Annotated in this window: 51 protein-coding genes and 5 tRNA genes (2 of these 56 running past the window's edge); 18 read left to right on the forward strand and 38 right to left on the reverse strand. The window is 63.3% G+C overall.

Going from position 1 to position 56797, the window contains the following annotated elements; genetic code table 11:
• The 3 genes from CAG34_RS07855 to phnN all read right to left on the reverse strand — a co-directional run.
• On the reverse strand, nt 1-963 hold the 5' portion of the coding sequence (locus CAG34_RS07855; protein WP_085589083.1) for an MFS transporter. It extends 366 nt beyond the left edge of the window; the window shows 963 of its 1329 coding nt (coding positions 1-963); the start codon lies at nt 961-963; its stop codon lies beyond the left edge, outside the window.
• Between the two features lie 298 nt (nt 964-1261).
• Nucleotides 1262-1338: transfer RNA gene (locus CAG34_RS07860), tRNA-Arg, on the reverse strand.
• A gap of 111 nt (nt 1339-1449) precedes the next feature.
• Nucleotides 1450-2043, reverse strand: a complete 594-nt coding sequence (gene phnN, locus CAG34_RS07865; RefSeq protein ID WP_085589085.1) for a phosphonate metabolism protein/1,5-bisphosphokinase (PRPP-forming) PhnN — start codon at nt 2041-2043, stop codon at nt 1450-1452.
• 345 nt (nt 2044-2388) lie between these two features.
• Between phnN and CAG34_RS07875 the strand changes: the two genes are divergently transcribed.
• On the forward strand, nt 2389-2715 hold the full coding sequence (locus CAG34_RS07875) for an Arc family DNA-binding protein (protein ID WP_012273554.1): 327 nt from the start codon (nt 2389-2391) through the stop codon (nt 2713-2715).
• Between the two features lie 226 nt (nt 2716-2941).
• Here the strand turns inward: CAG34_RS07875 and mgtE are convergent, their stop codons facing one another.
• The 8 genes from mgtE to alaS all read right to left on the reverse strand — a co-directional run bounded on the left by mgtE (nt 2942) and on the right by alaS (nt 10018).
• On the reverse strand, nt 2942-4384 hold the full coding sequence (gene mgtE / locus CAG34_RS07880; protein ID WP_025340118.1) for a magnesium transporter: 1443 nt from the start codon (nt 4382-4384) through the stop codon (nt 2942-2944).
• Between the two features lie 530 nt (nt 4385-4914).
• A tRNA-Arg gene (locus tag CAG34_RS07885) sits at nt 4915-4991 on the reverse strand.
• Nucleotides 4992-5064: 73 nt separating this feature from the next.
• Nucleotides 5065-5141, reverse strand: a tRNA-Arg gene (locus CAG34_RS07890).
• Nucleotides 5142-5212: 71 nt separating this feature from the next.
• A tRNA-Arg gene (locus CAG34_RS07895) sits at nt 5213-5289 on the reverse strand.
• A 106-nt stretch (nt 5290-5395) separates the two neighbouring features.
• Nucleotides 5396-5486: transfer RNA gene (locus CAG34_RS07900), tRNA-Ser, on the reverse strand.
• A 72-nt stretch (nt 5487-5558) separates the two neighbouring features.
• Entirely contained in the window at nt 5559-5747 is a 189-nt protein-coding gene (gene csrA, locus CAG34_RS07905; protein WP_003254503.1) for a carbon storage regulator CsrA, read from the reverse strand.
• A gap of 165 nt (nt 5748-5912) precedes the next feature.
• The gene (locus CAG34_RS07910; protein ID WP_013973645.1) at nt 5913-7148 is read right to left on the reverse strand and encodes an aspartate kinase; all 1236 of its coding nucleotides are present in this window, start codon (nt 7146-7148) and stop codon (nt 5913-5915) included.
• 245 nt (nt 7149-7393) lie between these two features.
• Complete coding sequence (alaS, locus tag CAG34_RS07915; protein ID WP_025340119.1) at nt 7394-10018, reverse strand: alanine--tRNA ligase; 2625 nt, start codon at nt 10016-10018, stop codon at nt 7394-7396.
• A 145-nt stretch (nt 10019-10163) separates the two neighbouring features.
• On the opposite strand from alaS, the gene CAG34_RS07920 reads away from it, so the two are divergent.
• Nucleotides 10164-11561 (forward strand): M91 family zinc metallopeptidase, encoded by a 1398-nt coding sequence (locus tag CAG34_RS07920; protein ID WP_256573537.1) that lies wholly within the window; start codon nt 10164-10166, stop codon nt 11559-11561.
• Nucleotides 11562-11582: 21 nt separating this feature from the next.
• Here CAG34_RS07920 and astE read toward each other — a convergent pair whose 3' ends face one another.
• The 13 genes from astE to acs form a co-directional block, all read right to left on the reverse strand.
• Nucleotides 11583-12590, reverse strand: a complete 1008-nt coding sequence (gene astE, locus CAG34_RS07925) for a succinylglutamate desuccinylase (protein WP_085589087.1) — start codon at nt 12588-12590, stop codon at nt 11583-11585.
• 10 nt (nt 12591-12600) lie between these two features.
• On the reverse strand, nt 12601-12891 hold the full coding sequence (locus tag CAG34_RS07930; protein WP_003256592.1) for a topoisomerase II: 291 nt from the start codon (nt 12889-12891) through the stop codon (nt 12601-12603).
• 14 nt (nt 12892-12905) lie between these two features.
• Nucleotides 12906-14255, reverse strand: coding sequence for an N-succinylarginine dihydrolase (gene astB, locus CAG34_RS07935; RefSeq protein WP_085589089.1), 1350 nt, complete (start codon nt 14253-14255; stop codon nt 12906-12908).
• A gap of 23 nt (nt 14256-14278) precedes the next feature.
• Nucleotides 14279-15742 (reverse strand): succinylglutamate-semialdehyde dehydrogenase, encoded by a 1464-nt coding sequence (gene astD, locus CAG34_RS07940; protein WP_085589091.1) that lies wholly within the window; start codon nt 15740-15742, stop codon nt 14279-14281.
• A complete protein-coding gene (gene astA / locus CAG34_RS07945; protein ID WP_085589092.1) occupies nt 15743-16771 on the reverse strand; it encodes an arginine N-succinyltransferase in 1029 nt (342 codons plus the stop codon).
• 78 nt (nt 16772-16849) lie between these two features.
• Nucleotides 16850-17869, reverse strand: a complete 1020-nt coding sequence (aruF, locus tag CAG34_RS07950; protein WP_075045963.1) for an arginine/ornithine succinyltransferase subunit alpha — start codon at nt 17867-17869, stop codon at nt 16850-16852.
• 148 nt (nt 17870-18017) lie between these two features.
• A complete protein-coding gene (locus CAG34_RS07955) occupies nt 18018-19238 on the reverse strand; it encodes an aspartate aminotransferase family protein (protein ID WP_013973653.1) in 1221 nt (406 codons plus the stop codon).
• A gap of 342 nt (nt 19239-19580) precedes the next feature.
• Nucleotides 19581-20561, reverse strand: coding sequence for a transcriptional regulator ArgR (gene argR / locus CAG34_RS07960; RefSeq protein WP_085589094.1), 981 nt, complete (start codon nt 20559-20561; stop codon nt 19581-19583).
• A 98-nt stretch (nt 20562-20659) separates the two neighbouring features.
• Nucleotides 20660-21424: an ABC transporter ATP-binding protein gene (locus tag CAG34_RS07965; protein ID WP_025340127.1), complete on the reverse strand. Its 765-nt coding sequence runs from the start codon at nt 21422-21424 to the stop codon at nt 20660-20662.
• Between the two features lie 22 nt (nt 21425-21446).
• On the reverse strand, nt 21447-22145 hold the full coding sequence (locus CAG34_RS07970) for an ABC transporter permease (protein ID WP_085589096.1): 699 nt from the start codon (nt 22143-22145) through the stop codon (nt 21447-21449).
• Nucleotides 22142-22831 carry an ABC transporter permease gene (locus tag CAG34_RS07975; protein WP_003260113.1) on the reverse strand — a complete coding sequence of 230 codons (690 nt, stop codon included), beginning with the start codon at nt 22829-22831 and terminating at the stop codon, nt 22142-22144. The genes CAG34_RS07970 and CAG34_RS07975 overlap by 4 nt, the downstream gene beginning before the upstream one ends.
• 88 nt (nt 22832-22919) lie before the next feature.
• Nucleotides 22920-23705 (reverse strand): ABC transporter substrate-binding protein, encoded by a 786-nt coding sequence (locus CAG34_RS07980; RefSeq protein ID WP_085589099.1) that lies wholly within the window; start codon nt 23703-23705, stop codon nt 22920-22922.
• A gap of 622 nt (nt 23706-24327) precedes the next feature.
• A complete protein-coding gene (gene acs, locus CAG34_RS07985) occupies nt 24328-26289 on the reverse strand; it encodes an acetate--CoA ligase (protein WP_015271271.1) in 1962 nt (653 codons plus the stop codon).
• Between the two features lie 398 nt (nt 26290-26687).
• On the opposite strand from acs, the gene CAG34_RS07990 reads away from it, so the two are divergent.
• Nucleotides 26688-26942: a DUF2790 domain-containing protein gene (locus CAG34_RS07990; RefSeq protein WP_003260110.1), complete on the forward strand. Its 255-nt coding sequence runs from the start codon at nt 26688-26690 to the stop codon at nt 26940-26942.
• Nucleotides 26943-27097: 155 nt separating this feature from the next.
• Here the strand turns inward: CAG34_RS07990 and CAG34_RS07995 are convergent, their stop codons facing one another.
• The gene (locus tag CAG34_RS07995; RefSeq protein ID WP_024087504.1) at nt 27098-28657 is read right to left on the reverse strand and encodes a sigma-54-dependent phenylalanine hydroxylase transcriptional regulator PhhR; all 1560 of its coding nucleotides are present in this window, start codon (nt 28655-28657) and stop codon (nt 27098-27100) included.
• A 256-nt stretch (nt 28658-28913) separates the two neighbouring features.
• Here CAG34_RS07995 and phhA point away from each other — a divergent pair, with 256 nt between their 5' ends.
• The 4 genes from phhA to CAG34_RS08015 all read left to right on the forward strand — a co-directional run bounded on the left by phhA (nt 28914) and on the right by CAG34_RS08015 (nt 31808).
• The gene (gene phhA / locus CAG34_RS08005; protein ID WP_025340130.1) at nt 28914-29702 is read left to right on the forward strand and encodes a phenylalanine 4-monooxygenase; all 789 of its coding nucleotides are present in this window, start codon (nt 28914-28916) and stop codon (nt 29700-29702) included.
• Between the two features lie 39 nt (nt 29703-29741).
• Nucleotides 29742-30098: a 4a-hydroxytetrahydrobiopterin dehydratase gene (locus CAG34_RS08010; RefSeq protein ID WP_003254532.1), complete on the forward strand. Its 357-nt coding sequence runs from the start codon at nt 29742-29744 to the stop codon at nt 30096-30098.
• 291 nt (nt 30099-30389) lie between these two features.
• Nucleotides 30390-30518 (forward strand): hypothetical protein, encoded by a 129-nt coding sequence (locus CAG34_RS29160; protein ID WP_015271274.1) that lies wholly within the window; start codon nt 30390-30392, stop codon nt 30516-30518.
• A gap of 90 nt (nt 30519-30608) precedes the next feature.
• The gene (locus CAG34_RS08015; RefSeq protein ID WP_075045966.1) at nt 30609-31808 is read left to right on the forward strand and encodes an MFS transporter; all 1200 of its coding nucleotides are present in this window, start codon (nt 30609-30611) and stop codon (nt 31806-31808) included.
• 137 nt (nt 31809-31945) lie between these two features.
• On the opposite strand, the gene CAG34_RS08020 is transcribed toward CAG34_RS08015, so the two are convergent.
• Nucleotides 31946-34966 carry an FAD-binding and (Fe-S)-binding domain-containing protein gene (locus tag CAG34_RS08020; protein WP_075045967.1) on the reverse strand — a complete coding sequence of 1007 codons (3021 nt, stop codon included), beginning with the start codon at nt 34964-34966 and terminating at the stop codon, nt 31946-31948.
• Between the two features lie 152 nt (nt 34967-35118).
• Between CAG34_RS08020 and CAG34_RS08025 the strand changes: the two genes are divergently transcribed.
• A complete protein-coding gene (locus tag CAG34_RS08025; RefSeq protein ID WP_085589101.1) occupies nt 35119-36003 on the forward strand; it encodes a LysR substrate-binding domain-containing protein in 885 nt (294 codons plus the stop codon).
• Nucleotides 36004-36181: 178 nt separating this feature from the next.
• On the opposite strand, the gene CAG34_RS08030 is transcribed toward CAG34_RS08025, so the two are convergent.
• The 6 genes from CAG34_RS08030 to CAG34_RS08055 form a co-directional block, all read right to left on the reverse strand.
• Nucleotides 36182-37600, reverse strand: a complete 1419-nt coding sequence (locus tag CAG34_RS08030) for an amino acid permease (protein ID WP_075047028.1) — start codon at nt 37598-37600, stop codon at nt 36182-36184.
• A 742-nt stretch (nt 37601-38342) separates the two neighbouring features.
• Nucleotides 38343-39410: a 23S rRNA pseudouridine(2605) synthase RluB gene (rluB, locus tag CAG34_RS08035; RefSeq protein ID WP_085589103.1), complete on the reverse strand. Its 1068-nt coding sequence runs from the start codon at nt 39408-39410 to the stop codon at nt 38343-38345.
• Nucleotides 39411-39684: 274 nt separating this feature from the next.
• Nucleotides 39685-40455, reverse strand: a complete 771-nt coding sequence (gene scpB / locus CAG34_RS08040; protein WP_025340134.1) for an SMC-Scp complex subunit ScpB — start codon at nt 40453-40455, stop codon at nt 39685-39687.
• Nucleotides 40442-41167 carry a ScpA family protein gene (locus CAG34_RS08045; protein ID WP_162276787.1) on the reverse strand — a complete coding sequence of 242 codons (726 nt, stop codon included), beginning with the start codon at nt 41165-41167 and terminating at the stop codon, nt 40442-40444. The genes scpB and CAG34_RS08045 overlap by 14 nt, the downstream gene beginning before the upstream one ends.
• A gap of 125 nt (nt 41168-41292) precedes the next feature.
• Nucleotides 41293-41922 (reverse strand): L-threonylcarbamoyladenylate synthase, encoded by a 630-nt coding sequence (locus tag CAG34_RS08050; protein WP_038408376.1) that lies wholly within the window; start codon nt 41920-41922, stop codon nt 41293-41295.
• Nucleotides 41923-41935: 13 nt separating this feature from the next.
• The gene (locus CAG34_RS08055; protein WP_023661025.1) at nt 41936-42796 is read right to left on the reverse strand and encodes a PHP domain-containing protein; all 861 of its coding nucleotides are present in this window, start codon (nt 42794-42796) and stop codon (nt 41936-41938) included.
• Between the two features lie 67 nt (nt 42797-42863).
• Between CAG34_RS08055 and CAG34_RS08060 the strand changes: the two genes are divergently transcribed.
• The 5 genes from CAG34_RS08060 to CAG34_RS08080 all read left to right on the forward strand — a co-directional run bounded on the left by CAG34_RS08060 (nt 42864) and on the right by CAG34_RS08080 (nt 46560).
• Complete coding sequence (locus CAG34_RS08060) at nt 42864-43457, forward strand: septation protein A (protein ID WP_003259096.1); 594 nt, start codon at nt 42864-42866, stop codon at nt 43455-43457.
• 1 nt (nt 43458) lies between these two features.
• Nucleotides 43459-43758: a YciI family protein gene (locus CAG34_RS08065; RefSeq protein ID WP_015271283.1), complete on the forward strand. Its 300-nt coding sequence runs from the start codon at nt 43459-43461 to the stop codon at nt 43756-43758.
• 205 nt (nt 43759-43963) lie between these two features.
• Nucleotides 43964-44641, forward strand: coding sequence for a response regulator transcription factor (locus CAG34_RS08070; protein ID WP_085589106.1), 678 nt, complete (start codon nt 43964-43966; stop codon nt 44639-44641).
• Between the two features lie 101 nt (nt 44642-44742).
• A complete protein-coding gene (locus CAG34_RS08075; RefSeq protein ID WP_025340137.1) occupies nt 44743-45159 on the forward strand; it encodes a Spy/CpxP family protein refolding chaperone in 417 nt (138 codons plus the stop codon).
• A gap of 60 nt (nt 45160-45219) precedes the next feature.
• Nucleotides 45220-46560, forward strand: coding sequence for a HAMP domain-containing sensor histidine kinase (locus CAG34_RS08080; protein ID WP_085589108.1), 1341 nt, complete (start codon nt 45220-45222; stop codon nt 46558-46560).
• A gap of 235 nt (nt 46561-46795) precedes the next feature.
• Here the strand turns inward: CAG34_RS08080 and CAG34_RS08085 are convergent, their stop codons facing one another.
• Nucleotides 46796-47353 (reverse strand): nitroreductase family protein, encoded by a 558-nt coding sequence (locus CAG34_RS08085; protein WP_085589110.1) that lies wholly within the window; start codon nt 47351-47353, stop codon nt 46796-46798.
• 102 nt (nt 47354-47455) lie between these two features.
• On the opposite strand from CAG34_RS08085, the gene CAG34_RS08090 reads away from it, so the two are divergent.
• A complete protein-coding gene (locus CAG34_RS08090; RefSeq protein WP_085589111.1) occupies nt 47456-48910 on the forward strand; it encodes a TrkH family potassium uptake protein in 1455 nt (484 codons plus the stop codon).
• On the opposite strand, the gene CAG34_RS08095 is transcribed toward CAG34_RS08090, so the two are convergent.
• Nucleotides 48867-49928, reverse strand: coding sequence for an AraC family transcriptional regulator (locus CAG34_RS08095; RefSeq protein WP_085589113.1), 1062 nt, complete (start codon nt 49926-49928; stop codon nt 48867-48869). The genes CAG34_RS08090 and CAG34_RS08095 overlap by 44 nt on opposite strands.
• Before the next feature lie 152 nt (nt 49929-50080).
• Here CAG34_RS08095 and CAG34_RS08100 point away from each other — a divergent pair, with 152 nt between their 5' ends.
• Complete coding sequence (locus tag CAG34_RS08100) at nt 50081-50392, forward strand: DUF962 domain-containing protein (protein WP_025340141.1); 312 nt, start codon at nt 50081-50083, stop codon at nt 50390-50392.
• A gap of 82 nt (nt 50393-50474) precedes the next feature.
• On the opposite strand, the gene CAG34_RS08105 is transcribed toward CAG34_RS08100, so the two are convergent.
• Complete coding sequence (locus CAG34_RS08105; protein WP_085589115.1) at nt 50475-51287, reverse strand: UDP-2,3-diacylglucosamine diphosphatase; 813 nt, start codon at nt 51285-51287, stop codon at nt 50475-50477.
• Nucleotides 51288-51418: 131 nt separating this feature from the next.
• On the opposite strand from CAG34_RS08105, the gene CAG34_RS08110 reads away from it, so the two are divergent.
• Nucleotides 51419-52192, forward strand: a complete 774-nt coding sequence (locus CAG34_RS08110; protein ID WP_085589117.1) for an AraC family transcriptional regulator — start codon at nt 51419-51421, stop codon at nt 52190-52192.
• A 178-nt stretch (nt 52193-52370) separates the two neighbouring features.
• Nucleotides 52371-53261 carry a DMT family transporter gene (locus CAG34_RS08115; RefSeq protein ID WP_025340144.1) on the forward strand — a complete coding sequence of 297 codons (891 nt, stop codon included), beginning with the start codon at nt 52371-52373 and terminating at the stop codon, nt 53259-53261.
• A 1-nt stretch (nt 53262) separates the two neighbouring features.
• Here CAG34_RS08115 and CAG34_RS08120 read toward each other — a convergent pair whose 3' ends face one another.
• Nucleotides 53263-53544 (reverse strand): SelT/SelW/SelH family protein, encoded by a 282-nt coding sequence (locus CAG34_RS08120; RefSeq protein ID WP_025340145.1) that lies wholly within the window; start codon nt 53542-53544, stop codon nt 53263-53265.
• Nucleotides 53545-53611: 67 nt separating this feature from the next.
• On the opposite strand from CAG34_RS08120, the gene CAG34_RS08125 reads away from it, so the two are divergent.
• Nucleotides 53612-55798 carry a patatin-like phospholipase family protein gene (locus tag CAG34_RS08125; RefSeq protein WP_085589119.1) on the forward strand — a complete coding sequence of 729 codons (2187 nt, stop codon included), beginning with the start codon at nt 53612-53614 and terminating at the stop codon, nt 55796-55798.
• A 160-nt stretch (nt 55799-55958) separates the two neighbouring features.
• Here CAG34_RS08125 and CAG34_RS08130 read toward each other — a convergent pair whose 3' ends face one another.
• On the reverse strand, nt 55959-56396 hold the full coding sequence (locus CAG34_RS08130) for a MarR family transcriptional regulator (protein ID WP_013973685.1): 438 nt from the start codon (nt 56394-56396) through the stop codon (nt 55959-55961).
• A 150-nt stretch (nt 56397-56546) separates the two neighbouring features.
• Nucleotides 56547-56797, reverse strand: partial view of a DNA helicase RecQ gene (gene recQ, locus CAG34_RS08135; protein ID WP_085589121.1) — the 3' end only. The gene runs 1897 nt beyond the window's last position; the window shows 251 of its 2148 coding nt (coding positions 1898-2148); its start codon lies beyond the right edge, outside the window; the stop codon is at nt 56547-56549.

Below are 56797 nucleotides of genomic sequence, written 5' to 3' on the forward strand. Positions count from 1 at the left end.
GTGGATCAGCATGTTGCGCCGACCCATGGGGTTGATCAGCTTCACGCCCAGCAAGCAACCGAACACGAAGATGACGGTGATCGCCACAGCGCCCCACGCCGCCAGGTCACCGGTAAGGCCCATGGCCGAAAGGATCTTCGGGGCGAAGGCGTAGATGGCGAACTGCGGGATGATCGAGCAGGTCCAGAACATGCTGACGAAGAAGATGCGCTTGCCATAGCTGGAGTGGAACAGCGACCAGACCGACACCTTGCGAATCGACGGCGCTTCGGCCAGGTCGGTGATGGAAAAGCTGTTGCCATAAACCCTTTTCACTACCTGGTCGGCCTCTTCGATGCGCCCCTTGCTCAGCAACCAACGGGCCGATTCCGGGGTGCCGGCGCGCATGATCAGGAACAGCACGCCAGGCACTGCCGCACTCGCCAAGGCCCAGCGCCAGGCTTCCGGCCCCATGCTGCGCAGGATGAACTCACCGGCCACATAGGCCATGGCAGCACCGACGAACCACATCATCACCAGGCTGGCGAGAATCGAACCCCGCTGCTTGCGCGGCAGGAACTCGGCCAGCAGCGAAGTCGCCAGCGGGTGGTCGGCGCCGATGGCGACACCCAGAGCAAAGCGCAGGGCAATCAGTGCGGCGGCTGATGTGACCCAGAACTGGCCGAGAGAAAACAGCGTGAGTGCAACCAGTACCAGCACATACAGCGTCTTGCGGCCCAACCTGTCGGTAAACAGCCCACCGACGAAACCGCCGAAGAACATGCCAACCAGCGATGCGGCGGCTACCAGGCCCTCTTCGAGCACGGACAGTTGTAGCGACTGGCTGAGTTGCACCAGGACCACGCCAATGATGCTCAGGATATAGCCATCCAGAAACGGCGCACCCGAGGAGTAGATGGCGAGCTTCTTGTGGAAGCTGTTGAGCGGGGCGTCTTCCAGGGAAATATTATGTTTATTGGTCATGGGTTTGGCCTTTGTTGCTGCTCGGCGCAGACCGCCCGCAAGCGTTGGCCTGCGGGGAGATCCGATTATTATTGGAGTGCAATCGATCGCTGCTGAGCCATCCATGAAGCTCATGGCGAAGACAGTAAACTCACATGACCTGGGGTGATGTAAGGATTACTCCAAAGAATGCGACATCTCGGTCAAGCACATCGGGACGGCTGCGATGGCAGGCGAACGCAGGCACAAGCGAGCGGCATATGGAGCACGCCATCGTTGCTGGCCAACGCTGGGTGAGAGGGGTGTGGGAGATAGGAAATGGCGTCCCAGGCAGGAATTGAACCTGCAACCTTCCCCTTAGGAGGGGGATGCTCTATCCAATTGAGCTACTGAGACGCAAGTACCGGCAGCGGACGCTGCACAGCAGGACGGCCAGCATGTTAACCAGCATGCTGGCGTTTGTCATGCCTCACGCGGGCTTTTTCGCGTAATCCTTTTCTGCCAATGCTACACCTGCGGCAGCACGCCTTCATCACGCAGCAGCGCGAACAATGCCGCGACCGCGGTTTCCAGGGTGGTGGAGTTGTCCAGCACATGCAGCGACGGATCGGCCAGCGCCTGCAAGCGTGCATTACGTGCCAGGCGCTGCTCGACTTCCTCTGCGCTTTCCCGGCCGCGGGCCACCAGGCGCTCGCGCAGCACCTCGTGCCGGACCTCGACCAGCACTGCCAACAGGTTCGGGTAGCGCCGACGCGCCTCGGCCAGATAGGCCCGCGAACCATTCACCAGCACCGCCCTGCCCTCCGCCAGCCACTGGTCCACCTGTAGTGGAATGCCGTAATCCAGGCCATTGGCTCGCCAATGCATGGCGAACGCGCCTTGCGCGCGCAGTGCTTCGAACTGTTCGGCCGAGACTCCATGGGCGGCTTCGCCCTTGGCTTCGGCCGACCGGGTAATGACGCGACGGGCGATTTCCACCCCGGCGGCTGCCAATCGCTCACGAGAAGCATCGATCAGGGAATCTTTCCCGGAACCCGACGGTCCTACCAGATATATCAACCGGCCTGTCCCTGATTGGCGGTCGCTTGCGTCATGTTGCATAGCCACTATGCTCTATGGAGGGAAACCGGCACATTCTAGGGGCTTTCCCGGCCTTTTGCTGCGTTTTACCAGTTTTTGACGGCAAAAGTCTGACGATTGGGCAAGCTGGAGCATGTAAAACTTTTCAAACCAGTACTCATTTCTGATAATTGGTACTGGCACAAAGCCTTTATCCGGCTCACTATTTGTCACAGAATTGACGCCAAGGAAACGGCGACCATGAGGCAAGATGAGCATCCATTTTTCACAGACGGTTGAACATTTCGTCGTCGCCACGGTCGTACTACCACCCCGTGCGGCCAATTTGAGAACCGCTTCCCCTGAACCAAAATCCGGTCAATTTATATGCGCCCAATGAAACAGGCTATTTATTCGAGCCGCACCGCTGACAAGTTCGTCGTCCGCCTGCCAGACGGGATGCGTGAGCGCATTGCCGAGGTAGCGCGCAACCATCACCGCAGCATGAACTCCGAAATCATCGCGCGCCTGGAACAGAGCCTTATCCAGGAAGGTGCGCTGGGTGACGAGTTGAGCATGCGCCTGGACAGCCCTGAACTGTCCCTGCATGAACGCGAGTTGCTGCAACGCTTCCGCCAACTGTCGCACCGCCAGCAGAACGCGCTGGTCGCCCTCATCGCTCACGATGTGGAAATGGCTACCGACGCCTCCTGAGGTTTGCAGCCGAACATGAAAAAGCCAGCGTAAGCTGGCTTTTTTGTGGGCTTACCGCCGCTGTAGGATCACTGCCTTTGTGGGAGCGGCCTTGTGTCGCGAAAGGGCCGCAGAGCGGCCCCGCGATGTCAGCGGCACTGCGCATACTTCCGGGGCTGCTTTGCAGCCCTTTCGCGACGCAAGGCCGCTCCCACAAGGACCTCATCAGCTTGTGGAAGTTAAACGGCTACAGCAGGAACAGCGTGGCCAGCCCGAGGAAGATGAAGAACCCGCCGCTGTCGGTCACCGCGGTAATCATCACGCTGGAGCCCATCGCCGGGTCGCGCCCCAGGCGCGTCAGGGTCATCGGGATCAACACTCCCATCAAGGCCGCCAACAGCAGGTTCAAGGTCATCGCCGCAGTCATCACCAGACCCAACGACCAGCTGCCATACAGCCAGAACGCCACCGCACCGATCACCCCGCCCCAGATCAGGCCGTTGAGCAGCGATACCGCCAGCTCCTTGCGCATCAGGCGGCTGGTGTTGCCCGGCGACACCTGGTCCAGCGCCATGGCGCGCACGATCATGGTGATGGTCTGGTTACCGGAGTTGCCACCAATACCCGCCACGATCGGCATCAGCGCAGCCAGGGCCACCAGCTTCTCGATCGAACCTTCGAACAGGCCGATCACTCGCGATGCAACGAAAGCAGTAATCAGGTTGATGGCCAACCAGGCCCAGCGGTTGCGCAGCGAACGCCAGACCGAGGCGAAGATGTCTTCTTCCTCGCGCAAACCGGCCATGTTCAGCACTTCGCTTTCGCTTTCTTCACGAATCAGGTCGACCATTTCGTCGATGGTCAAGCGGCCGATCAGGCGTTCGTTCTTGTCCACGACCGGCGCGGATACCAGGTCATAACGCTCGAAGGCCTGCGCCGCATCATACGCATCTTCCTCGGGGTGGAAGGAGACCGGGTCGGTCGCCATGACCTCCGCCACCTTCTTTTCCGGGTCATTGACCAGCAGGCGCTTGATCGGCAATACGCCCTTGAGAATGCCGTCATAGTCGACCACGAACAGTTTGTCGGTGTGGTTCGGCAGCTCTTTCAGGCGGCGCAGGTAGCGCAACACCACTTCCAGGCTGACGTCTTCGCGGATGGTGACCATCTCGAAGTCCATCAGCGCACCAACCTGCTCCTCGTCGTAGCTCAGCGCCGAACGCACGCGCTCGCGTTGCTGGGCATCGAGGGTTTCCATCAGCTCGTGAACAACGTCACGCGGCAGCTCAGGAGCCAGGTCGGCCAGCTCGTCGGCGTCCATTTCCTTGGCGGCGGCGAGCAGTTCGTGATCGTCCATGTCGGCGATCAGCGATTGCCGCACGGCGTCGGACACTTCCAGCAGGATGTCGCCATCGCGATCCGAGCGCACCAGCTGCCAGACCGTCAGGCGGTCTTCCAGGGGCAAGGCTTCGAGGATGTAGGCGATGTCGGCGGGGTGCAGGTCATCGAGCTTGCGCTGCAGCTCGACGAGGTTCTGGCGGTGGACCAGGTTTTCCACCAGGTCGTTGTGGGCACCTTCCTGACGGTGGGTCAGGTCTTCGACCACGCGCTGGCGTTGCAGCAGTTCGACCACCTGGGCCAGGCGGTCCTGCAGGCTTTCCTGCGCTTTTTTTACTTCTACTTCAGTCATAGGCGAACTCCACTCCCAGCAGCGGAGCACGCCGGGAGAATCAATCGGTCAGATCTTTCTGTATGAATCTTGTTAGCGAGTAACTACTGGGTAAGTCCATGGTGGTTTTCCACAAGCCCCGGCGGGGCTGACGGGCGCAATCATACACTGCTAAAGCTGTCAGATCGCTTAAAATTTTGGCCAGAACAATCGTTTGCGTGATAAAGCTGGGACAACGCTCGAAGCTATCAGTGCGACGGTGGGTCTGGCGGTTAAAGCACATTTGTTGTGTGCCTGGATGTGTATGCGATACCTGATCGAATTCGGGGCTGCTTTGCAGCCCTTTCACCGGCAAGCCAGCTCCAACAGGGACAACACAGTCCAGAGAGCAGCGCGATACCTGTGGGAGCTGGCTTGCCGGCGATGGGCCGCATGGCGGCCCCAAGCTACACTACAATCGTTACAGAAGAGCTTAGATCGACATCACCAACAATTCATTGGCGCAGAAAAACAAAAAGCCCGCTCAAATGAGCGGGCTTCTTGATTTGGTGTGGCGGACTCAGGAGGATTCGAACCTCCGACCGCTCGGTTCGTAGCCGAGTACTCTATCCAGCTGAGCTATGAGTCCGTGGTGGTATTTTTTAGACCAGGTTACCACTGGTTGGTTGAAGTGCCTTTGCAAGCAGAGCCACTTCAAAAAGTGGCGGACTCAGCAGGATTCGAACCTGCGACCGCTCGGTTCGTAGCCGAGTACTCTATCCAGCTGAGCTATGAGTCCGCGATGGTAGTTTTAGACCAGATTACCACTGGTTGTTTGAAGCAGCCTTGCAAACAAAGCCACTTCAAAAGTGGCGGACTCAGGAGGATTCGAACCTCCGACCGCTCGGTTCGTAGCCGAGTACTCTATCCAGCTGAGCTATGAGTCCGTGTCTTGCCGCGCATTATAGGTCGCTGAAACATTTTTGCAAGAACTTTTTCGTTTAAAATCAACTACTTAGCGTTCTTACTGTTTACAGCGCCCTAAGCGAATAATGGCGGTGAAGGGGGGATTCGAACCCCCGATACCCTTATGAGGTATACTCCCTTAGCAGGGGAGCGCCTTCGGCCACTCGGCCACCTCACCGCAACACGAGGCGAATATTAAACAGGCTCTTCCTCGTTTGCAACCCTTTTTTTGAAAAAAACTTCAAAAAAATTAAAGGCTTGGCTCCTCGTCCTTCTCTTTCTTGATCCGCAGGTAGATTTCCTCGCGGTGCACAGCCACTTCTTTCGGGGCGCTGACGCCAATACGCACCTGGTTGCCTTTGACGCCGAGCACCGTCACGGTGATCTCGCCGTCTCCAATGATCAGGCTCTCGGCGCACCGACGAGTCAGAATCAACATAGCTTTCTCCTTACGCAAAACATTCAGGGGTAACAGTCTTGGGTGTCGCGGCCTGGTCGTGGACGACGACCAGGGCCCGGTTACTCGCCACACAGGGCAGGACAGGCCTGTGTGGCGAGCAGAAACGCGAAGGGCGCGGCAAGCCGCGCCCTTCCAGGCAGCGTATTACTCGCTCTGTCGTGCCGGAGCGTCGAGCTCGAACGCGGTGTGCAGCGCGCGTACGGCCAGCTCCAGGTACTTCTCTTCGATCACGACCGAAACCTTGATCTCGGAGGTGGAGATCATCTGGATATTGATGCTCTCCTTGGCCAGGGCTTCGAACATGCGGCTGGCAACACCGGCGTGCGAACGCATGCCGACGCCGACGATCGAGACCTTGGCGATCTTGGTGTCGCCGATCACTTCACGGGCACCGATTTCGCGGGCAGTGTTTTCCAGCACGCTCTGCGCCTTCTCGTACTCGTTGCGGTGTACGGTGAAGGTGAAGTCGGTGGTGTTATCGTGGGCAACGTTCTGCACGATCATGTCGACCTCGATGTTCGAGGCGCTGATCGGGCCGAGGATCTTGAAGGCCACGCCCGGGGTGTCCGGCACGCCGCGAATGGTCAGCTTGGCTTCATCACGGTTGAAGGCGATACCGGAAATGATCGGCTGTTCCATGGATTCCTCTTCATCAATGGTAATGAGGGTACCCGGACCCTCCTTGAAGCTGTGCAGCACGCGCAGCGGAACGTTGTACTTGCCGGCGAACTCCACCGAACGGATCTGCAGCACCTTGGAACCGAGGCTGGCCATTTCCAGCATCTCTTCGAAGGTGATCTTCTCCAGGCGCTGGGCCTGCGGCACAACGCGCGGGTCGGTGGTGTAGACGCCATCGACGTCGGTGTAGATCTGGCACTCGTCAGCCTTCAGCGCAGCCGCCAGGGCCACGCCCGTGGTGTCGGAGCCGCCACGGCCCAGGGTGGTAATGCTGCCGTGCTCGTCGACGCCCTGGAAGCCCGCTACCACGACCACGCGGCCTTCCTTGAGGTCGGCACGAATCTTCTGGTCGTCGATCTGCAGGATGCGCGCCTTGTTGTGCGCGCTGTCGGTGAGAATGCGCACCTGGTTGCCGGTGTAGGACACCGCTGGCACACCACGCTTGATCAAGGCCATGGTCAGCAAGGCAATGGTGACCTGCTCACCGGTCGACACGATTACATCCAGTTCACGCGGAACCGGCTGATCGGTGATCTGCTTGGCCAGGTCGATCAGGCGATTGGTTTCACCGCTCATGGCCGACAACACAACCACCAGGTCGTCGCCCGCCTCACGGTGTTTCTTGACCTTATCGGCTACCTGCTCGATCCGCTCGATGGAACCGACAGAGGTGCCGCCAAATTTCTGTACGATCAACGCCATTTCAATGGTGCCTCAGCCCATACAGGGCCCCAAAAAACAATCCAACATGAAGAGGCCGGATGGGAGTGGCCTGTGTGGCTAATTCTTGCACCCAAATTCGGCACCAGGATTCGCCTCGCTGCGTTGCCACTCCTCGCCGTAGCCCGGCTACGACTCGTCGCGGCGCCTTGCGCGGCAAACCCTGGCACTCGAATTTGAGCGCAAGAATTAGCCGTACAGGCCACTAGACCGCCGGCCCCCTCATCTCAAAGTCCCTGCTCTGCGAATGGCACGGCCAGCGCCAGGGCCTGGTCCAGTGCAGCGACGTCGACGCCACCACCCTGGGCCATGTCCGGACGGCCACCGCCCTTGCCACCCACCGCCGCAGCGGCTTGTTTCATCAGATCGCCAGCCTTGAGTTGGCTGGAGAGGTCCTTGGTCACGCCGGCCACCAGCACGACCTTGCCCTCATGCTCGCTGCCCAGCAGGATCACTGCGTGGCCGAGCTTGTTCTTCAGCTGATCGACCAGCGCCAGCAGGGCCTTGCCGTCCTGCCCATCCAGGCGGGCGGCGAGCACCTTGGCGCCCTTGACCTCAACGGCCGCATTGGAGAGATCATCCCCGGCGGCGCTGGCGGCCTTGGCCTGCAGCTGTTCCAGCTGCTTCTCCAGCTGACGGTTGCGCTCGAGCACAGCCGACAGCTTGTCGATCAGGTTGTCGCGATTACCCTTCACCAGCTGCGCGGCTTCCTTGACCTGCTCTTCGGCAGCGTTCAGGTAGGCCAGCGCAGCAGCGCCGGTGACCGCTTCGATACGGCGCACGCCAGAGGCTACGCCGCCTTCGCTGATGATCTTGAACAGGCTGATGTCACCGGTGCGCTTGGCGTGGATACCGCCGCACAGCTCCACCGAGAAATCGCCGCCCATGCTCAGCACACGCACGGTGTCGCCGTACTTCTCGCCGAACAGCGCCATGGCACCCTTGGCCTTGGCGGTTTCGATGTCGGTCAGTTCGGTTTCCACCGCAGTGTTCTTGCGCACTTCGCGGTTGACGATGTCTTCCAGGGCCTTGATCTGCTCCGGTTTCACCGCCTCGAAGTGGCTGAAGTCGAAACGCAGGCGCTGGCTGTCGACCAGCGAGCCTTTCTGCTGTACGTGCTCGCCCAGCACCTGGCGCAGCGCTTCGTGCAGCAGGTGGGTGGCGGAGTGGTTCAGCGAGGTGGCGTGCTGCACGTCGGCATCGACCTTGGCCTGGACCGGCGAACCGATCACCAGCGCACCGCTGGCAACCACGCCGTGGTGCAGGAAGGCACCACCGGTCTTGGTGGTATCGCGCACGTCGAAGCGCGCAGCGCCAGCCTGCAGGTAGCCGGTGTCACCCACCTGGCCACCGGATTCGGCGTAGAACGGCGTGCGGTCGAGCACGACCACACCCTGCTCGCCTTCACCCAGCTGGTCGACGGCCTGGCCGTCCTTGTACAGGGCGATGATCTTGCCCTGGCCTTCGGTGGCCTCGTAGCCGAGGAACTCGGTGGCGCTGTCGACCTTGACCAGGCTGTTGTAGTCCATGCCGAAGGCGCTGGCGGAACGGGCGCGCTCACGCTGGGCGTCCATCTCGCGCTCGAAGCCGGCTTCGTCGATGGTCAGCTCGCGCTCGCGGGCGATGTCGGCGGTCAGGTCCATCGGGAAGCCGTAGGTGTCGTACAGCTTGAACACCACGTCGCCCGGCACCACCTCGCCCTTCAGCTGGGCCAGGTCCTGCTCGAGGATGCGCAGGCCCTGCTCCAGGGTCTTGGCGAACTGTTCTTCTTCAGCCTTGAGCACGCGTTCGATGTGCGCCTGCTGGCTGTTCAGTTCCGGGAAGGCCTCGCCCATTTCGGCGACCAGTGCAGCAACGATCTGGTAGAAGAAGCTGCCTTTGGCGCCCAGCTTGTTACCGTGGCGGCAGGCACGACGAATGATGCGGCGCAGCACGTAGCCACGGCCTTCGTTGGACGGCAGCACGCCGTCGGCGATCAGGAAGCCGCACGAACGGATGTGGTCGGCGACCACTTTCAGCGAGGCCTGGCCCTCATTGCCGCAACCGATGGCCTTGGCCGCGGCCGACAGCAGGTTCTGGAACAGGTCGATCTCGTAGTTCGAGTGCACGTGCTGCAGCACGGCGCTGACGCGCTCCAGGCCCATGCCGGTGTCCACCGACGGCGCTGGCAGCGGGTGCAGCACGCCGTCGGCGGTGCGGTTGAACTGCATGAAGACGTTGTTCCAGATCTCGATGTAGCGATCGCCGTCTTCTTCCGGCGAGCCGGGTGGGCCGCCCCAGATGTCCGGGCCGTGGTCGTAGAAGATCTCGGTGCACGGGCCGCATGGGCCGGTGTCGCCCATGGTCCAGAAGTTATCGGAGGCGTACGGGGCGCCCTTGTTGTCGCCGATGCGCACCATGCGCTCGGCCGGCACGCCGACTTCCTTGGTCCAGATATCGTAGGCTTCGTCGTCAGTGGCGTAGACGGTGACCCAGAGCTTTTCCTTGGGCAGGTTCAGCCATTTTTCCGAAGTCAGGAAGGTCCAGGCGAAGGTGATCGCATCGCGCTTGAAATAGTCACCGAAGCTGAAGTTGCCCAGCATTTCGAAAAAAGTGTGGTGACGCGCGGTGTAACCGACGTTTTCCAGGTCGTTGTGCTTGCCACCGGCGCGCACGCACTTCTGGCTGCTGACGGCACGCGTGTAGGCACGCTTCTCCGCACCGAGGAAGCAGTCCTTGAACTGGTTCATGCCGGCATTGGTGAACAGCAGGGTCGGGTCGTTGTTCGGGATCAGCGAACTGGAGGCGACTCGGGTATGTCCCTGCTCTTCGAAGAAGCGAAGGAAGGCTTCACGGATTTCTGCGCTTTTCATAGGTTCTTCCACGGAAACGGCGGCCGTTTGGGCTAATACGTCGAATCGACGAAACGACGGCAAAGGGCGCCATTATATCCAGCCTGAACGGGAGATACAGTGTGTTTGTACACCAGAACAGCAATCGGCGGATGAAAAGCCGTTCATGAGCACGGCCAAGGCGGAAAAGCAGACCTGCAGGCCCACCCATGCGGTACATAAGCAACACCTGACCCGCGCAGTGGAGCGGGATCCTGCCGGCCCACCCTCGCTGCCGGAGCACTCCATGCCTGAGCTGAACCTGTCCAAACTCCACTCGGATCCACACCCACTGCCTCACGAGGCTACCCTGGCCAATCCGAACCCGATCTACTACATAGATGCTCGCGAACCTGGTTACGCCCAGACCGCCTTTCCCAATGAAGACAACCCCCAGCGGCAGACCGAGGTCAAGTACATCCAGGCTGACCCCAACGTGCGAATCACCCTGGAACACACTTACCCGTTGGGGCGGCGCTATCGCCGCAGCACCCAGAACAGCGAGCTGCTGGTCTTCAACGTGGCCCCGCGTGCGCTGCGCGCGGATGAGCAGCAAAAGCGCGTACGTATCGCCCCTCGTGAATGCCTGCTGGAAGTGACCATCAACGATGCGGTATTCATGGTCGCCGCGCATACCGCCCAAGCCATCGCCATTCGCCTCACCGATGGCAATCAGCACGTCGTCATCGCTCCGGAGGTGAAGAAGACGGTGCTGATCGACATGATAGGGAGCGGCAACAGGATCGAGACCGGCGCAGGTATCGTCCATATCGACGCCCATACCGGCACGCAACAGATTGTGGTCGGTAGCGGACCGGTGCTGATCGACAAGGGCGACGCGGTCGTCAACGTCACGGGGCACCGCCTGCTTGGCAGCGAATCCTCCAGGATCAAGCTCTACCGCGATACCGAAAACGATGCACAACTGGCCCGGCCCGTGACAGCCGAACATCAGGCCCTGGGCAATATCGGCGTGCGAGTGACGGGTAGCGACCCGTTCAGGCAAGCGGCACAGGATGCGCTGGAGCTGCTGCGCAAACTACCCTGCGGCCAGGCGCTACTGGCGGCCCTGGATAAAAAGGCCGGGCAGTCCGGGACACCGATCAGCCTGATCGAAGCATCCAGACACCAATTCACGACCTACGCACCCAGCGACCACGAAGAAGATGAAGACGAAGGCCACTTCATCATCGACGAAAACCAGAGTAGCTGGGGCTACAGTGGCGGCACCCTGGCATACAACCCAGGCTGGTCGACCGCTGCGCAACTGCCACTACTCGACCTTTACCGCTGCCTTTGCCAAGGCTGGAACTCGATGTCAGGCACCGTCTTTCCGGGCCAGACCGAGGTTAAAGGCAAAAACGGCGCTTATCCGGTGGACAACCTGCTCCTGCAAAGCATCGGCTTACCCACCGATTGCAAGTTCACATTCGGCGGCAGCACCGCCCTGAACACCAACCCACCCGCCTTCACTGAAAACGGGCTGCGCCAGGCGCTGCAACTGGAGCTGCGCACACAGCCGTGAGCCCAGGGTATCGGGGCCAGCTCAGCCTAGTCGCTGGCCGGAGTCAGGAACGATCAGAATCCCCGCCCTGAGACCATTTTTGACCTTGGGGTTGGGGAAGATGATGCGCGCGCCCTCCTCCTCGACTACCCAGCGCGTCTCGGCCAAGTCTTCGGCCAGCAGGTAACCCTTGCTCAGCTCGGAGAAATTCTCGATGTCCGCCGGCAGGTGCAGGTGGAAGCTGTCGCTGTGCTTGATGATCTCGCGGGACACGCTGAACAGCTGCAGGCCATCCAGAGAGCCTTCGCCCTGTGGCTCGGTGTCTTCGATGATGTGAATCAGCCTCGCTTCCAGCTTGTCCAGGTTGACCAGCTCGTTCTGACCGAACGGACGGGCCTTGCCCAGCTCCAGGGTGAAGGCTTCGGCTTCCAGCTGCTCGTAGGTGAAGGCGCTGAAGGTGATAGAGGATTTGCTTTGCAGCAACACCGCCTCCATGCCCGCCGCCGCCAGGCGCGCCAGCTCGCGACGGGAATGCTTGCGCCCCTCTTTATAAGGGTACAAGGCGAACTGCTCGATCTTCGAGCCGCGGATGGCGGTATGCAGGTCGTAGTGCAGGCGGTTGCGCCCCGGCTTGCTGAAGAACACCCGGGCGAACTGTTCCAGCTCGGCGGCACGCAATGCCTCGAAGCCACTGGACAGCTCGTGGCGGCCATTGAACAGGCGGTTGATGTCCTGCTCGATGAAGCGCTCGCCCTTGCGGATTGCTGCCGGGTTGCCGAACAGGAACAGCACCCGGGCCTTGGGTTTGATCTTGCCGTTGGCCACGCCATGCAGCAGCCGCTCGAGCAACTCGATCGGTGCCGTTTCGTTGCCGTGGATGCCGGCGGACAACAGCAAGTCCAGCCCGCAATCCTCGCTTTCGGCCGGGCGCACTTCGAGCGCGCCCTCCCCCAGCCAACGCAAACGCGCGCCCTTGGGTGTCACTTGGGTCTTCTCGGCCGGTTCGTGATCGGTGAGGGTCAGCTCAAGCAATTTGCCAAGGGCGAGCATAGGTACTTCCTTAGTGGTGGTGGCCGCAGTCGGGGCCATGGACGTGATCGTCGTCTTCGCCGACCTCCGCCGGTTCCATTTCCAGCTGCAGGCTGACCAGGTTGGTGGCCATCGGGCGCAGCAGCAAGTTGGCGTACTCGGTGTCGTCTTCCTCGACATCCACGCCGATCAGCAGCTGGCCACGACCATCCTGTTGAATCCACACTTCCTTGCCTTGCCAGACCACGGCAAAGCGGGTGCAGGAAGTTTCCAGCTGGGTGCCGTCTTCATCTTCCAGGATAAGGCGCAGGGCGTCGGTCATTGCAAAGTCTCTCTTCAAGGTTGGCGTTGGAACGGATACACCGAGCCCAACTTCAGGATCTGGGTCAATTCGTCCAGTGCCGTACGGCATTCCACCAGCAACTGCGGGTCGGCCAGGTCCGCCTCGCCAAGGCGATCGCGGTAATGCTTGTCGACCCACTGCAACAGGGTGTCGTACAGCGAGGCGGTCATGATAACGCCTTGGTTGACCGCTGCCAGTTCCGTTTCCTTCAACGCCACGCGCAAACGCAGGCAAGCTGGCCCACCGCCGTTCTGCATGCTCTGCTTGAGGTCGAATACCTTGACCTCCTTCACCGCGCCGCCCTGGCTGGTCAACTGGCCCAGGTAGGCCCAGACCCGCTCGTTGTTGCGGCACTCTTCCGGCACCACCAACAGCATGGAGCCGTCGTCGCGGCTGAGCAGCTGGCTGTTGAACAGATAGGAACGCACCGCGTCCTCTACCGTCACCGCTGCCCGCGGCACGCAGATGGCCTGGAAGTTGCCACCCTTGCTGGCCAGTTTAGCTCGCAGCTGGCCAAGTACCGCCTCGGTGTCGAGGAAAGCGTCCTCGTGATAGAACAGCACCTCGCCGTTGCCCACCGCAATTACATCGTTATGGAACACGCCCTGGTCGATCACGGCCGGGTTCTGTTGAGCGTAGACCACGCCGTCATCGCTCAGGCCATGCAGCCGAGCCACAGCCTGGGAGGCTTCCAGGGTTTGCCGGGCCGGGTACTTCTGCGGCGCCGGGTAGCGGCTGTCGAAGGCGCTGCGGCCGTAGACGAAGAACTCCACGCCGGCCTCGCCATACGCACGGCAGAAGCGCGTGTGGTTGGCCGCCCCCTCGTCACCGAACTGCGCCACGGCAGGCAGTGCCTCGTGGTGGGCAAAGTGCTTGTCGTTGCTGAACATGGCACCCAGCACGCGGCTGGTGGTCGGGTGCTCGATACTGCGGTGGTACTTGCAGTTGAGGTTGGCAGCAGTGAAGTGCACGCGGCCATCGGCAGTGTCGGCACTGGGGCTGACCGTGGCGGCATTGGCCACCCACATGCTCGAGGCCGAGCAGCTGGCCACCAGCAATGGCATGGCCTCCTTGGCGGCGCGCTGGATCACTTCGGCATCGCTGCCGCTGAAGCCCAGGCGGCGCAGTGCGGCCACGTCGGGGCGCTCCTGCGGCGCCAGCACGCCCTGCTTGAAGCCCATGTCGGCCAGCGCTTTCATCTTCGCCAGGCCCTGGCGCGCGGCTTCGCGCGGGTTGGAACCCTGCTGGCTGTTGCTCTGCGAAGCCACGTTGCCGTAGGACAGGCCGCCATAGTTGTGGGTAGGCCCCACCAGGCCATCAAAATTCACTTCATAGGATTTCATCGGCTAGGCTCCGTGACCTGTTGTTATAGGGTGACGCCCGGCGTCAGGGTTGCCGGCAAGGCAAGGCTGGCGGTCTCCAGCGAAGCCACGGGGTAAGCGCAGTAGTCCGCCGCGTAATAGGCGCTGGCGCGATGGTTGCCACTGGCGCCCACGCCGCCGAACGGTGCACTGCTGGCGGCACCGGTCAGTTGCTTGTTCCAGTTGACGATGCCAGCGCGGCTGCGCAGCCAGAAGTACTGGTAACGGGCGCGGGAGTCGGACAGCAAACCGGCAGCCAGGCCGTACTGGGTGTTGTTGGCCTCATCGATGGCGGCATCGAAGTCGGCATAGCGGATCACCTGCAGCAGCGGGCCGAAGAACTCTTCGTCCGGGCGCTCGGCCACCGCGGTGACATCGACAATGCCCGGGGTCAGCAGTGCGGCATCGGCCTGTGGCTGGGTCATTTCCAGCAGCTTCACGGCGCCCTTGGCGACCAGTTCGGCCTGGGCTGCAATCAGCGCCCGCGCTGCCTGCAGCGAAATCACCGAGCCCATGAACGGCGCCGGCTGCTGGTCGAACGCACCGACCGTGATGGATTTGCTCACCTCGACCAGGCGCGTGATCAGCGCATCGCCCCAGGCGCCTTGCGGCACCAGCAGACGGCGGGCGCAGGTGCAGCGCTGGCCGGCGGAAATGAACGCCGACTGGATAATGGTGTACACCGCCGCATCGAGGTCCTTGACCTCGTCCACCACCAGCGGGTTGTTGCCGCCCATCTCCAGGGCCAAAATCTTGTCCGGGCGGCCGGCGAACTGCTGGTGCAACAGGTTGCCGGTGCGGCTGGAGCCGGTGAAGAACAGGCCATCGATACCCGGGTTGGCGGCCAGCGCCACACCGGTTTCGCGCGCGCCCTGCACCAGGTTGAGCACACCCGCCGGCAGCCCGGCGGCAATCCAGCAATTGACGGTCAGCTCGGCGACCTTGGGCGTCAGCTCACTGGGCTTGAACACCACGCAGTTGCCCGCCAGCAGCGCCGGCACGATATGGCCGTTGGGCAGGTGGCCGGGGAAGTTGTAAGGGCCGAACACCGCCACCACACCATGGGGCTTGTGCCGCAGCACGGCCGTGGCATCGGCCAGCGGGCCGCTCTTTTCGCCGGTGCGCTCGCGGTAGCTCTGCACCGAGATCGCTACCTTGTTGATCATGCTGGTGACTTCGGTCGCCGACTCCCACAGGGGCTTGCCGGTTTCCTCACCGATGCACTGGGCCATGGCTTCGGCATGCGCTTTCAGTTGCGTGGCGAACTTCTCCAGCAAATCGATACGCGCTTCCAGGCTCAATTGCGCCCAGGCCGGGAAGGCCTGACGGGCTGCCTGCACGGCGGCATCCACCTGGCTGGCGTCAGCGCCCTGCCCCTCCCAGACGACGGCTTGCGTGACCGGGTTGAGCGACTGCAGGGTTTCGCCCTGGCCAATCTGCCAATTGCCTGCGATGTAATGCGTGGTCATTTACTGGGCCTCCCGGCTTGCCGACAGCGGCACGGCGCGCACGTTGTCGCCGGCGCCCATGCGCAGGCGCTTGGCGGTCAGGGGGTCGACCACCAGGGTACCGGCAGCCAGCCGCGCAGGTGCGGCCGTGATGCGGCAGTCGTCGCGCTTGCGGTTGTGGATGATGTAAGGCGTCGCGTCATCGCCCGGCGTGCCCACCGCCAGCACCAGGGTCTGGCTCTCGCGCACGGCGCGGATCTTGGAGGTGTCGCACTCGATGGCGGGGCCGGCGTCGAAGATGTCGACGTAGCCCTGGTAGTTGAAGCCTTCCTGCTTGAGCATCGCCAGTGCCGGCTCGGTGTCCTTGTGCACGCGGCCGATCACGTTGCGCGCTGCCTCGGACAGGAAGCAGGTGTACAGCGGGAACTTCGGCATCAGTTCGGCAATGAACGACTTGTTGCCCACGCCGGTGAGGTAGTCGGCCTGGCTGAACTCCATCTTGAAGAAGTGCCGGCCCAGGCTTTCCCAGAACGGCGAGCGGCCCTGCTCGTCGGACATGCCGCGCATTTCGGCGATGATCTTCTTGCCGAACAGCTCGGGGAACTCGGCGATGAACAGCATGCGCGCCCGCGACAGCAGGCGGCCGTTGAGGCCGGAGCGGTAGTCACTGCGCAGGAACAGCGAGCACAGCTCGGAGTTGCCGGTCAGGTCGTTGGCCAGGAACAGGGTGGGGATTTCGCGGTAGATCTTCAGCTCCTGCGAGGCGCTGACGGTCAGGCCGACCCGGTAGTTGTACCAGGGTTCGCGCAGGCCGACGGCACCGGCGATGGCACTGATGCCCACCACCATGCCTTCGTCGTTTTCCAGCACGAACAGGTAGTCGGTGTCGCCACGCTCGGCTTCGCCGCGGAAGCTCTTCTCCGCCCAGCCAACGCGATGCCCCAGGCGCTCTTCGTTGGCCGGCAGCGTGGTCAGCCCGGTGGTACCGGTGCTGCGTGCCAATTCGATCAACGCAGGCAAATCGCTGCTGCGTACAGGACGAACGATCATGCTATCTCCTTTTGCGGCGGCGGCGGCCGGCGCGAAACTCTTCTAACGCATCAATCCAGAAACGCCTGTTGCCAGACCTCAGACCGCAACCAGACGCACGCTGGCACCCTCGCCCACCCCCAGCGCCTCGGCGGCGGCCGGGCTCAGGCTGACCGGTTTGCCCGGCACCCAGTCCAGGTCCAGCAGTACCGCGCGGTAATCCTGCAACTGGCCGTTGCACACCAGGTACGGGCGCCCGCCCTTGACCGGGGTGTCCTCGAGCTTCACCGGCACCACCCGGCTCTGGGCGATGGAGCGGATACCCGAGGTACGCGCATGCAGGGTCGGGCCGCCATCGAAGATGTCGATGTAGTGCTCGGTCTCGAAGCCTTCGCGCATGAGGATGTCGAAGGTAATCTGCGCCCGCGGGTGCACCTGGCCCATGGCTTCCTGCGCCAGGTCAGGCAGCAGCGGCACGTAGATCGGGTAGTGCGGCATCAGTTCGGCGAGGAAGGTGCGGCTCTTCAGGCCGCACAGGCGCTCGGCGTGGGCATAGTTGAGGTCGAAGAAGTTGCGGCCGATGGCATCCCAGAACGGCGATTCACCCTGCTCGTCGCTGTAGCCGACGATCTCGGTCACCACCGAGTCGGCGAAACGCTCCGGGTGAGCGGCCATGAACAGCAGGCGGCCACGCGAATTGAGCTCGGCCCAGCCGCTGTTCACCAGTTCCGGCAGCACATAGAAGCTGGTCAGCAGGCTGTTGCCGGTCAGGTCATGGCACAGCGACAACACGTGGATCTTGTTATGGATCTTCAGCTCGCGCGAGGCGTGCACGAAGGTCTCGTTACGAAAGCTGTAGAACGGCTCGGAGTAGCCGGCCGAAGCGACGATGGCCGAACAACCGGCCAGCTTGCCGGTTTCGCTGTCCTCGAGCACGAAGAAATAGCTTTCTTCACCGTTGAAGCTGACCTCGGCGGCGAAGGAAGTCTCGGATGCGGCGATCTTGTCGCCCAGGCGAGCGGTGTCGTCCGGCAGCGAGGTGACACCAATGGGGCTGTCTGCAGCCATGCGCTGCACTTCGTTCAGATCAGCCATTTGCGCGGGGCGCATCACCAGCATGGTGTCACTCCTTTGGAATACGGGCCGCTCACGGCGGCACGGAAAAACGGCAGGTGCACTGGCACCTGCACTGGAATCGGGTATCACCGGCCCCGGTACAGGCTCGGGTTGAGCCTGCACCGGGGCCGGCGAAGGAACCGCAGGCGGATCAGCCCTTGGTCAGGGTGGCCACGGCGCGCTCGAAGCGGTCCAGGCCTTCGTCGATGTCGGCGTCTTCAACCACCAGGCTTGGCGCGAAGCGGACCACATCCGGGCCGGCCTGCAGCACCATCACGCCTTCTTTCTCGGCGGCGTTGAGCACGTCCTTGGCCTTGCCTTTCCAGGCTTCGGTCAGCACGCAGCCCAGCAGCAGGCCAACGCCACGCACTTGGCTGAACAGGTTGTACTTCTGGCCGATCTGCTCCAGGCGGACCTTGAAGCGCTCATGCTTGGCCTTGATGCCGGCCAGGGTTTCCGGGGTGTTGACCACATCCAGCACCGCGCAGGCGACGGCGCAGCCCAGCGGGTTGCCGCCGTAGGTGGTGCCGTGGGTGCCGACGGCCAGGTGCTTGGCCAGCTCGGTGGTGGTGAGCATGGCACCGATCGGGAAACCGCCGCCCAGGCTCTTGGCGCTGGTCAGGATGTCCGGGGTAACGCCGTAGTGCTGGTAGGCATACAGCGAACCGGTACGGCCAACGCCGGTCTGCACTTCGTCGAAGATCAGCAGGGCGTTGTGTTCGTCACACAGTTTGCGCGCGCCTTCCAGGTAGGCCTTGTCGGCCGGCACCACGCCGCTCTCGCCCTGGATCGGCTCGATCACCACGGCGCAGGTCTTGTCGGAAATCTGTGCCTTCAGCGCTTCCAGGTCGTTGTACGGCACATGGCTGATGCCGGTGATCTTCGGGCCGAAGCCATCGGAGTACTTCGGCTGGCCACCGACGCTGACGGTGAACAGGGTACGGCCGTGGAAGCTGTTCACGGTGGCGATGATTTCGTGCTTTTCCGGGCCGAAGCGGTCGTGGGCAACGCGACGGGCCAGCTTGAAGGCGGCCTCGTTGGACTCGGCGCCGGAGTTGCAGAAGAACGCACGGTCGGCAAAGGTGGCGTCCACCAGCTTGTGGGCCAGGCGCAGGGCCGGCTCGTTGGTGAACACGTTGGATACGTGCCAGAGGGTGTTGGCTTGCTCGGTCAGGGCCTTGACCAGTGCCGGGTGGCAGTGGCCCAGGGCGTTGACCGCGATGCCACCGGCAAAGTCGATCAATTCGCGACCCGACTGGTCCCAGACGCGGGAACCCTCGCCTCGCACAGGAATGAAGGCCGCCGGAGAATAGTTGGGGACCATGACCTGGTCGAAATCGGCACGTTGCACCGGGGCTTGCTCAACGGACATCTGAGTCTCCTGAAGAGGAACGCTGGCCTGGAAGTGGCGAGCGATGGGGGGATTGTAAGGACTGATCCGCGCCTGTCCTTGCGGCCAAGCGACAACTTGTTACAGCGCAAAACCCAGTTTTGACAAGGCTTTCGGCAATGCGACAAACACTGTCGCAATCGCGCAGTGTACGGGAGAGAGGGGGCTGGGTGAACGGGTGTACACATATAGAAGCGTGGCTGCCTGTACCGGCCGATTCGCGGGCACGCCCGCTCCCACAAGTGCCCCGTAACCATCAAGGCCTGTGGTGATCCTGTGGGAGCTGGCTTGCCGGCGATAGGGCCAGTACAGACTACAGGGCAATCAGCCTTTTTCGGCAGGCGCCGAGCTCAGTTCGAACGGGCTGCTGCTACGCCTCTGATTGCGGTCTTCCCGCGGCGTTGCGCCAAAGAAGTTGCGGTAGGCACTGGAAAAATGCGGCCCCGAGGAGAAGCCGCAGGACAGCCCGATCTGGATGATCGACTTGCTGGTCTGCATCAGCATCTGCCGCGCCTTGTTCAGCCGCAGCTCCAGGTAGTACTGGCTCGGCACGCGGTTCAGGTACTGCTTGAAGATACGCTCCAGCTGCCGGCGCGAAACGCACACGTGCTGGGCAATTTCGTCGGTGGTCAGCGGCTCTTCGATGTTGGCCTCCATCAGCAGCACCGCCTGGGTCAGCTTGGGGTGGCTGGAGCCCAGGCGGTTCTGCAGCGGAATGCGCTGGCGCTCGCCACCCTCGCGGATGCGCTCGACCACCAGTTCCTCCGACACTGCCCCGGCCAGCTCCGCCCCGTGGTCACGGGCCAGCACCGCCAGCAGCAGGTCGGTAACGGCCATGCCGCCACAAGCGGTCAGGCGATCGCGGTCCCAGTCGAACAGGTGGCTGGTGGCGATGACCTTGGGGAAGCGCTCGGCAAAATCATCCTGCCAGCGCCAGTGCACCGCAGCCCGGTAACCGTCGAGCAGGCCCAGCATCGCCAAGGGGTAGACCCCAGCCGACAGGCCGCCGATCATGCAGCCACTGCGCGCCAGTTGCTTGAGCGCCGCCGACAACGCAGCCCCCACCGCCGGCGGCTGCTCGTCAGCCAACAGGAACAGCTTTTGGCACCCCTCAAGGCGGCCGTTCCACGGCTCGCCCGGCAGGCGCCAGTTGCCCTCTTGCGCCGGCTCCGCCTGCAGGAAGACCAGCTCGTAGACCACCTCCGGGTGCACCCGCTGCGCCACCTGCAACACTTCCTCGGCCAGCGCCAGGGTCAAGGGCCGGGTGCTGGGCCAAATGAGAAAACCGATTCGCTGGGTGGTCATAGGGTGCGGTCCGAAACCTGAGGTCGTTCGAGTCTGTGCGCCGGGTCAGGCTGCGCTCGCCGCGCAGCATGCCCTATTCTGGTGCAAAATTGCAGTTTTTACTTCAGGCTGCCGGAGAGGAACTGCTTCAGGCGCTCCGACTGCGGGTTGGCCAGCACTTCGCGCGGGCAGCCGGTTTCTTCCACCAGGCCCTTGTGCAGGAACACCAGCTGGTTGGACACCTCACGGGCAAAGCCCATTTCGTGGGTCACCACCACCATGGTGCGGCCTTCCTGGGCCAGCGCCTGCATCACCTTGAGCACATCGCCCACCAGTTCCGGGTCCAGCGCCGAGGTCGGCTCGTCGAACAGCATGACCTCCGGCTCCATGGCCAGCGCCCGGGCAATTGCCACACGCTGCTGCTCGCCGCCGGACATGTGCCCCGGGAAAGCGTCCTTGCGATGAGCGACACCCACCTTGGCCAGGTAGTGCTCGGCCTTTTCCAGGGCTTCCTTGCGGTTCACGCCCAGCACATGCACTGGCGCTTCGATGATGTTTTCCAGCGCGGTCATGTGCGACCACAGGTTGAAGTGCTGGAAAACCATCGACAGGCGCGAGCGCATGCGCTGCAGCTGACGCGGGTCGGCGGCCTTGAGCGCGCCGTCCTTGCCCGGTACCAGCTTCAACTCTTCGTTGTTGAGCAGGATCTTGCCGGCGTGCGGCTGCTCCAGCAGGTTGATGCAGCGCAGGAAGGTCGACTTGCCCGAACCGCTGGAGCCGATGATGCTGATGACATCGCCTGCCTTGGCCGACAGGGACACGCCCTTGAGCACTTCATGGCTGCCGTAGCGCTTGTGCAGGTCTTGGACTTCGAGTTTGTACATGCTGTCGATTCTCACAAAGCGGTCAGTGCTTGCGCGGCGCCAGGTAGCCGAGCCAGCGGCGTTCGGCCATCTTAAACAGGCGCACCAGGATGAAGGTCAGGCACAGGTAGAACACGCCCGCCGTGATATAGGCCTCGAAAGGCAGGTAGTACTGGGCATTGACCGTGCGCGCAGCGCCAGTGATGTCGATCAGGGTGACGATCGACGCCAGGCTGGTGGTCTGCAGCATCATGATCACTTCGTTGCTGTACTGCGGCAGCGCCCGGCGCAGGGCCGACGGCAGCAGGATGCGCCGGTACATCTTCATGCGCGACATGCCCATGGCCTTGGCCGCCTCGATTTCGCCATGGGGCGTGGCCTTGAGGCTGCCGGCGATGATTTCGGCGGTGTAGGCACTGGTGTTGATGCCGAACGCCAGGCAGGCGCAGAAGGTAGCGCTGGACAGCAGCGGCCACAGGAAGCTTTCGCGCACCGCCTCGAACTGCGCCAGGCCGTAGTAGATCAGGAACAGCTGCACCAGCATCGGCGTGCCGCGGATCACGTAGGTGTACAGCCACGCCACGAGATTGACCGCTGGCTGCCTGGACACCCGCATCAGGCCCAGCGGAATGGCTGCCAGCAGCCCGAAGAACAGCGAAATCGCCAGCAGCTTGAGGGTGGTCAGCAGGCCGCCGAAGTACATCGGCAGTGCCTCCCAGACGACGTTGTAGTCGAAGATCATAGTTCAGCCACCTTGACGCCAACCGAGTAGCGGCGCTCGAGATACTTCAGGGCCAGCAGCGAGATGCTGGTCAGCACCAGGTACAGGGCCGCCACCGCCAGGAAGAAGGTGAAAGGCTCGCGGGTGGCGTCGGCCGCCTGCTTGGCCTTGAACATCATGTCCTGCAGGCCCACTACCGAAATCAGCGCGGTGGCCTTGGTCAGCACCAGCCAGTTGTTGGTGAAGCCCGGGATCGCCAGGCGAATCATTTGCGGCACCTGGATGCGGAAGAACACCTGGCGGTTGCTCATGCCATACGCCACACCCGCTTCGGCCTGGCCTTTCGGAATACCGAGGAACGCACCGCGGAAGGTTTCCGACAGGTAGGCACCAAAGATGAAGCCCAGGGTACCGATACCCGCGATCAGCGGATTCAGGTCGATGTAGTCTTCATAACCGAGCAGCGGCGCAACCCGGTTGATGATGTCCTGCCCGCCGTAGAAGATCAGCAGGATCAGGACCAGGTCCGGAATACCACGAATCACCGTGGAATACAGATCGCCCAGCCAGGCCAGCCAGCGCACCGGCGACAAGCGCAGCGCCACACCGATCAGGCCGAGCACGATGGCCAGGGCCATCGACGACAGGGCGAGCTGAAGCGTCAGCCACGCCCCGTCGAGGATGACTGCCCCGTAGCCTTTCAACATGATGAGGTCCTCGACCTAGAGAATGAAAAATGGTGCAAACCTCAGAGCCTCTGCTGTTTGCACCATTGCACAGGTGAAACCCGACGTCTTAGTTCGAGTCTGGACCGTAGATGTCGAAGTTGAAGTACTTCTTCTCGATTTCTTTGTACTTGCCGTTGGCACGGATGGCGTCGATGGCCGCGTTGATGCGGTCGACGTTGACCTTGTCACCCTTGCGCACGGCAATACCGATGCCGTCACCGAAGTACTTGGCGTCGGTGAAGGCCGGGCCTACGAAGGCGAAGCCCTTGCCGGCGTCGGTCTTGAGGAAGCCGTCTTCCAGCAGGGTGGCGTCAGCCACGGTGCCATCGAGGCGGCCAGCTGCCACGTCCAGGTAGATTTCGTTCTGGGTGCCGTAAGGAACCACGGTGGCACCTTTGGCGCCCAGTACTTCCTTGGCGAAGCGGTCGTGGATCGAACCGCGCTGCACACCAATCTTCTTGCCCTTGAGCTCATCCAGGCTGTCGCTGACGGCGGTACCTTCCTTCATCACCAGGCGCGCCGGGGTCAGGTAGTAGCGCTTGGTGAAGTCGACCGATTTCTTGCGGTCTTCGGTGATCGACATGGACGACAGGATGGCGTCGATCTTGCGCACTTTCAGCGCCGGGATCAGGCCGTCGAACTCCTGCTCGACCCAGGTGCACTTGGCTTTCATCTCTTCGCACAGGGCGTTGCCGATGTCGTAGTCAAAACCGGCAATGCTGCCGTCTGGCTGCTTGAAGGCGAAGGGTGGGTAGGCGGCTTCGATGCCGATTTTCAGCGGTTTTTCATCGGCCTGCGACACCAGGGAAAACACGGACAGCGCCAGGGCGCCAAGCAGTGCGAGCTTCTTCATCAGGTAACTCCATCGGTACGGAGCAATACAAGGCAGGTAACGGCTGCCCGATATGCGAATGGGTACAACGCGAGCCGCGCAGGGTTCGACCAAGGTCGCAGACCACGAGCGAGTGATTGGCATTTTAACGACAGCCCGGTAGTCGATATTTCTTCAAAGCGACAACTACTTACAGAAGCGCTTGAAACGGCAGCGGGCGATGTTGACAGCCATTGCAAAATATGCAAGAGCGCAAGAAATAGAACCTATAGTACTAGCAATTCCCGGGCCTATTATTGGCAAAGCCTTGTATTACGGCAAGTGCAGCGTGCCGTGTCGCAAAAAAGGCTGCGAAAACGCACTGAAACAGGCCGGATTTGTTTCCTGGCGCCCCGATATTGTGCGGCGCCGGTGACAGAACAGTTACCGATGAATGTCGGGTAACAGTAAAGCAAAAAACCCCGCCGGTTGCCCGGACGGGGTTTTGTTGGCGGCACACGCCCCTGCAGGAGCGGCCTTGTGTGGGAGCGGGCGTGCCCGCGAAGCAGACGGCGCGGTGGATGGCACCGGCTGCGCCGGTGTTCGCGGGCATGCCCGCTCCCACCCAAAGCGGCGCCTACAGGGGCCGCGCCCTGCTTCGCTATCAGGCCGAAGCCAGGCTCATGGCCTTGTGGGTATCGATCAGGTGCTGCACCACGCCCGGGTCGGCCAGGGTCGAGATATCGCCCAGGGCATCGTACTCACCCGTGGCAATCTTGCGCAGGATGCGGCGCATGATCTTGCCCGACCGGGTCTTCGGCAGCCCCGGCGCCCACTGGATCACATCCGGCGAGGCGATCGGGCCGATTTCCTTGCGCACCCAGTTCTTCAGCTCCAGGCGCAGCTGCTCGCTGGCCTCGATACCGGCGTTGAGGGTGACATACACATAGATGCCCTGCCCCTTGATGTCGTGCGGCACACCCACCACCGCGGCCTCGGCCACTTTCGCATGCGCCACCATGGCACTTTCGATCTCGGCAGTACCCATGCGGTGACCGGACACGTTCAGCACGTCATCCACGCGGCCGGTGATCCAGTAGTAGCCATCCTCGTCGCGGCGCGCACCGTCGCCGGTGAAGTACATGCCACGGAAGGTCTTGAAGTAGGTATCGACGAAACGGTCGTGGTCGCCGTACAGCGAACGCGACTGGCCCGGCCAGGAATCGAGGATCACCAGGTTGCCTTCGGCGGCACCCTCGATCAGGTTGCCCAGGTTGTCCACCAGCGCCGGCACCACGCCGAAGAACGGGCGGGTTGCCGAGCCCGGCTTGAGGCCGGTAGCGCCCGGCAGCGGGCTGATCAGGATGCCGCCGGTCTCGGTCTGCCACCAGGTGTCGACGATCGGGCAACGCTCCTTGCCCACGGTCTTGTAGTACCAGTTCCAGGCTTCGGGGTTGATCGGCTCACCCACCGAGCCCAGCAGGCGCAGGCTGGAGCCATCGGCCCCTTCAACAGCAGCCTGCCCTTCGGCCATCATCGCGCGGATGGCGGTTGGCGCGGTGTACAGGATGTTGACCTTGTGCTTGTCGACGATCTTCGACACGCGGGTGATGTCGGGGTAGTTCGGCACGCCTTCGAACAGCAGGGTGGTGGCGCCGTTGGCCAGCGGGCCGTAGACGATGTAGCTGTGGCCGGTGACCCAACCCACGTCGGCGGTGCACCAGTACACCTCGCCCGGGCGATAGTCGAACACGCGCTCATGGGTCAGCGCGGCGTATACCAGGTAGCCGCCAGTGGTGTGCAGCACGCCCTTCGGCTTGCCGGTGGAGCCAGAGGTATAAAGGATGAACAGCGCTTCCTCGGCACCCATCTCTTTTGGCGCGCAGTGGCTGGAGGCGACTTTCATCAGGTCTTCGTACCAGATGTCGCGGTGCTGGTGCCAGGCAATGTCGCCACCGGTGCGCTTGCACACGATGATCTTCTGCACGCTGTTGGTTTCAGGGTTGGTCAGCGCCAGGTCGACGTTGGCCTTGAGCGGGGTACGCCGGCCACCGCGCACGCCTTCGTCGGCGGTAATCACGACCTTGGACTTGCAGTCGATGATACGGCCGGCCAGCGCCTCGGGCGAGAAGCCGCCGAACACCACCGAATGGATCGCACCGATACGGGCACAGGCCAGCATGGCGACCACGGCCTCGGGGATCATCGGCATATAAATGGTGACCACGTCACCCCGGTGCACATCCTGGCCACGCAGGGCGTTGGCGAACTTGCAGACCTGCTCGTGCAGCTCGCGGTAGGTGATGTTGCGGTGTTCGGAAGGGTCGTCGCCTTCCCAGATGATGGCCAGCTGGTCGCCGCGCTCTTCGAGGTGGCGGTCCAGGCAGTTGGAGGAAACGTTCAGAGTGCCGTCAGCGAACCATTTGATATCGACGTGGTGGTCGTCGAAGGAGGTCTGCTTGACCTTGGTGAACGGCTTGATCCAGTCGATGCGCTGGGCCTGCTCGCGCCAGAAGCCGTCCGGGTTGATCACCGACTGCTGGTACATGGCCTTGTAGGTGGCCTCGTCGGTCAGGGTGGTGGCCGCAACCTCGGGACGAACGGGATACAGTGGAGCCGCACTCATCTGTGTTACCTCGGTGTAATAGTTGTTTTTGTATGGAACCGTTTGTAACTGTACCAGAGCGACAAAAGCCATTCGACGTTGGTAGTAATTTGGTACGCCCGTCCTTACAAAGCGCTCTGGCACGCACCTTACAGCCATGGCGAGGAAAAAATGGGGCCCTTTACCAGAGGATTGTTACAGATTCTGTCAAAACACTTTATCAAAAGACCCACTGTTTCGGCCTTGGCCCCAGCCATAAAATTCACCTCGCCAGCAACGGCAAGGCGATTAACAACTGGTAACAGCCCCCACGAAGGCAAACGTTAATCCCCATCCAAACCCGATAGTTAAAACTAGCAATACTCGCGGCGCCATAAGCGCCGCGTGCCCCCTCACGACCTTAGACAGGTAAATTGAAAATGAAAGCTTTACTGGTATTGGTACTTGGCAGTCTTTGCGGCGCGGCGATGGCCGGCGAAGCCAAAGATGCCGAGCAGATTCCGGTTGAACAGTACAGTTACTCGCAGCACCTGGACATTGCCCGCGTCATTTCCATGAGCGAAGTGCCCAATGTGTGCGAAGTCGTGCCAGCCCGCATGACCTACGAGGACTCCAAGGGCCAGAAGCACATTCTCGAATACCGCGTGATGGGGAACGGCTGCTCGAACGGCTGACACCTTGTGAATTGGGGGCCCTGCGGGCCCCATTCGCGGGCTTGCCCGCTCCCACAGGTACAGCGCCTGCCTTGAATTTGGCGCGGTACTTGTGGGAGCGGGCAAGCCCGCGAAGAATATTGCACCTGATTAACAGGTTATTGACCAACCGCTTATTAATCTACCGACTTGCCCAACGAATAATCCCTCAACTTGTTGGCAATAGTCGTATGCGAAACACCCAGTCTTTTACCTAAAGCCCGACTACTCGGGAATTCCCCCATCAAACTTTCCAGCACCGCTTTTTCAAAGCGCCCGACAATCTGCGAAAGATCCCCATCCAGCGAAAACTCACCCAGCGGTTGGCGCACGCCGTAATCCGGCAAACGTATATGTTCACTTTTGACCACGCCGCCCTCGCATAACGAAACCGCCTGGAACAACACGTTTTCCAACTGCCTTACATTACCCGGCCAATGATACTGGCCAAGTTTGTCCATCGCCGCCGGCGCCAGGCGCGGCATGGCGCAGCCGATCTGTCGGCTGGCCTGGTCGAGAAAGTGCTGCACCAATCCTTCCAGGCCATCCATGCATTCGCGCAATGGCGGAATGTGCAGCGACAACACATTGAGCCGGTGATACAGGTCCTGGCGAAACTCGCCACGGGCACACAATTCGGACAAATCCACCTGGGTCGCGCAGATCACCCGCACATCCAGGTACACCTCTTCATCGCTGCCGACACGACGGAAACAGCCATCCTGCAGAAAACGCAGCAGCTTCACCTGCAGGCGCGGGCTCATCTCCCCTACCCCGTCAAGGAACAGCGTGCCACCGGCGGTCAGCTCCAGCAGCCCCAGCTTGCCCTCGGCCCGCGCCCCTTCGAATGCCCCGGGGCCGTAACCGAACAGCTCGGTCTCGGCCATCGACTCGGGCAACCCGGCGCAGTTGAGCGCCATCAACGGCGACTGGCCGCGCGGGCTGGCCAAGTGGCAGGCACGCGCCAGCAACTCCTTGCCGGTGCCGGTCTCGCCCTCGATCAGCAATGGTGCGTCCAGCGGCGCCATGCGCCGCGCCTCGCGTACCACCGCAGCCATCACCCGCGAGCTCTGGAAGATACTGTCGAAACCGCGCAGCTCCTGCTTGCGCACGTTGTAGATGCGCTCACCGATACGGTCGGCGCGGTGCAGGGTCAGCACCGCGCCGGCCAGCGCCTCGCTGTCGTCGTGCTCGGACTGCAGCGGCGCGATATCGGCCAGGAACACATCACCCTTGACCTTGATGCGCAGGCCGTTGATGCGCGACTTGTTGGCGCGCACCAGCTCTGGCAGGTCGAAGTCCTCCACATAGCGCGCCAGCGGCATGCCCGGCACCTCGTCCACCCGCACCCCCAGCAGCTGCGCAGCGGCCCGGTTGGCGGCGACGATGCTGCCACCCATGTCGATCGACAGCACCGGGAAGTCCAGCGCCCCCAGCAGCGCATTCAGCTCCATGTGCCGGCGCTCGCTGGGCATAAGCCCCACGCGCTTGACACCGAATACCCCGGCAATCGCCTCGAACTTCGGCCGCAGCGCCTGGAACTGCAGATTGATCAGGTTCGGGCAATGCAGGTAGATGGCGTTGCCATGGTCACCGCCCACCTCGCCGCGCAGCACGTTGATGCCGTACTCCACCAGCAGGTTGAGGATGTCGCGCAGGATGCCAATACGGTTCTGGCAATGCACTTTGATACGCATGAGGGCTCTCGAAGCGCCAATGTTTTTCAACACCGCGCGGAAAAGTCGTAAAGATAAGCTGACAAAAACAGCCGAAGCTTCAGCCAGATGCCTCGGATTTTCCGACACCTGCGCCTTTTTGTAAAATTATCGTTACGAAAACGTCGCTCAAAGCCAGCCCCGCCCACTGGCCCACCCCGTGCAAAGCGGCCAGCGAAGGGATATTCCTAAGGCATGTCCTGCACATAACAAGAAAAGCCCTCACCAGGAGAGCCACATGAAACAGACGCAATACGTGGCACGCGAGCCCGATGCGCATGGTTTTATCGATTACCCGCAGCAAGAGCATGCGGTATGGAACACCCTGATCACCCGTCAGCTGAAAGTGATCGAAGGCCGCGCGTGCCAGGAATACCTGGACGGCATCGACCAGCTCAAGCTGCCTCATGACCGTATTCCGCAACTGGGCGAGATCAACAAGGTGCTGGGCGCCACCACCGGTTGGCAGGTTGCCCGGGTCCCTGCGCTGATCCCCTTCCAGACCTTCTTCGAACTGCTGGCCAGCAAGCGCTTCCCGGTGGCCACCTTCATCCGTACCCCGGAAGAGCTGGACTACCTGCAGGAGCCCGATATCTTCCACGAGATCTTCGGCCACTGCCCGCTGCTGACCAACCCCTGGTTCGCCGAATTCACCCATACCTACGGCAAGCTCGGCCTGGCCGCGACCAAGGAACAACGCGTGTACCTGGCGCGCCTGTACTGGATGACCATCGAGTTCGGCCTGATGGAAACCGCGCAGGGCCGCAAGATCTATGGCGGCGGCATCCTCTCGTCGCCAAAGGAGACCGTCTACAGTCTGTCTGGCGAGCCCGAGCACCAGGCCTTCGACCCGATCGAAGCCATGCGCACACCGTATCGCATCGACATCCTGCAGCCGCTGTATTTCGTGCTGCCGAACATGAAGTGTCTGTTCGACCTGGCCCACGAAGACATCATGGGCATGGTTCACAAAGCCATGCAGCTGGGCCTGCACGCACCGAAGTTTCCACCCAAGGTCGCTGCCTGAGCGACCTTGCCGATAACAACTCGAACCGGAAAACACCACATGAATGCCTTGAACCAAGCCCATTGCGAAGCCTGCCGCGCCGACGCACCAAAGGTCACCGACGAAGAGCTGGCCGAGCTGATTCGCGAAATCCCGGACTGGAACATCGAAGTACGTGACGGCCACATGGAGCTGGAGCGCGTGTTCCTGTTCAAGAACTTCAAGCACGCCCTGGCGTTCACCAATGCCGTGGGCGAGATCGCCGAGGCCGAAGGCCACCACCCGGGCCTGCTGACCGAGTGGGGCAAGGTCACCGTGACTTGGTGGAGCCACTCGATCAAAGGCCTGCACCGCAATGACTTCATCATGTGCGCACGCACCGACAAGGTGGCGGAGACGGCTGAAGGCCGCAAGTAAGCACAGAGAAACTGGGGCCGCTTCGCGCCCCTTCGCGGGCACGCCCGCTCCCACAGGGACCGCGTAATCCTTGATTTTCGCGGTCCCTGTGGGAGCGGGCGTGCCCGCGAAGGGGCGCGAAGCGGCCCCAGTTTTTTGCAGGAAAAATGTCCGCTGTTCGCCCGCAAAACCGACAAGCGACCGCTAAAAAATCCAAACTGTCATCCAGACTTGTGTATCCTGCCCCAGCTTTGCGAAGCTTCAAACGCGCCTGGCGCAGACTTTTCACTCACACTTGCGAGGAACGACGAGATGCATGAAATCCCGAATCTTCCCTTCCCAAGCCTGAACCCAGAAGAGCCAACCGTTACCGTTCACGCCGAACCGGCAGCTGCCGTCGAGCAGGATGGTGACGATCAATCCAGCGCTGACCAGGAATAACCGCGCATCCCCGACTGTGTGAAAACGGCTGACCTGCGGGCTACCCCCGTCATCACGTTTTCACACCGTCCAGAACCCACGTAGGCCCTCATGCCCCACTCACCGCGCCCCCTTGCGGTCACCCTGCAAGTCGTCTCCATCGTCCTCTTCACCTTCATCGGCTACCTGAACATCGGCATCCCGCTGGCCGTATTGCCCGGCTATGTGCACAACGATCTGGGCTTCAGTGCCGTGGTCGCGGGCCTGGTGATCAGCGTGCAGTACCTGGCCACCCTGCTCAGCCGGCCCACCGCCAGCCGCATCATCGACAACCACGGCAGCAAGAAGGCAGTCATGTATGGCCTGGTCGGCTGCGGGCTCAGCGGGGTGTTCATGCTGGCCTGCGCCTTCCTCACCCACCTGCCCTGGCTGAGCCTGGCCTGCCTGCTGGTCGGCCGCCTGGTACTTGGCAGTGCGGAAAGCCTGGTGGGCTCCGGTGCGATTGGCTGGGGCATTGGCCGCGTAGGTGCCGAAAACACGGCCAAGGTCATTTCCTGGAACGGCATCGCCAGCTATGGCGCGCTGGCCATCGGCGCTCCGTTGGGCGTACTGATGGTCAAGAGCCTGGGCCTGTGGAGCATGGGCGTGAGCATCATCCTGCTGTGTGCGCTCGGGTTGCTGCTGGCTTGGCCCAAACAGGCCGCACCGATCGTCAGTGGCGTGCGCCTGCCGTTCCTGCGGGTGCTGGGCAAAGTGTTCCCGCACGGCTCGGGGCTTGCCCTGGGCTCGATCGGCTTTGGCACCATCGCCACATTCATCACCTTGTATTACGCCAGCCGCGGCTGGGCCAATGCGGCACTGACCCTGAGCCTGTTCGGCGCCAGCTTCATCAGTGCGCGACTGCTGTTCGGCAACCTGATCAACCGGCTTGGCGGGTTCCGGGTGGCGATCGCCTGCCTGTCGGTGGAAACGCTCGGGCTGCTGATGCTGTGGCTGGCGCCCAGCGCCGAACTGGCGTTGGCGGGGGCCGCGCTGAGCGGGTTCGGCTTCTCGCTGGTGTTCCCGGCACTGGGGGTGGAGGCGGTGAACCAGGTGTCGGCGGCCAACCGCGGGGCGGCGGTAGGGGCTTATTCGCTGTTCATCGATTTGTCGCTTGGGGTGACCGGGCCGCTGGTGGGCGCGGTGGCGGCGGGGTTCGGGTTTGCTTCGATGTTTCTGTTTGCGGCAGCGGCGGCGGCTTGCGGGCTGGTGTTGAGCCTGTATCTGTATCGGCAGGCGCAACGAAGGCGGGATCGCGCACAGGAAACCTGATTTATGTACTGCCTGCACTGGCCCTATCGCCGGCAAGCCAGCTCCCACAGGGGCCGCATGAACCAAGGCTGACGCTACACCTGTGGGAGCTGGCTTGCCGGCGATGGGCTGCAAGGCAGCCCCCGGGGCCCTGAAGGTCAGCGCTGAGCGTACTGCAGCACCACTTCCAGCGGGTGGCGCATCTGCCGCTCGGTCATGCGCTTGACCTGGCTGCGGCACGAGTAACCGGTCGCCAGCGGCTCGCCTTCCTTGTCCAGCTTGGTCGCCCACGACTGCTCGAAGATGGTCCGCGAAGTGTCCTGGTTACGCGCCTCGTGCCCATAGGTACCCGACATACCGCAGCAGCCAGTCGCCTCGGTCACCAGTTTCAGGCCAAGGCGGGCGAACACCTGCTCCCACTGCCTGGTGCTGGCCGGCACGTTGGTCTTCTCGGTGCAGTGCGCCATCAGGCGGAAATTGCCCGGCGCGGTCGGTGCCTGCTCCGGCAGCACATCCATCAACCACTCCTGCGGCAACAGCACCTGCGGGCAGCCATCCAGGCCCGGCACTTTCTGGTACTCCTGGCGATACACCAGGGTCATCGCCGGGTCCAGGCCCACCAGCGGCACGCCGCACTCGGCCAGGGCCTTGAGCTGGGTGGCATTGCGGATCGCCGCCTTGGCGAACGCACCGAGGAAGCCCTGAACGTGCAGTGGCTTGCCGTTGGCACTGTACGGCGCCAGGAACACCCGGTGGCCCAGGCGGTGCGCCAGGTCGATGAAGGCCGACAGCAGCGGCGTCTCGAAGTAACGGGTAAAGGCATCCTGCACCAGCACGATGCTGCGCTCGCGCTGGGCCGGGGTCAGTTCACGCAGGGCCGGCACGCTGGCCACGCCGACGCGGCAGCGGGTCAGGGTGGCCTGGAAGTTGAAGCGACTGATCAGCGGGCTGTCGACCATGCCGACCTTGTCGGCCAGCAGCTTGCTCACCCACTTCGAGCCCATCACCGCGTTGTACAGCCCTGGCGCGTGGGCCAGGTACGGGATGGTGAACTCCAGCGAACCGATCAGGTAGTCACGCAGCGGGCGCTGGTAGCGGCCGTGGTACAGCTCGAGGAAGCGCGAGCGGAAGTCCGGCACGTTGACCTTGATCGGGCACTGCCCGGCGCACGACTTGCACGCCAGGCAGCCAGCCATGGCGTCGTACACCTCATGGGAGAAGTCTTCCTGGCCCTGGCTGCGCGCACGGTTGTTGCGCAGGCGTGCCGGCAGGCCCTTGAGCCACGACACCTTGTTGCGCGCCGCCGCCAGCACGTCGATGTTGGCCTCGCCCTGCAGGCGCAGCCATTCGCGCATCAGCGAAGCACGGCCCTTGGGCGAATGCTGGCGTTCACGGGTGGCCTTCCACGACGGGCACATGGCGTCGTTGGGGTCGTAGTTGTAGCAGGCGCCGTTGCCGTTGCAATGCACGGCGCTAGGGAAGTCCTGCCACACGCGTTCGTCAATGGTGCGGTCGAGGTCGCCGCGCAGGGTTACGCCATCGACCTTGGTCAGGCCTTCGGCGCTGCCTGGCGGGGTGCAGATCTTGCCCGGGTTTAGCTGGTTGTGCGGGTCGAAAGCGCCCTTCAGGCGCTGCAGCGCCGGGTACAGCTCGCCGAAATACTCCGGCACGTATTCCGAACGCAGGCCCTTGCCGTGCTCGCCCCACAGCAAGCCGCCATAGCTTTTGGTCAGCGCCGCCACGGCGTCGGAAATCGGCTTGACCAGTGCGGCCTGGGCCGGGTCCTTCATGTCCAGTGCCGGGCGCACGTGCAGCACACCGGCATCGACGTGGCCGAACATGCCGTAGGCCAGGCCGTAGCCATCGAGCAGTGCACGGAAGTCGGCGATGTAGTCGGCCAGTTGCTCCGGCGGTACCGCGGTGTCTTCCACGAACGGTTGCGGGCGCACTTCGCCCTCGACGTTGCCCAGCAGGCCCACCGAACGTTTACGCATGGTGTAGACGCGGGTCACCGCCTCGGCGCCCTCGGCCAGGGTGTGGCCCAGGCGCTCGACGCTGGTGTCGCTTTGCAGGTGCTGGATGAACGCTTGCACCTTGGCATTGACCTCGGCCGGCTCGTCGCCGCAGAACTCCACCAGGTTGATGCCCAGGGTCGGGCGCTCGGGGTCGGCCGGGAAGTATTCGGCAACGCTGTGCCAGACGATGTCCTTCATCGCCAGCATCAGCACCTTGGAGTCGACGGTCTCGATCGACAGCGGCTTGTGCGCCATCAGCGCGTTGGCGTCACGCAGGGCATCCATGAAGCTGGTGTAACGCACGTTGACCAGCACGGCGTACTTGGGGATCGGCAGCACATTGAGCTTGGCTTCGACCACATAGCCCAGCGAGCCCTCGGCACCGCACAGCACGCTGTTGAGGTTGAAGCGGCCCTGCTCGTCGCGCAAGTGCGCCAGGTCGTAGCCGGTCAGGCAACGGTTGAGCTTGGGGAAGGTGGTTTCGATGAGGTCGGCCTGGGTTTCCTGGATCTCCCGCGCCATGCGGTACACCTCGCCGACCCGGCCGGGCGCGGCACAGGCCTGTTCCAGCGCGGCATCGTCGATCGGCAGGCTGTGCAGGCGCTCGCCACCGAGCAGCACGCTGTGCAGCTCCAGTACGTGGTCGCGGGTCTTGCCATAGGTGCAGCTGCCCTGGCCGCTGGCATCGGTGTTGATCATGCCGCCGACAGTGGCGCGGTTGGAGGTGGACAGCTCGGGGGCGAAGAACAGCCCGTGCGGCTTGAGCGCGGCGTTGAGCTGGTCCTTGACGGTACCGGCCTGCACCCGCACCCAGCGTTCCTCGACGTTGATTTCGAGGATCTTGTTCATGTGCCGCGACAGGTCGACGACGATACCGTCGGTCAGCGACTGCCCGTTGGTGCCGGTACCACCGCCGCGCGGGGTCAGCTTGACCTGCTGGAAGCGCTCCTCGGCCATCAGCGTGGCGACCCGCGCCACATCGTCGGCGTCCAGCGGGAACACCGCCGCCTGTGGCAAGCGCTGGTAGATCGAGTTGTCGGTGGCCAGCACCGTGCGGGTACCGTAGTCGGCACTGATCTGGCCACGGAAGCCGCTGTTGCGCAGGGCTTCGAGGAATTCGGGGTAGTTGGCGCTCGGGGCAACGGTCGGCAGCTGGGCGATCATCGAAGGATGGCCTCTTGATATTGGCTAATTCACGGGATTCCTGTCGTTCCGGCATGGGTGATGGCATGCGGAGGTGACGTGCAGGCCAATGTTCCTGTAGTTTCGCTTCAGGGGCAAAGGGATAATCCTGCCGCTATTAATGACTTTCATGAATGAATTACCGCCATCTGACCCCATCCATGTCGCTGCTACTGGCTTTCGAGGCTGCCGCCCGGCATGAAAGCTACACCCGCGCCGCCGCCGAGCTGTCGCTGACCCAGAGCGCGGTCAGCCGCCAGGTGCAGGCGCTGGAGCAGCAACTGGGCCTGACCCTGTTCCGCCGCGAGGGGCGCCAGGTGCAGCTGACCGATGTCGGCCGCCTGTACCAGCGCGAGCTCAGCGAGGCACTGGGGCGCATCCGCAGCGCCACCTTGCAGGCACTGGCCTACCAGTCGGGGGTGGGCACCTTGCGCCTGGCTACCTTGCCCACCTTCGGCTCGAAATGGCTGCTGCCAAGGCTGCACGCCTTCTACAGCGCCCACCTGGGCATGCTGGTGCACATACATTCACGCATCGAAGCCATCAACTTCGACACCAGCGAGATCGATGCCGCCATCGGCGTGGCCAGCCACGACCTGCCGGGGTTGATCTGCCATCGCCTGCATGCCGAGGAACTGGTGGTGATATTGCCGCCGGAGGCCGGCGCGGACAGCCAGGGCTGGAGCCCGGCCCGCATCAGTGAAGAGGTGCTGCTGAATGTGGCCAACAACCCGCATGCCTGGGGCGAGTGGTTCTCGCACCATGGCCTGGCGCACCGGGCGATGCGCCTGGGGCCGAGCTTCGAGCTGACCTCGCACCTGATCCAGGCGGTACGGGCCGGGATCGGCATCGGCCTGGTGCCGCGCATACTGGTGGAGGAAGAACTGGCCAAGGGTGAGCTGTACAGCCCTGGGGTGGCATTTGCCAGTCAGCGCAGTTATTACCTGATCTACCCGCCGCGCAATGAGGCGCTGCCGTCGCTGCGGGCGTTTCGCAGTTGGTTGCTGGAGCAGATCTGAATGTCTGGGCTGCCTGTACCGGCCCTTTCGCGGGCACGCCCGCTCCCACAGGGACCGCGCTGAGCTGGAACCTGTGGTGATCCTGTGGGAGCGGGCGTGCCCGCGAAAGGGGCGGCACAGGCAACAAAAAACCCGAAGCCAGTCACCCGGCTTCGGGTTTTTCTATCGCCGCAGCGCCTTACTTGGCCACGCTACCAGCAGCCCCAAGCGCCTGCGCCCTGCGACGCGGCTTGACCATGTAGACCACGAACATGGCGAACAGCCACACCGGGATCGCATACACGGAAACCTGGATACCCGGGATCATCGCCATGATGCCCAGGATCAGCACCACGAACGCCAGGCAGATGTAGTTGCCATAGGGGTACCACAGCGCCTTGAACAGCGGCTTCTGGCCAGTGCGGTCCAGGTGCTGGCGGAACTTCAGGTGCGAGTAGCTGATCATCGCCCAGTTGATCACCAGGGTGGCCACCACCAGCGACATCAGCAGCTCCAGCGCGTTTTGCGGCATCAGGTAGTTGAGCAGCACCGCGATCAGCGTCACGCCTGCCGACACCAGGATCGAGCGCACCGGTACACCACGGCTGTCGACCTTGGCCAGCGACGCCGGGGCATCGCCCTGCTCGGCCATGCCCAGCAGCATGCGGGCGTTGCAGTAGGTGCCGCTGTTGTACACCGACAGCGCTGCAGTCAGGACCACGAAGTTCAGCAGGTGCGCAGCCACGTCACTGCCCAGCAGCGAGAACACCTGCACGAACGGGCTGCTGCCATAGCTGCCGCCGGACGCATCGATGCTGGCGACCAGGTTGTCCCATGGGGTCAGCGACAGCAGCACCACCAGGGCACCGACATAGAAGATCAGGATACGGTAGATGACCTGGTTGATCGCCTTGGGAATCACGGTCTTCGGCTTGTCGGCCTCGGCGGCGGTGAAGCCGAGCATTTCCAGGCCACCGAAGGAGAACATGATGAAGGCCAGGGCCATCACCAGCCCGCTGACACCGTTCGGGAAGAAGCCGCCGTGCGACCACAGGTTGGCCACGGTGGCTTCAGGGCCGCCGCTGCCGCTGGTCAGCAGGTAGGCACCCAGGCCGATCATGCTGACGATGGCCACCACCTTGATGATGGCAAACCAGAATTCGGCCTCACCGAAGAACTTCACGTTCATCAGGTTGATGGCGTTGATCAGCACGAAGAACGCTGCCGCCGTGACCCAGGTAGGGATCTCCGGCCACCAGTAGTGGACATACTTGCCGACCGCCGAAAGCTCCGACATGCCCACCAGGATGTACAGCACCCAGCAGTTCCAGCCCGACAGGAAGCCGGCGAAACCACCCCAGTAGGTGTGGGCGAAATGGCTGAACGAGCCGGCCACCGGCTCTTCGACGATCATTTCGCCGAGCTGGCGCATGATCATGAAGGCGATGAAGCCGCAGATGGCGTAGCCAAGGATCATCGACGGGCCAGCGGATTTCATCACGCCTGCCGAGCCGAGGAACAGGCCGGTACCAATCGCACCGCCGAGGGCGATCAACTGGATATGGCGGTTCTTCAGGCCCCGCTTGAGCTCGCCTGAATGCATGTTTTGTCCACTCATGAACGAAGTCACCTGCATTGTTTTTATCTGTGACGGAATCGGACCCACCGCGCTCGTGGCGCAGCGGAATGGGCAAGGTGGTTACCTTGGGTTTCCTGACCTCAGGTGCCGCCGGGGCGGGTCAACCAGGCGTGATCAAGAGTGCGCGGTACGCAAGGGAGTCACAGGTAAAACGCGGCGCACTGTATACCCCTGCAAACGCGCAGGCGTCAACGCGTTGCATCGTTTCCTCGGGAAAAAACGCAGCGATCCTGTGGTGTGGGCCTTGAAAGGCGAAGTGATCGGCGTACATGGCGCCTCCATTTGTTGTTTTGTCAGCCTGGCTCTGTGGACAGGCTTTTGCACACGGCAATGGCGGCTATAACACCGTGGGGCGGGCCTTTGGGCAAGGGTGGGCGGGGCTTGGCCGGCTGTTTTGACGGGGAGTCGGCGGCAAGGTTTGTTTACACGATTCGACCTAATCTGAAATCCGGGCTGAAACCGACCACATTCGTACAGTTTTCTTTACAGGGTGGTTCGAGAACTTGCCAGTCGTCCGAAAATTCTTTTTGTTCAATGTCTTGGGGCCGCTTTGCGGCCCATCGCCGGCAAGCCAGCTCCCACAGGATGATCACAGGTGCGGCCATTGTGGTGACCCTGTGGGAGCTGGCTTGCCGGCGATGGGCTGCAAAGCAGCCCCAAAATCTGACAGGCATAAAAAAACCAGCCCGAAGGCTGGTTTCTCGATTACCACACAGGCCAATCAGCCACGCGGTTTGCCGCGGCCACGCCCTGCCGGCTTGTCACCTTCAGGCTTGGCCGGACGCTTGCGCATCTCGCTCGGGCGTTCGGCCACGGTGCTGCCACGGCCGGTCTTGCGCGGGGCCTCTTCACGCGGCTGGCGCGCCGGGCGTTCGCCAGCAGCAGCACCTTCGTGAGCCGGGCGCAGGTTGCGCACGCGCTCGCCACGGCCCAGCGGGCGGGTCGACTTGCGCTGCAGGCGCTCCATCTTGTCCTTGGCCTTGAGCTTCATGGCTGGCAGCGCCACCGGCTGCAGGCCCACTTCAGCAGCGAGGATGTCGATTTCGCCCTGGCTCATTTCACGCCAGCGGCCCATCGGCAGGTCGGAGTTGAGGAACACCGGGCCGAAACGCACGCGCTTCAGGCGGCTGACCACCATGCCCTGAGACTCCCACAGGCGACGCACTTCACGGTTGCGGCCTTCCATCACCACGCAGTGGTACCAGTGGTTGAAGCCTTCGCCACCGGGTGCCTTCTGGATGTCGGTGAACTTGGCCGGGCCATCTTCCAGCATCACGCCGGCCTTCAGGCGCTCGACCATCTCGTCGTCGACCTCACCACGCACACGTACCGCGTACTCACGGTCCATCTCGTAGGACGGGTGCATCAGGCGGTTGGCCAGTTCACCGTCGGTGGTGAACAGCAGCAGGCCGGTGGTGTTGATGTCGAGGCGGCCGATGTTGATCCAGCGGCCTTCTTTCGGCCGTGGCAGGCGGTCGAACACGGTCGGGCGGCCTTCCGGGTCGTCACGGGTGCAGATTTCGCCATCGGGCTTGTTGTACATGATCACCCGGCGGGTGGCCTCGGCGGCCTCTTCGCGCTTGATCAGCTTGCCATCCACGGCAATGGCGTCGTGCAGGTCGACGCGCTGGCCGAGGGTGGCCTCGACGCCGTTGACCTTGATGCGGCCCTGGCTGATCCAGGCCTCGACGTCACGGCGCGAGCCAACGCCAATGCGCGCCAGCACTTTCTGCAGCTTTTCGCCGGATGGAGGGGTGATTTCGGTGTCTTGCAGGTCTTGCTCACTCATCTGGGCACCTCCCGGTGTAGGAATGAAATAAGGGTTCTGGCGACGAACGCGCCAAAAGGCCGCGCATCATACGCGGTTCGGCGGGGGAACGCACTGGAGGGTAGAGGGTTTTGTGGGCTTTGCGAGGGGTTTCTGCCTAATGGTGGTGTGTGGGCATGGCCGGCCCTTTCGCGGGCACGCCCGCTCCCACAGGGATATCACAGGTCCTGAGGGCTGCGCAGTACCTGTGGGAGCGGGCGAGCCTGCGAAAGGGCCGGCACAGTCAACAAAGGAATCAGGGCAGTGACTTGCCCTCTTCTTCCACCGAGGCCTCAGCCTCTTCCTCGCGCAAATCATCGAAATCGGTCTTCAGCCCCTCTTCCATGGCATCCAGCTCCACCAGCAGGCTACGGAAGCTGGTCTCCTCCTTCGGCTCGGCAACCTCTTCCTCTTCCCCAAGGCTGGCATCCGCCAATGCCTGCAGGTGCGCCGGCACTGGCGCATCATCCGGGTCGAGCAGCGGCTCGGGTTCCATCTCCCGCAGCTCGGCCAAGGCTGGCAGCTCGTCCAGGCTCTTGAGGTTGAAATGGTCGAGAAACGCCTTGGTGGTGGCGAACATCGCCGGCCGCCCGGGCACTTCGCGGTAGCCGACCACGCGGATCCATTCGCGCTCCATCAGGGTCTTGATGATGTTGCTGTTCACCGCCACGCCGCGCACATCCTCGATTTCGCCACGGGTGATGGGCTGGCGGTAGGCGATCAGGGCCAGGGTTTCCAGCAGCGCGCGCGAGTAGCGCTGCGGGCGCTCTTCCCACAGGCGCCCGACCCACGGCGCAAAGTCCTCGCGAATCTGCAGGCGGTAACCGCTGGCCACCTCCTTGAGCTCGAAGGCACGGCCATTGCACGACTTGCCCAGCAGCTCCAGAGCCTGCCTGAAGACCTTGGGCTCCGGTCGCTCGGCTTCCTCGAACAGTTCGTACAGGCGCTCCAGGGATTGCGGCTTGCCCGAAGCCAGCAGGAAGGCTTCGATCAGCGACGCCAGGTCGCGGGGTTCATTCAGGTTCATCAGGTTCTTCAACAAGCGCGGGGCGAAGCCGCACGTGGATGGCGGCGAAGGGTTCATTCTGCACCAGTTCGATCAGCGATTCCTTCACCAGCTCGAGAATCGCCATGAACGTCACCACCACACCCAGCTTGCCCTCCTCGGCGGCGAACAGCTCGACGAACGGCACGAAACCGCCGCCCTTCAGGCGTTCCAGCACCTGGCTCATGCGTTCGCGGGTGGACAAGGTCTCGCGGGTGATCTGATGGCTTTCGAACAGGTCGTTGCGGCGCATCACCTCGGCCATCGACACCAGCAGCTCCTCCAGGCTGACCTGGGGCAACAGCTTGCGCACCTTGGCCTGCGGCGCCTCCAGCCGCGGCACCACCACCTCGCGGCCAACCCGTGGCAATTCATCGATACCTTCGGCGGCGGCCTTGAACCGCTCGTACTCCTGCAGCCGGCGGATCAGTTCGGCGCGCGGGTCGCCCTCCTCCTCCTCGACGTCGGCCGAGCGCGGCAGCAACATGCGCGACTTGATCTCGGCGAGCATGGCAGCCATCACCAGGTATTCGGCGGCCAGCTCCAGGCGCACGCTCTTCATCAGCTCCACGTAGCCCATGTACTGGCGGGTGATTTCCGCCACCGGGATGTCGAGGATGTCGATGTTCTGCTTGCGGATCAGGTACAGCAACAGGTCCAGCGGGCCTTCGAAGGCTTCGAGGATGACTTCCAGGGCGTCCGGCGGGATGTACAGGTCCAGCGGCAGCTCGGTCAGGGCTTCGCCATAGACCAGGGCCAATTGCAGTTGGCGAGGCACCTCGGCCTGTTCGGCCGGCGCCTCGGGCGCTTCCACCTGGCTCACGCGTTGACCAGGAACGGCGTGGGGTCGCCGCAGCCTTCACGGACCAGTTCCGGCTCATCACCGGACAGGTCGATGATGGTCGATGCCTTGAGGTCACCGAAACCGCCGTCGATCACCAGGTCGACATGGTGCTCCAGGCGCTCACGGATCTCGTAAGGGTCGGTCATTGGCTCGGTATCGCCCGGCAGGATCAGGCTCACACTCATCAACGGCTCGCCCAGTTCAGCCAGCAAGGCCAGGGTGATGGCATGGGCCGGCACCCGTAGCCCGATGGTGCGGCGTTTATCGTGCAACAGCAGGCGCGGCACTTCGCGCGTGCCGTTGAGGATGAACGTGTAAGGCCCCGGCACATGTGCCTTGAGCAGGCGGAAGGTGCCGGTATCGACCTTGGCGTACAACCCCAGCTGCGACATGTCGCAGCACATCAGGGTGAAGTTATGGGTCTTGTCCAGCCCGCGCAGGCGCCGCACCCGTTCGATGGCCGCCTTGTCACCCATCTGGCAACCCAGCGCGTAGGCCGAATCCGTCGGGTACACCACCACACCGCCCTTGCGGATAATCTCGACGGCCTGCTTGATCAGGCGCTGCTGCGGGTTCTCCGGATGAATCTGGAAAAATTGGCTCACGTAGTCGTCCTGTTCATACCGCCAAAGGCTGTTCATGGCTGAATCGGCGCCACAGAGGTGGCAGGTCCTCGGGCAAAGGCCGGTAGGCACCGATCTCGCCCCAGGTGCCGGGGCCGTGGAAGTCACTGCCAGCGCTTGCCAGCAGGCCGAACTCACGGGTGAGGATGGACATGGTGCCCACCTGCTCGGCAGGCATCATCCCGTTGACCACTTCAAGCGCCTGCCCGCCTGCCTGAATATAGTCGGCAATCAGCCTTCTGCGCTTGCTGCGGGTCAGATCGTAGTGCATGGGATGCGCCAGGCTCACCCAAGCGTTGGACTGGCGCAGGGTGGCGACGGTTTCATCGAGGGTAGGCCAGTGCTGCTTGACGTCCCCCAGCTTGCCGGCGCCCAGCCATTTGCGAAACGCCTCGCCGCGGTCCTTGACGTGCCCGGCACGCACCAGGTACTCGGCAAAATGCGGGCGCGCCGGGGCGTTGCCGCTATCGCCCAGTTCGTGCTGCACGGCGCGGGCGCCGTCGAGGGTACCGGGCATGCCCTTGGCCGCCAGCCGTTTGTCGATTTCTTCGGCGCGCAGCCAGCGGCCGCGGTGCAGCGCTTCGATCGCCGCCAGCAGGGGCGGCGCGTCGAGCGGGAAGTCATAGCCCAGCACATGGATGGTCGCGCCACCCCAGGTGCACGACAGCTCCACCCCGCTGACCCAGTGCATGCCCTTGTCGCGGCACGCCTGGCGCGCCTCGGGCAGGCCTTCGATGGTGTCATGGTCGGTCAGTGCCAGCGTTTGCACCCCATGCTCATGGGCCCGGGCGACCAGTATCGAAGGCGACAGGGCGCCGTCGGAGGCCGTGCTGTGACAGTGCAGATCAACATTCATGGAGGAGCGCTTTCGCTGGAATCGATGTTTGTTATTATGCCGTCACATCCTGATTCTGGCTGCCATTGTGAAACAATTCATCGATTTCATCCCGCTGCTGCTGTTCTTCATCGTCTACAAGCTCGACCCGCGCCCCATGGAAGTCGCCGGCCACAGCTTCGAATTCGGCGGCATCTACAGCGCCACGGCCATGCTGATCATCAGCTCGCTGGTGGTCTACGGCGCGCTGTTCCTGCGCCAGCGCAAGCTGGAAAAGGGCCAGTGGCTGACCCTGGTGGCCTGCCTGGTGTTCGGCGGCCTGACCCTGACCTTCCACAGCGAAACCTTCCTCAAATGGAAGGCGCCAGTGGTGAACTGGCTGTTCGCCCTGGGCTTCGCCGGCAGCCATTTCATCGGCGACCGGGTGCTGATCAAGCGCATCATGGGCCACGCCCTGAGCCTGCCCGATGCCATCTGGACCCGCCTGAACCTGGCCTGGATCGGCTTCTTCCTGTTCTGCGGCGCGGCCAACCTGTTCGTCGCCTTCACCTTCCAGGACTTCTGGGTCGACTTCAAGGTGTTCGGCAGCCTGGGCATGACCGTGATGTTCCTGGTAGCGCAGGGCGTGTACCTGTCGCGCCACCTGCACGACGACCCTTCTACCTCCAAACCCAAGGATTGACATGCTCTACGCCATCATCGCCAGCGACGTCGCAAACTCCCTGGAAAAGCGTCTGGCCGCCCGCCCGGCGCACATCGAACGCCTGCAGCAGCTGAAGGCCGAGGGCCGCGTGGTACTGGCCGGCCCGCACCCGGCCATCGACAGCAACGACCCGGGCGAAGCGGGTTTCAGCGGTAGCCTGATCGTTGCCGAGTTCGACTCCCTGGCCGCGGCGCAGGCCTGGGCCGATGCCGACCCTTACATTGCCGCGGGCGTGTACGACAAGGTGGTGGTCAAGCCGTTCAAGCAAGTGCTGCCTTGATCTGAGACCGCGTGGGCTTCTTCGCGGGCTTGCCCGCTCCCACAGGGACACCACAGGTCCTGAGGTTTGTGGGTTACCTGTGGGAGCGGGCAAGCCCGCGAAGAAGCCCACGCGGTACCGGCAGTTATACTGTTGCCATCAGTCTGCGGTATCTTTGCCACTGGCGGGCCGAATAGCCGCCGTCAATGGTTGAATTGAGTGAGTCATGAGCGAGCTGTTACTGATAGATGATGACCAGGAGCTGTGCGAGCTGCTCGGCAGCTGGCTGACCCAGGAAGGGTTTACCGTGCGCGCCTGCCACGATGGCCAGAGCGCACGCCAGGCCCTGGCCACGCATGCCCCGGCGGCCGTGGTGCTGGACGTGATGCTGCCCGACGGCAGTGGCCTGGAACTGCTCAAGCAGTTGCGCAGCGAGCATGCCGAAATGCCGGTGCTGATGCTCTCGGCCCGCGGCGAGCCGCTGGACCGCATCCTCGGCCTGGAACTGGGCGCCGACGACTATCTGGCCAAACCCTGCGACCCGCGTGAACTCACCGCTCGCCTGCGTGCCGTGCTGCGCCGCAGCCACCCCACCGCCACCACCAGCCAGGTGGAACTGGGCGACCTGGTCTACAGCCCTGCCCGTGGCGTGGCCAGCATCGATGGCCGCGAAATGACTCTGACCCTGTCCGAAAGCCGCATTCTCGAAGCCCTGCTGCGCCAACCCGGCGAGCCGCTGGACAAGCAGGAACTGGCGCAGATCGGCCTGGGCCGCAAGCTGACCCTGTACGACCGCAGCCTGGACATGCACGTCAGCAACCTGCGCAAGAAGATCGGCCCCCACGCCGATGGCCGGCCGCGCATTGTCGCCCTGCGCAGCCGTGGCTATTACTACTGCCTCTGAACATCTTTACCGAGCCTTTACCATCCACTGACCGCGCTTGACGGTGATCTCCCTAGACTGTGCTCATCCGGTAACCACCGGCCCATGAAAGGAGAGACACCATGCGCAAGACCCTTATCGCCCTGATGTTCGCCGCCGCCCTGCCGACCGTGGCCATGGCCATGCCTGAAGGCGGCCCGCGCCACGACGGCCCACATCATCGCGGTGATGCGCCTTTCCACCAGCTGGACCTGAGCCGTGACCAGCGCCAGCAGATCGGCAAACTGATGGGCGAGCAGATGAAACAGCGCCGCGACATCACCGAGCGCTACCTGTCCAAACTGCCGGCCGCCGACCAGAAGGCGATGAAGGACGAACTGCAGGCCAACCGCGACAAGACCGACAGCGCGGTCCGTGCCCTGCTCAAGCCTGAGCAGCAGAAGAAGTTCGACGAACTGCAGAAGGAACGCGCCGCACAGAAAGCCGAGTGGCAGGAGTTCCAGGCCTGGAAAGCTGAAAAAGGCAACAAGGCCCAGTAAGCTGTCCTCCCGATGCCCGGCCCGCCTCAGTGCGAGCCGGGCTTTTCTTGTTTGCAGGAGGTGCACTTGCGTTCACTGTTCTGGCGCATCCTGGCCAGTTTCTGGCTGGCCATCACCCTGGTTGCGGGCCTGTCGATCCTGCTGGGCCATATGCTCAACCAGGACGCCTGGATCCTCAGCCGCCACCCGGGCCTGAATACCCTGGCCAGCAAGTGGGCCAAGCATTACGAACAGGAAGGCCTGGCTTCGGCACAGCACTTCCTGGAACGGCGCAAGGACCGCTACAAGATCGACGTGCAGGTGCTCGACGACAGTGGCGAAGCCGTGGTGCCCGGCACCTTCCCGCGCCGTGCGGCGGCCTTCGAGGCACGCCAGCACAATGACCAGCGGCGCCTGCCGTGGCGCCGGTTGACCGAGGAATACACCAGCCCCGATACCGGCGAGACGTACCTGTTGATCTACCGCATCCCTCACCCGGCGCTGGATGCCTGGCACCGCGAAAGCCTGTTATGGCCGCTCAGTGCGCTGGGCATTGCCCTGGTGGTGCTGACCCTGTTCAGCCTGCTGGTGACCCTGTCCATCACCCGCCCGCTCAGCCGCCTGCGCAGCGCCGTGCATGACCTGGGCCAGACCACCTACCAGCAGAACAGCCTGGCGCAGCTGGCGGCGCGGCGTGACGAGTTCGGCGTGCTGGCCAAGGACTTCAACAAGATGGGCGCGCGCCTGCAAAGCACCATCGGCAGCCAGCGCCAGTTGCTGCGCGATGTGTCCCATGAACTGCGCTCACCGCTGGCCAGGCTGCGTATCGCCCTGGCCTTGGCCGAGCGCGCCGAGCCGGAGCAGCGTGAGGCGCTGTGGCCACGCCTGACCCGCGAATGCGACCGCCTGGAAGACCTGATCAGCGAAATTCTCGCCCTGGCGCGTGTCGATGCCGAACAGGCCCATGCCGAGCCGGTCGACCTCAACGCCCTGCTCGGCAGCGTGCGCAAGGACGCCCAGCTCAGCGCACCAGAGCAGGACGTGCGCCTGGAGGCACAACCGGGGTTGACCTTGCAGGGTTGGCCAACGCTGATCGAGCGTGCCGTGGACAACCTGCTGCGCAACGCCCTGCGCTTCAACCCGCAGGGCCAGCCGATCGAAGTCAGCGCCGTGCGCGAGCAGGACCGTATCGTGATCAGCGTGCGAGACCATGGGCCGGGGGCGGCGGCGGAACACCTGGCGCAGCTGGGGGAACCGTTCTTCCGTGCGCCGGGGCAGGATGCGCCGGGGCATGGGCTGGGGCTGGCGATTGCACGCAAGGCGGCAGAGCGGCATGGTGGCAGCCTGGCGCTGGAGAACCATCCACAGGGGGGCTTTGTGGCGCGGCTGGAGTTGCCTGTGACTGAAGCGACAGGCAGTTGATTTGATGTAAATGCTCCCGGCCTCTTCGCGGGTAAACCCGCTCCCACAGGTACCTGTGCAAGGCGTGAAATTTTCGCACCTCCTGTGGGAGCGGCGGGCGGTTGATGTGCTGTAAAGGCACCCGCCCTCTACCACAGGTACTGTGCAAGGCCTGAAATTTGCGCAACACCTGTGGGAGCGGGTTTACCCGCGAAAGGGCCGGATGCCTTGATACGGCAATCAGCCCAAGGCTGCGTTACTCGCCCCAGGCACTGACGAAATCAGCAGTTTTCAGAATCGGCGCGGTGCGCGGCTCGGTCAGCGGCGTACCCACATACAGATACCCGATCAGCTCCTCGTTCGCGGCCAGCCCCAGGCCCTTGTGCACATGGGCATCGAAAGCCATGTCCCCGGTGCGCCACACCGCACCGATACCTTGCGCATGCGCCGCAATCAGGATGCCGTGCGCCGCACAGCCTGCCGCCAGCCGCTGCTCGGACTTGGGCACCTTGAAGTGGTCCTGCAGCCTGGCAACCACCACGATCAGCAACGGCGCCCGCAGGGGCATGGCACGGGCCTTGTCCAGGGCAGCCTGGCTGGCATCCCCCTTGTGCTGCAGCGCTTCGGCGAACAGCTCACCCAGCTTCTCGCGGCCCTGGCCTTCGATGGTGAGAAAGCGCCACGGCCGCAGCTGGCCGTGGTCCGGGGCGCGCAGGGCGGCCTGGAACAGCGCCTCGCGCTGGGCGGCATTGGGCGCCGGGTCGGTCAGGCGTGGCACGGAAACACGGTTGAGCAATGCGTCGAGAGCCTCCATCGGCTACCCTCCTGGCAGGTAAATGTGCCGCCATTCTAGCGTTTACATCACCAGACCCATAGGTAGAATGGCGCCCTTCCGTTTCGAGTCAGAGCAGATCACATGGCGTTGCCGACCTTAAGGATCATTGGTTTCATCATCGGCATCTTCCTGATTACCCTCGCCGTCAGCATGGCCGTGCCCATGGCGACCCTGGTGATCTTCGAACGCACCCGTGACATGCCGTCGTTCCTCTGGTCGAGCCTGATCACCTTCATCGCCGGCCTGGCCCTGGTGCTCCAGGGCCGCCCCGAACATGTGCACCTGCGCCCGCGCGACATGTACCTGCTGACCGTCAGCAGCTGGCTGGTGGTGTGCGTGTTCGCCGCCCTGCCGTTCCTGCTGACCCAGCACATCAGCTACACCGACGCCTTCTTCGAAAGCATGTCGGGCATCACCGCCACCGGCGCCACGGTGCTCAGCGGGCTGGACAACATGTCACCGGGCATCCTGATGTGGCGCTCGATGCTGCACTGGCTCGGCGGCATCGGCTTCATCGGCATGGCGGTAGCGATCCTGCCGCTGCTGCGCATCGGTGGCATGCGCCTGTTCCAGACCGAATCGTCCGACCGCTCGGAGAAGGTCATGCCGCGCTCGCACATGGTCGCCAAGTCGATCGTGGGGGTATACGTCGGCTTCTCGATCCTGGGCGCGCTGGGCTTCTGGTGGGCCGGCATGAGCCCGTTCGATGCGATCAACCACGCCATGTCGGCGATTTCCACTGGCGGGTTTTCCACCTCCGACCAGTCGCTGGCCAAGTGGGATATCCCGGCCGTGCACTGGGTCGCGGTGGTGGTGATGATCCTCGGCAGCCTGCCCTTCACCCTTTACGTGGCGACCCTGCGCGGCAACCGCAAGGCACTGATCCGCGACCAGCAGGTGCAGGGTTTGCTGGGCATGCTGGTGGCCACCTGGCTGGTGCTTGGCACCTGGTACTGGGCCACCACCAACCTGCACTGGCTCGACGCCCTGCGCCACGTGGCGTTGAACGTGACTTCGGTGGTCACCACCACCGGCTTTGCCCTGGGTGACTACAGCCTGTGGGGCAACTTCTCGCTGATGCTGTTCTTCTACCTGGGCTTCGTCGGCGGCTGCTCCGGCTCGACGGCAGGTGGCATCAAGATCTTCCGCTTCCAGGTCGCCTACATCCTGCTCAAGGCCAGCCTCAACCAGCTGATCCACCCACGCGCGGTGATCAAGCAGAAGTACAACGGCCACCGCCTCGACGAAGAAATCGTGCGTTCGATCCTGACTTTCTCGTTCTTCTTCGCCATCACCATCTGCGTCATGGCGCTGCTGCTTTCGTTGCTTGGCGTGGACTGGATGACCGCCCTGACCGGCGCTGCCGGCACGGTCTCGGGTGTGGGCCCGGGCCTGGGTGAAGTGATCGGCCCGTCGGGCAACTACGCCACGCTGCCGGACGCTGCCAAGTGGATTCTCGCCAGCGGCATGCTGCTCGGCCGATTGGAAATCATCACCGTGCTAGTGTTGTGCATGCCGGCGTTCTGGCGTCACTGACCACCTCAGGCTCGGCACCCAGGCGGGCGCGGTACTCACTGGGCGTGGCATGGAACCAGCGGCGGAACGCCCGGTAGAAGTTGCTGGGGTCGGCAAAACCCAGCAGGTAGGCGGTTTCCAGCAGGGTCATGCCTGGCTGCGCCAGGTACTGTTCGGCCAGTTCGCGGCGGGTATCGTCGAGCAAGGTCTGGAAGCTGGTGCCTTCTTCCTGCAGCCGCCGCTGCAAGGTGCGCTGCGACAGGTGCAGGGCCTGGGCCAGGGTTTCGCGCTTGGGCTCGCCCTGCGGCAGGATGCGGCACAGTACCTGGCGCACGCGGTGGGTGACCCGGCTTTCCGAGAAACGCGCCAGGTATTCGCCGGCAAAGCGGTCATGCAGGATGGCCATGGCCTCGTTGGCGGTGGGCAGCGGCGCCTCCATGTCGGCGCGTTCGAACACCAGCGCATCGTGCGGCGCCCCGAACACCAGCGGCGAATGGAACGCCACCTTGTACGGTTCGATATTCTTTGGCTGCGGCCCCTGCACCAGCACCCGGCGCGGTTGCACCGGCCGACCGCTGAGCCAGCTGCACAGCGCAAGCGCGCAGGCCAGCGATGCCTCGGCACTGTGCCGGGTCGGTGGCAGATGGTCGCCGTGTACGGTCAGGATCAGCGAATAACCCTCGGGGCCGAGGACGAAGCTGAGGTCGGAGCTTTCGGCGATGATGCGCTGGTAACGCACCAGGCGCTCGAAGCCTTCGGCCAGGGTGCGGCTGGACATCAACGCATAGCCCACCACATGGAACGACGCCGGGCGCACCACCCGCGCCATGTTCAGGCCTATGGCCTCGTTGCCCGACAGTTCCACTGCCAGTTGCCACAGCCGGGTCATGGAGTCCTGGGGGAAGCGCGCGTCGGGGTCGTCGAGGGCAGAGAAATCCAGCCCCAGCTGCTTGAACATGGCCCGGCAGTCCAGCCCTTCCAGCTCGAGTGCCTTCACGATCCCTGATGCCCAGCTGGCTGACGTGGTTCTTTCGCTCATGACAGGCATTTATGCTGACCGCTCCTGCGGTGAACCCCAAGGATATTCAATTGGCGCCTATTGTCACTGATAGGCCTCGCCAGTCACTCTAGACTCGATTCAGGCTCCACGCCGTGCATCTTGTCCAGAAGTATTAATCCCGGAGCACTGTCATGAACCGCACAGCGCAGTTTCGCAGTTTTGCCGAGTTCTACCCTTACTACCTGGGGGAGCACAGCAACCCCACCTGCCGCCGCCTGCACTTTGTCGGCACCAGCCTGGTGATAGCCCTGCTGGCCTATATCATCGGCAGTGGCAAATGGTTGTTGCTGCTGGCCTTGCCCGTGTTCGGCTACGGCTTTGCCTGGGTCGGGCATTTCTTTTTCGAAAAGAACCGGCCTGCGACCTTTACCCATCCGCTGTATAGCCTGATCGGGGATTTCGTGATGTTCAGGGATATCCTGCTGGGCAAGATCAGCCTGTAGATTTTTGGGGCCGCTTTGCGGCCTGTGGGAGCGGCCTTGTGTCGCGAAAGGGCTGCAAGGCAGCCCCCTTGGCCCTCAACCCCTACGCCGGTTCGCGCACCGCCGCCGCTGCCTGCGCTTCACGCGCCTGCGCCTCCGCCAGCCGATAAAGCTCGATCGTGCCATCCCAATGCTCGATCAGCGCCGTGCACGACTCCACCCAATCCCCGCAATTGAGGTACTCCACCTCCCCCACCTGGCGAATCTCGGCATGGTGGATATGCCCACACACCACACCATGAAAACCGCGGCGGGTGCACTCGTGGGCAATGGCATCCTCGAAGTCGCTGATGAAGTTCACCGCGCCTTTGACCTTGTGCTTCAGGTACGCCGACAGTGACCAATAGCCGTATCCATAGCGGGCACGCCAGTGGTTGAGCCAGCGGTTGAGCACCAGGGTGAACTCGTAGGCACGGTCGCCAAGAAACGCCAGCCAGCGGTGGTAACGGGTAATCACGTCGAACTGGTCGCCATGGATCACCAGCAGGCGGCGGCCATCGGCGGTCAGGTGCTCCGCCTCGTCCACCAGCTGGATATTGCCGAGCATCAGCTTGGAGTAACGGCGCAGGAATTCGTCATGGTTGCCGGTGACGTAGATCACCTCGGTGCCGCGCTTGCTCATGGTCAGCAGGCGGCGGATCACGTTGGTATGGGCTTGAGGCCAGTAGATCCCGCCGCGCAGCTTCCAGCCATCGATGATATCGCCCACCAGGTAGATGCGGTCGGCCTGGTAGCCCTTGAGGAACTGCGACAGGTGTTCGGCCTGGCAGTCGCGGGTGCCCAGATGCACATCGGAAATCCACAGGGTACGCACGCGTTGCTTGCGCGAGGGACGGGACAGTTCGGCATGGGTCATGGGCAGGCTCCGGCGCAGTTTGCTGGAGACTGGCAGGCGCGGATGACAGCGCAGTGGCAAAACCGTTACGAGTGATGGACTGCAGGGAATGAGGCACAATGCGGTTCTGCCCTGCGAGGACGACTCTCCCCATGACCGCCGGCCCGATCCTCTCGCTGCGCCATTACCGCGACAGCCTGATCGCCCACAGCCACGAACACCCGCAACTGGTGTTCGGCCTGCGCGGTCGCCTGGAGTTCGAGGTCCAGGGGCATGGCGCCGGGATAGATCGACAGGGGCTGATCGTGGTACCGGCGGGCGCCCATCACACCTGCGCCAGCGATGGCGGCAGCGATTGCCTGGTGCTGGATGTACCAGGGGACCAATGGTTGCGCGAGCAACTGGGCGAACATGCCGATGCCAGCCGCCGCCTGCTCGACCGCCCCGCCGCCCTGGGCCTGGACGAGCGCCAGCAGCAATTGGTGGACTGGCTGGCGACCAGCCCCATGCACGACCCGCTGATTGCCCGGCAAGGGGCAGCGCTGCTGCTGGCCAGCCTCAACCCCACGGCGGCAGCCAGCGTCGCAGCCAGCCAGCGCCTGCCCTATGCCGCCTTCGATGCGCATATCGAGCGGCATGCCGCCTACCCGCTGCAAGTGGCTGACCTGGCGCGCATCGCCGGGTTGTCCAGTGCCCGCCTGCATGCGCGCTTTACCGCGGAATGCGGGATGACGCCGATGGACTACATTCGCCAGCGGCGCTTGCTCAAGGCGCGGCGGCTGGTGATGCAGACCTTGCTACCGATGGGGGAGATTGCGGCGCAGGTGGGGTACAGCTCGCAGAGTGCGTTTTCGGCGGCGATGTTGCGGGCGTTCGGGTGTACGCCGTTGGCTTTGCGGCGAGAGTCTGGCGACAACTCACACTAGCCTTGCGACAGAATGCATTCTTCTGAGCCTATACACTGAGCCTGTACCGGCCCTTTCGCGGGCGCGCCCGCTCCCACAGGTGTTGCACCGTTTTCAACACCTGTGCAGTACCTGTGGGAGCGGGCATGCCCGCGAAGAGGCCGGCACAGCCAGTAGAGATCTTGAGCAAGGACCACCCATGAACCACCGCACCGCCCTCGGCGCCCTGCACATCGGCGCGCTGTTCTTCGGCCTCACCGGCGTCTTCGGCAAACTGGCCGCCAGCGCCAGCCCGGCGATCATCGTCTTCGGACGCGCCGCCTTCGCCGTGCTCGCCCTGGCCCTGTTCGCCAGCCTGGCCGGGCCGGGCTGGCAACGCCTGAGCGGCCAGGACGCCCGCCGCCTGCTGCTCGGCGGCGTGCTGCTGGCCGGGCACTGGGTCAGTTTCTTCATCGCGGTAAAGGTCGCCGGCGTGGCCATCGCCACCCTCGGCTTCGCCAGCTTCCCGGCCTTTACCGTGATCCTCGAAGGCCTGCTGTTCCGCGAACGCATCCGCCGCAACGAGGCTTTGCTGGTGTTGCTGGTCAGCATCGGCCTGGTATTGGTCACGCCAGCATTCGACCTGGCCAGTGAAGCCACCGGCGGCCTGCTCTGGTCATTGCTGTCGGGGCTGCTGTTCTCCCTGCTGTCACTCACCAACCGCGCCGGCTCGGGCCGCCTGCCTGCAGTGCAGGCGGCGCTGTGGCAGAACCTGGTGGTGGGCTTGTGCCTGCTGCCGTTCGCGGCACCGGACCTGGCCGGCGTAGCCACCATGGACTGGCTGTGGATCGCCCTGCTCGGCATCTTCTGCACCGGCGTGGCGCACAGCCTGTTCGTCGCCAGCCTGTCGGTGATCAAGGCGCGCACCGCCGCCGTGGTGTTCGGCATGGAACCGGTCTACGGCATTGCCGTGGCCTGGGTGGTGTTCGCCGAAACCCCGACCCTGCGCATGCTGCTGGGCGGCGCGCTGATCATCTTCGCCATCGTGCTGTCCAGCCGCCTGGCCGCTGAGCAACCGCCCAGGCAGCGGCCGCTGGCCGAGGGCGCCTGATTCAGCGGTCGTTGTGGCCCAGGTCGCGCTGCGGGTCGATCTGGTCGCGCACCCGCTGCTTCAGCACCTTGGCTTCGGGGAAGCCACCGTCGGCCTTGCGCTCCCAGATCTGCACGCCATTGCAGGTGATGCGGAAAATACCGCCGGTGCCAGGCTCCAGGGCCACCCGGCCAAGGTCGTCGGTGAAGGTGCTGAGCAGTTCCTGGGCCAGCCAGGCGGCACGCAGCAGCCATTGGCACTGCGTGCAATACGTGATGACGATTTCCGGTTTGCTGTCGGCCATGGTGAGGCATCTCCAGGTGAGGGGCCGCTTATACTAGCGGTCTTTAGCCCACGGTTTGAGACTCACGATGCGCCGTTTGCTGTTCTGTTTCCTGCTCACCCTCACCTCCCTCACGGTATTCGCCGCCGAACCGGCCAGGCCCAAGGTTGGCCTGGTGCTGTCGGGGGGCGCGGCCCGTGGCCTGGCCCACATTGGTGTGCTCAAGGCCCTGGAGGAACAGGGCGTGCGCATCGACGCCATCGCCGGCACCAGCATGGGCGCGGTGGTCGGCGGCCTGTATGCCTCGGGCTACAGTGTCGAAGAGCTGGAAAAGCTTGCCACCACCCTCGACTGGCAACAGGCGCTGTCCGATGCCCCGCCGCGCAAGGATGTGCCGTTCCGGCGCAAGCAGGATGACCGCGACTTCCTGGTCAAGCAGAAGCTCAGCTTTCGCGACGACGGCAGCCTGGGCCTGCCGCTGGGGGTGATCCAGGGCCAGAACCTGGCGCTGCTGCTGGAAAGCAAGCTGGCGCACACCGCCGACACCCGTGACTTCGACAAGCTGCCCATTCCCTTCCGCGCAGTGGCCACCGACATCGCCAGTGGCGAAAAGGTAGTGTTCCGCCGTGGCCACCTGCCCCAGGTGATCCGCGCCAGCATGTCGATCCCGGCGGTATTCGCCCCGGTCGAACTGGACGGCCGGCTGCTGGTGGACGGCGGCATGGTCGACAACATCCCGGTGGACGTCGCCCGCGAAATGGGTGTGGACCTGGCCATCGTGGTCGACATCGGCACCCCGCTGCGTGACCGCAAGCAGCTGGCCACGGTGGTCGATGTGCTCAACCAGTCGATCACCCTGATGACCCGGCGCAACTCGGAAGAACAACTGGCCAGCCTGCACCGCGACGACATCCTCATCCAGCCACCACTGACCGCCTTTGGCGTCACCGACTTTGGCCGCGCTCGGGAAATGATCGAGGCCGGCTACCGCGCCACCCGCCTGCTCGACCCGCGCCTTGCCGCCCTGCGCCAGCCCGAAGGTGACAGCAGCCTGGCCGTGGCCCGCTCGCCGCGCCAACGCACGCCGACGATCACCGCGATCAGGATCGAAAACGACTCCAAGGTCAGCGACGAGGTCATCCGCTCGTACATCCGCCAACCGATCGATGCGCCGCTGGAGTTAGGCCGCCTGCAGACCGACATGGGCACGCTGTACGGCCTGGACTACTTCGACCGGGTGCAGTACCGCGTGGTGCACAAGGGCGACGACAACACCCTGGTGATCAACGCCCGCGGCCGACGCGGTGGCACCGACTACCTGCGCCTGGGCCTGAACCTGTCGGACGACCTGCGCGGCGACAGCGCCTTCAACCTGGGCGCCAGCTACCGGGTCAACGGCATCAACAGCCTCGGCGCCGAATGGTTGACCCGTGGCCAGATCGGCGACCAGCAGGAGTTGTACAGCGAGTTCTACCAGCCGCTGGACGTGGGCTCGCGCTACTTCATCGCGCCGTACCTGGACTTCAGCTCGCAGAACATCGAAGCCACACTGGACAACGACCCGGTGGCCGAGTACCGCCTGGAGCGTTACGGCTTTGGCCTTAACGTGGGGCGGCAGATCGGCACCAACGGTGAAGTGCGCCTGGGTGTGGGCAAGGCCTGGGGCGAGGCCGAGGTACGCATCGGTGATCAGGACCTGCCCAAGGTCAGTTTCAACGAAGGTTTCTACGAGCTGAAGTACTCGTTCGACACCCTCGATAACCTGTACTTCCCGCACAGCGGCGAGGATATCGGCCTGACCTTGCGCAAGTATGACCAGTCGCTGGATTCCGACCAGGATTACCGGCAGTGGATGTTCAACCTGGACAAGGCCCTCAGCAGCGGGCCGAACACCTTCGTGCTGGGCGGGCGCTACGGGCGCACGCTGGATGATACCGAAGTGGTGACCTCGAGCTTCGTGCTGGGTGGCGCGCGGGAGCTGTCAGGCTTCCGCCAGGACTCGGTGTCGGGGCAGAACGTGAGCCTGATGCGCATGGTCTACTACCGCCGCCTGACACCACGGGCCTACGTGCCGCTGGACTTCCCGCTGTACATCGGCGGGTCGCTGGAGCGAGGGCGGGCGTGGAACAACGACAACGATTTCGACAGTGGCTACATCAATGCGGCGAGCATCTTCCTGGGGCTGGAGACGCCGTTGGGGCCGTTGAACCTGAGCTACGGGGCCAACAGTGCGCATGAGCAGGCGGTGTACCTGAACCTTGGGCATACCTTCTAGGGCTTCATCACTTTCAGGGCCGGTGAGACCCCTGTGGGAGCGGGTTCACCCGCGAAGCAGGCGACGCGGTGCATGGCACCGGCTGCGCCGGTGTTCGCGGCTAAAGCCGCTCCCACAGGGACAGCGCCAACTTGAAGGCTGCAAAGCGGCCCCTGGCCCCTCAGGATTTCTCGAGGTTGGCCAGAATCTTGGCATGCACCCGCATGCACACCTGCAGCTCCGCCTCGTCCACCCCGGTGAACAGCTCTACCCGCAGTTGATTGGCAATGGTCTCGATCTGGTCGATCAGTGGCTTGGCCGGCGGGCACAGCACAATCTTCTTCGCCCGCCGGTCTTCCAGCACCGCTTGCCGGCGTACCAGCCCCTGCGCCTCCAGGCTGTCGAGCAGGCGCGCCAGGGTCGGGCCTTCGACACCCACGCTCTGGGCCAGCTCACGCTGGGTCGGGGCCTCTTCGAAACGGGCCAGGTGCAGCAACACCAGCCAGCGCGCCTGGGACAGGTTGAGCCCGGCCAGGCGGCGGTCCAGCTCGGCACGCCAACCCCGGGACATCTGGGCCAGCTGCATGCCGAAGCGGTGTTGGTTGTCGGTTAGGGGCATAAGCAACTCATTGAACAGATCTAATTATTAGGCAGCTAACCATGGCCCGTCCCACGAGGCAAGGCTCGGGCACCCTGGAATGTTCGATAATCGTCAAAAAACATGACAAAGGTCAGCAGATGGCAGTTCTGCCTTCGATCCTGTCGTCACTTACAGCTCGAACTCGGCCGCCAGCGCAGCCCGCACGCAGTACAGCACGCCCTCTGGCACCCGCGCCCCGAACAGCGGCGCAATCGCCGATACCGGTGGCAGCTCGCCCTCGCCATCGAGGAAGGCATCCTGCACTTCCATCAACAGGTCTTCCGGCAGGTCCAGGGCCTGTTCCAGGCTCAGTTCCTGGCGGCCCAGCGCCTCGGCCAGCAGGCTGTAGACGTTCTTCTCGCTGCAGTTGAGCTGCCCGG

The organism is Pseudomonas sp. B14(2017), assembly GCF_002113255.1.
Taxonomy (GTDB): domain Bacteria; phylum Pseudomonadota; class Gammaproteobacteria; order Pseudomonadales; family Pseudomonadaceae; genus Aquipseudomonas; species Aquipseudomonas putida_Z.

Coding starts and splice junctions, on each gene's coding strand:
- CAG34_RS07910 (WP_013973645.1), bottom strand. CDS start 7,148: ATGGCGTTGATCGTACAGAAATTTGGCGGCACCTCTGTCGGTTCCATC.
- CAG34_RS07965 (WP_025340127.1), bottom strand. CDS start 21,424: ATGTACAAACTCGAAGTCCAAGACCTGCACAAGCGCTACGGCAGCCAT.
- CAG34_RS08030 (WP_075047028.1), bottom strand. CDS start 37,600: ATGAGTGGACAAAACATGCATTCAGGCGAGCTCAAGCGGGGCCTGAAG.
- CAG34_RS29160 (WP_015271274.1), top strand. CDS start 30,390: ATGCATGAAATCCCGAATCTTCCCTTCCCAAGCCTGAACCCAGAAGAG.
- CAG34_RS07975 (WP_003260113.1), bottom strand. CDS start 22,831: ATGTTGAAAGGCTACGGGGCAGTCATCCTCGACGGGGCGTGGCTGACG.
- CAG34_RS08115 (WP_025340144.1), top strand. CDS start 52,371: ATGAACCACCGCACCGCCCTCGGCGCCCTGCACATCGGCGCGCTGTTC.
- CAG34_RS08095 (WP_085589113.1), bottom strand. CDS start 49,928: ATGAGCGAAAGAACCACGTCAGCCAGCTGGGCATCAGGGATCGTGAAG.
- CAG34_RS07875 (WP_012273554.1), top strand. CDS start 2,389: ATGCGCCCAATGAAACAGGCTATTTATTCGAGCCGCACCGCTGACAAG.
- mgtE (WP_025340118.1), bottom strand. CDS start 4,384: ATGACTGAAGTAGAAGTAAAAAAAGCGCAGGAAAGCCTGCAGGACCGC.
- aruF (WP_075045963.1), bottom strand. CDS start 17,869: ATGCTGGTGATGCGCCCCGCGCAAATGGCTGATCTGAACGAAGTGCAG.
- acs (WP_015271271.1), bottom strand. CDS start 26,289: ATGAGTGCGGCTCCACTGTATCCCGTTCGTCCCGAGGTTGCGGCCACC.
- CAG34_RS07970 (WP_085589096.1), bottom strand. CDS start 22,145: ATGATCTTCGACTACAACGTCGTCTGGGAGGCACTGCCGATGTACTTC.
- CAG34_RS08065 (WP_015271283.1), top strand. CDS start 43,459: ATGCTCTACGCCATCATCGCCAGCGACGTCGCAAACTCCCTGGAAAAG.
- CAG34_RS08130 (WP_013973685.1), bottom strand. CDS start 56,396: ATGCCCCTAACCGACAACCAACACCGCTTCGGCATGCAGCTGGCCCAG.
- astA (WP_085589092.1), bottom strand. CDS start 16,771: ATGATCGTTCGTCCTGTACGCAGCAGCGATTTGCCTGCGTTGATCGAA.
- CAG34_RS08085 (WP_085589110.1), bottom strand. CDS start 47,353: ATGGAGGCTCTCGACGCATTGCTCAACCGTGTTTCCGTGCCACGCCTG.
- CAG34_RS07995 (WP_024087504.1), bottom strand. CDS start 28,657: ATGCGTATCAAAGTGCATTGCCAGAACCGTATTGGCATCCTGCGCGAC.
- CAG34_RS08110 (WP_085589117.1), top strand. CDS start 51,419: ATGACCGCCGGCCCGATCCTCTCGCTGCGCCATTACCGCGACAGCCTG.
- CAG34_RS08120 (WP_025340145.1), bottom strand. CDS start 53,544: ATGGCCGACAGCAAACCGGAAATCGTCATCACGTATTGCACGCAGTGC.
- argR (WP_085589094.1), bottom strand. CDS start 20,561: ATGACCACCCAGCGAATCGGTTTTCTCATTTGGCCCAGCACCCGGCCC.
- CAG34_RS08070 (WP_085589106.1), top strand. CDS start 43,964: ATGAGCGAGCTGTTACTGATAGATGATGACCAGGAGCTGTGCGAGCTG.
- CAG34_RS08105 (WP_085589115.1), bottom strand. CDS start 51,287: ATGACCCATGCCGAACTGTCCCGTCCCTCGCGCAAGCAACGCGTGCGT.
- astB (WP_085589089.1), bottom strand. CDS start 14,255: ATGAAATCCTATGAAGTGAATTTTGATGGCCTGGTGGGGCCTACCCAC.
- CAG34_RS08015 (WP_075045966.1), top strand. CDS start 30,609: ATGCCCCACTCACCGCGCCCCCTTGCGGTCACCCTGCAAGTCGTCTCC.
- CAG34_RS07920 (WP_256573537.1), top strand. CDS start 10,164: ATGAGCACGGCCAAGGCGGAAAAGCAGACCTGCAGGCCCACCCATGCG.
- CAG34_RS07955 (WP_013973653.1), bottom strand. CDS start 19,238: ATGTCCGTTGAGCAAGCCCCGGTGCAACGTGCCGATTTCGACCAGGTC.
- CAG34_RS07930 (WP_003256592.1), bottom strand. CDS start 12,891: ATGACCGACGCCCTGCGCCTTATCCTGGAAGATGAAGACGGCACCCAG.
- alaS (WP_025340119.1), bottom strand. CDS start 10,018: ATGAAAAGCGCAGAAATCCGTGAAGCCTTCCTTCGCTTCTTCGAAGAG.
- CAG34_RS08055 (WP_023661025.1), bottom strand. CDS start 42,796: ATGAATGTTGATCTGCACTGTCACAGCACGGCCTCCGACGGCGCCCTG.
- CAG34_RS08100 (WP_025340141.1), top strand. CDS start 50,081: ATGAACCGCACAGCGCAGTTTCGCAGTTTTGCCGAGTTCTACCCTTAC.
- CAG34_RS08025 (WP_085589101.1), top strand. CDS start 35,119: ATGAATTACCGCCATCTGACCCCATCCATGTCGCTGCTACTGGCTTTC.
- CAG34_RS07980 (WP_085589099.1), bottom strand. CDS start 23,705: ATGAAGAAGCTCGCACTGCTTGGCGCCCTGGCGCTGTCCGTGTTTTCC.
- CAG34_RS08125 (WP_085589119.1), top strand. CDS start 53,612: ATGCGCCGTTTGCTGTTCTGTTTCCTGCTCACCCTCACCTCCCTCACG.
- astE (WP_085589087.1), bottom strand. CDS start 12,590: ATGCTCGCCCTTGGCAAATTGCTTGAGCTGACCCTCACCGATCACGAA.
- CAG34_RS08090 (WP_085589111.1), top strand. CDS start 47,456: ATGGCGTTGCCGACCTTAAGGATCATTGGTTTCATCATCGGCATCTTC.
- CAG34_RS08010 (WP_003254532.1), top strand. CDS start 29,742: ATGAATGCCTTGAACCAAGCCCATTGCGAAGCCTGCCGCGCCGACGCA.
- phhA (WP_025340130.1), top strand. CDS start 28,914: ATGAAACAGACGCAATACGTGGCACGCGAGCCCGATGCGCATGGTTTT.
- csrA (WP_003254503.1), bottom strand. CDS start 5,747: ATGTTGATTCTGACTCGTCGGTGCGCCGAGAGCCTGATCATTGGAGAC.
- rluB (WP_085589103.1), bottom strand. CDS start 39,410: ATGAGTGAGCAAGACCTGCAAGACACCGAAATCACCCCTCCATCCGGC.
- CAG34_RS08020 (WP_075045967.1), bottom strand. CDS start 34,966: ATGATCGCCCAGCTGCCGACCGTTGCCCCGAGCGCCAACTACCCCGAA.
- CAG34_RS08075 (WP_025340137.1), top strand. CDS start 44,743: ATGCGCAAGACCCTTATCGCCCTGATGTTCGCCGCCGCCCTGCCGACC.
- CAG34_RS07990 (WP_003260110.1), top strand. CDS start 26,688: ATGAAAGCTTTACTGGTATTGGTACTTGGCAGTCTTTGCGGCGCGGCG.
- phnN (WP_085589085.1), bottom strand. CDS start 2,043: ATGCAACATGACGCAAGCGACCGCCAATCAGGGACAGGCCGGTTGATA.
- astD (WP_085589091.1), bottom strand. CDS start 15,742: ATGACCACGCATTACATCGCAGGCAATTGGCAGATTGGCCAGGGCGAA.
- scpB (WP_025340134.1), bottom strand. CDS start 40,455: ATGAACCTGAATGAACCCCGCGACCTGGCGTCGCTGATCGAAGCCTTC.